The following is a 57,671-nucleotide window of genomic DNA, read 5'->3' as shown; positions in this document are numbered from 1 at the left end:
TCTCCCTCCTCCAAACGATCCTCCGACACCATTTTTTCTTCAGTATAATCCTCTCCTAGGGTCAACTTATTATTCTTAGAGATGGCCATCACATACTTTAAGCGTATATTATTCAAACGCTGATCATTATTAATAGACTTATCACCATCGGAATAATCTTTGTAATCTTGGTTATACCTATAATAGTAACGGAATTGGTCATAATTGTAATCCAATGAAATATAATCCTTTCTATTCAACAAATACTTAGCTCCCATTTCAAAGGTCTTATCATCAAAGTAATATCCATACTTACCCACTGACTGTGGTCTGAACATATCTTTTTCGTAAACTGAATGACCAGCATACACCTCCCATTTATCGCTGGCACGAAAGGTTAACACCTGACTAAAGGTATGATCTGTATATTTATTTTGAGCCTTTGCCTCGGTTTCCACCAAGTCATTTCCATCCAATTCGTATGGACTCAATTGCCAACCATTACTGCTTTTATGATTAAAATTTCCATTCCACGATATTTTTCCAAAATTTAAATCAACCGTATTACTTTGTTGGATCGTAGCATAATCACGAATACGGGTGGTATTGGACACATTCAGTTTTTGCTTCGATTTTTTGGTAATGATATTAATCACCCCTGCAATGGCATCAGAGCCATACAGCAAAGAAGCTGCCCCTTTTAATATTTCAATGCGTTCAACATCATCAGGGTTAATGCGACTCAAATCATTCTGTCCTCCAATATCTCCGTACATACGTTTACCATCAATCAAAACCAATATAAAATCATTGCCTAAACCATTGATTGACATAAAAGAGCCCATTGTTCCGGGGTTAAACTCGAAGGATGGGCTTATATTGAGCATCAAATCGTTAAAATCAGATGCCCCTGCATTGGCAATAGCCTTTTTACTAATAAGTTCGGTGGGTACAGGAGCCGTTTTTAAATGATGAGCCGTTCCTGTACCAGTCACCACAATCTCGCCCAAGCTATGGTCCGACTCAACCATTTCAATATTCACAACATTCTCCCCCTTCTGGAGAGACACACTTTTTTTCACCTTCTTAAATCCAGAAAATGAAACACTTAAGTCATAGACCCCTGGCTTTAACTTCTTTAATTGATACACCCCTTTGTTGTTTGTGGCCGTACCTGTTGTTGTCCCAGAAAAATAAACGTTGGCACCCGGTAAGGGCTGCTGGTTGTTTTTGAGGATGACCACTCCTTTTAGCTCAGCCTCCTGCGCATGCGCAATAAATGCTGTAAGCAATAGCATAACAGCTACATTAATAATCCTTTGCATAGTAAAAGTTTAAAATAACAACTTCACTTTGCAATTCCGTAAATCAAGAGAATAATGTAAGAACAATGAAAAACTGCTCAAAACAATAACTTCTTTCCCGGAAGCAAAATGTTTAAAATATTAAGTAATGGCAGGTCTTCTGACTTGTCCAGGTTTTTATGCCTTCCCATTCATCTGATGACAAACAGTGGCAGAAGTTTAAAAACCCCTTGTTTCCGGAATACCGGAGGTGGACTTACAGCAGCGGGAACTGTTGCAGATTTTCACTGCATTCCCTTTTAATCCAATTGTATGTTCATACAACTAAAAGAACCATTTACGGCCGCAAAATTAAGTAATTAATTTACTATTGCAATAAACAGAGACTTAATAATAAATGATTACTGAACACCCAAGGTTGAAGAGCTAACTAAATAAAAAACAAAAGAACTTTTGTTTTCAGACTACACCTGTCCATTGGTAAAAAAAAGTTAAAATACGCTTAACACTGAACTAACATTTGCTTATATTACACTATTGTAATAAATTTGTAGGCCATTTTTCACAACAAAACACAACTATAATAGGCACTTCGCTTTGACGAATTAACTTTAATAAAAGCACATCAAAATAGAATAACGATTATATATTTATAAGTGACAGATTAATGGACGGAAGAGAAAGAAAAAACATTAAGAAGGGAACAAAAGTAGCGATTCTTCAGAAACAAGATGAGCGCTCAGGACATTTAACACACGGTGTTGTTCAGGATGTTATTGATGAAGCACCCTTTCACCTGAAAGGAATTGAATGCAAATTAAAAAGCGGTCAGGTCGGAAGAGTTAAGCTCATAAAGCTTTAATACTTTCTTATTTTGAAAGATACAAACTCCCGTTCAACCAAAGTTAAACGGGAGTTTTTATATGGTAAAACACGAAGTTAACTTAGCTTACCACTACCCATTTTTCTGCTTGAGCTTTCAACTCTCCAAAGCTTTTGGCTTCCACATCATATTTTTTAAGCAGTTCCTCTACATCTCTGCATGACGCTGGCTCAACGGCAATCAATAATCCACCACTTGTTTGTGGATCACAAAGCAAACTTTTCAAACGCAAATCGGCCAAATTAATCTTATCTCCAAAGCTGTCCCAATTTCGATGGGTACCTCCGGGGATACAGTCCTGCGCAATATATTCGTCTAACATATCAAATCGAGGTATATTTTCATGCTTGATATACGCGGTCAACTTACTCCCTTCACACATCTCACGCAGATGACCCAACAAACCAAAACCAGTAACATCCGTCATGGCTTTTACCCCTGAAATTCTGGACAAATCCTGACCTATCTTATTTAACTTACTCATCGCATCCGGAGCCACATTTTTATGCTCTTCTTTTAGCAGTCCTTTTTTCTGGGCTGTAGTAAGAATCCCAACGCCCAACGGTTTTGTTAGATATAATCGACACCCCTCTGTTGCGGTATTATTTTGTTTAAGATGATTCAAGTCCACTTTTCCTGTTACAGCCAAACCAAATATAGGTTCTGGGCTATCAATGCTATGTCCTCCTGCCAGTATAATCCCAGCTTCTTTACACGCTTCACGTCCTCCGTTCAAAACCTCACTCGCCACTTCTGCCGGGATTTTATTAATGGGCCAGCCCAAAATAGCAATGGCCATTAAAGGCTGTCCACCCATGGCATACACATCACTTATGGCATTGGCCGCAGCAATCTTCCCAAACGAAAAAGGATCATCAACAATAGGCATAAAAAAATCTGTTGTACTAATGATGCCCATTCCATTTCCCATATCATAAACGGCCGCATCATCACGACTATCATTACCCACCAATAACCTATCATCCAAAACAGGAGTAACACTACTCACCAATATTGAATCGAGAACCTGAGGCGAAATTTTACAGCCACAGCCGGCGCCGTGACTATAGCTCGTTAATTTTATATCCTTCATATGTTTAAATTTAATCTTCAATGGCCACATATAACTCGCCAGAACAAAACATCAACCCATGTGGTATCAGTGTTTTCATAGCTCATTTCATGATGCTTTGCAACATGCTATCCATTAACATGTTGTTTGATATAGGCTGCGTTAACAAGAGGATCACAATTCGTCAATTCACAATAGACTATTTTATGCCTATCTCTTTTTTGCACTCCTCTCCAGTACGCTTTATCGTAGTAATTAAGAGTAAGCATAGCTACCTTAAAATAATCTTTATTCTCTAAGGCTTGCAACGCTTCTTTTACAACCAGTCCTCCCAAACGTTTGGTAATTTTAAGGATCCCTTGCTTCAACAAATCATCATCTATACCCGCATATTCCTTCACCAAAGCCAAGGCCCTTTTCTCCTTGGGAATATTCAAGAAATACACCTTGGCATCCTTCATTTTCTCATACAAACCCATAGGAATCTTCACAGCACCAATATTGTGACTTTCATCCTCAACATATACAGGCCGATTAAAATCCAGCATCCGCCATTGATCAAACAAGTTATTCTCAAACTGTTCAACAGTAGGCTGATCATCTTCACCAATAGATCCAAAAGCCGATCCTTTATGACAAGCCAGTCCCTCTAAATCAATAACCTGACATCCCTCTTCCTTTAAGCGAGATAGAATACGTGTCTTGCCACTTCCCGTATAACCACCTATCACCTTTAGCTGCATCTCAACAGTAAAACTATCCAATACAAAATTCCGAAAAGCCTTATAGCCTTTTTCAATCACCTTCACATCTTCGAACCCATTCTCTTCCAGGTGCTCCGCAAAAGCATGACTCCTCATTCCTCCACGCCAACAGTGTACTACAACTTTTTTTTGCGGTGCAACCAATGCTGCCTGTTCCACAAACCAACGCAACTTAGGAGTCACATACTCTAAACCCAAGCTCATAGCCTTATCTGGCCCTTTCTGTTTATAAACCGTTCCAACATGCGCACGTTCGGCATCGGTAAAAAGTGGAATATTATATGCTCCCACAATATGCCCTTTCTTAAATTCCCCGGGTGACCTTACGTCAATAACCGGATAGGAAGCATATGCGCTAAAATATTCATTGATTAATATATCGGTCATTGCACAAAAATACTACTTTATAGACAAACCTTAACTTACTTATACTCATTTTTCCTTTTTAAATAAGCATCATTGCTTCTTAATACCAGCCATACCACATCTCTATTAATCAATTTAGCAATAAAAATTTAACGTTCATCGACCACTGACACACCTTCATCAAGCAACAAGAACATTTACAACACCTTACGTAATATAAATAAAACACGCATACAGAATTGTTATAAAAGTGAGTTCCATATATGCATTGAAAATAAAATTTAGAGTCTATGAAAAAGTCAGTTATAATTTTAATGATCCTTACCGCAACCGTAACATTATCCAATGCCCAATTCACATATCTGAATGATATAAAATTAGAATCCGATGAAGATTATGCCGCTTATTCGGAACAAGTTTTGGATTGTAGCTATTACTTATTGATGACGCCCTACAACAAAAAAGATACAGAAAGAAAAGCTGCCACCACTTTCATTGTCAGATGGATGAAAGGGAGTCCCTCTTTAAATTTCAAGATTAGCAATAAGATAAAAGCGCTGACAGACGAAAAAGAGGAATTAATCGCCCTATACATCAGCTGTTATGCCAAACAATTATTGGAAGACGAAAAAAAATCACTCAGTCAAACTGAGTTGGAACTTAGAGCTATCCAATCACTGGCCAGTTACTGTAACAACCCTAACAATAAGGTAAAAGCAACCAAAGAACTTAAAAATATCAGTTAGGTCCATCTCATGAGGCCTTGTACACCAGCAATATATAAAACACAAACACATAACAGTCCCGGACACTTCGTGTTCCGGGACTATACATTACTTATCTGCAAATAAATTATCCACTACTTCTACCGGATCGTCATGCTTCAGTTTTTTAGAAATGGCACTATAGGGAGCACTCACAAGCTCATCACCATCCTCTATACCCTCTATTATTTCAATGAATTGAGTATCTTGAATACCCGTTATCACTTTCCTCTGCTGAATTTTCCCTTCCTCCACAACAAACACCACCTCTACCTTTTCCATCTCCACCTTCAAATCCTTTTCGCTTTCATCCATTCCTGCAGTATCTTTTCTTGTTGTTACCGATTGGATAGGAATCGTTAAGACATCTAATTTAGTATTGGTTTGTATATCAACGGTAGCTGACATGCCAGGGCGAAAAGGATAAAAACCACGTCCTTTTTCCTCCATGAGTTCTTGATAAGAAGCTGGCAGAATAAGCACTTTTACCTCAAAATTAGTAATCTGATCAGCGCTGATCCCTTCAGATCGGGCCGAGTTGGCAATTTCAGTTACCACCCCTTTAAACTTAGTTTTCAAATAAGCATCTACCTCTATCAGCGCAGTATCCATTAATGCTACGCGAATAATATCATTTTCATTCACATCCACCACTACTTCCATATTATTCAAATTAGCGATGGTCATCATGTCCGTTCCTTCAAACTGCGCAGTACCCACAACCCTTTCTCCTTTTTCAACGTTCAGCTGAGACACTGTTCCATCCATTGGGGCGTAAATGGTAGTTTTGCTAAGATTATCCTTAGCTTCATTCAACGAAGCCCGGGCATTTATCAATGCGGCTTGAGCGGCCTCTACACTAGCTTTGGCCACATTATAATCAGCCAATACCTGCTCATATTCCGACTCTGATATGGTCTGCTGTTTCCACAAAGATTGGAAACGCTCAAAGGCCAACTTTTTTTGCTGAAACTGAGCCTCCGACTGAGCCAAATTAGCTTCCGAGCTACGCACAGAAGCTTGCATTTTCTCCAGATTACGCTGATAAATATCTGGCTGTATCCTTGCCAGCACCTGTCCTTTCACAACCTCATCACCCTCTTTAACGCTCAAATCTAGAATCTCGCCCGACACATCTGACGACACCTTCACCTCCACTTGAGGCTTTATTTTTCCGTTGGCAGTAATCAGCTCTGTAAGCGTTCTTCGCTCTGCTTTTTCTACCATTACCTTATGGCGAAATTCACCTCCAACCCAACCTTGCTTTTTTGCAACAATAAGACCTATCACAACAACTAACAATGCGATAAGTGGATAAAGTACATTCCTTTTCATGTATTTAATTTTATTTTTCAATGGGCTTACAAAACTCGCCTAAAATACATTCCTCCTGTGAAAGATATTTTTTCATAGCTCGTTCAAGCATCAATAATTTAACATCTCGCTGACACACGATAACAATGTCACTAAAATATGTTACAATATACATTTTTTAATCAACCAATTAAAAACCAAAAGCACCTATCTAAAAAAACAGACAGGTGCTACCTTACCAAACTAAATACAATCAAAAAATCTGATTTCTTCTATAAAACAATAGGAATCCCTTTATAAAAATCAAGAATCTTATTTCGCAAGATATATTCATATTTCGATTGCAACAAATCCGACTGAGCCCTTGTAAAGTCAGTCTTTGCCACATTGAAATCAACAGAGTTTACCAATCCTACGCTGAATTTTTGCTCCGTATAGCGAAACGACTCCTTATACGACATAACAGCCTCATAACTTGACAAATACTTATTATAAGCAGCCAAGGCATCGGCATAAGCCTGCTGTATTTCTTTACGCAAAGCCAGCTTCTCCTGTTGCAATGAAAACTTAGCATCCAACACACTGATACGGGCATTTTTAACATTGGTACGAGTTTGCAACTTATTAAAAATAGGGATATTCAGTGACGCCCCTATATAGGTATTCTTAGTTGAATTAATCTGATCCCCCAACGAACGATTAAACCCATTAGGATCTTCCATTAACCAGTTGGCACTTGCTCCCCATTGAGCAGATAGGCTTAAACTAGGATAATAATTACTTTTAGCAATGTTCACATCAATCTCAGAGCTCTCCAATGTATAATTAGCCTTTTTAATCTGCGGCATAATATCCACTGCTATAGCATAAACCTCATCCGCCTTATTCAGCTTCATCCCCTCTATCTCGGGCATAACAGGTGACACCACATCAAAACCATCCACATTCTCCAAATCCAGTAGCTGTGCCAGATCCAATATAGATAACGCCAAATTATTTTCTTGCTGGGTAACTGTTAATGCCTCCTTGGCGGCTTGTGATTTTATTTCAAGATAACTACCCCTGGCCTCACTTCCTGCAGCTACCAATTTTAATGCCCGCTCCACCTGCTGATTGGTCACTTCATATTGCTCTTTGGCAACAGCCAGCAACTCTTTATCAAATAGTATTTGCAAATACTGACTAGTAATACGTAATGCGATGTCATTCTTTACCACCTCATTCGAAGCCAGCGACGCCATCAAGTCTATTTTGTTACGCCTCACTGTATTACGTGCACTAAAACCATTAAACACATCTACCGAAGTACCAATACCCATTCCAAAGGAACGGTTATTTACATCAATATTTTCGGCTTCTTGCTGAACCCAAGTATAACCATAGCTATGACCATAAGATGTTTGTGCATTTAAATCAGGCAAGCGATTCATCTTACTTTGCTGCAGCTCATTTTGCTGATACGCTGCATTTAACGCTTGCCTTTTTACGGTAATATTATTTTCAAAGGCATAAGAGATACACTCTTCCAATGTCCATACTTTCTGGGCATTTACATGAGTCAGACTACTAAAAAGCAGCACAACAAACAGTGGTAATATTATTTTTATCATTTTTTACTAGCTTAAAATTTTCACTTTTAGAAAAGAGCTTCCTTGCAACTTACGACTTTGGAACTTTTATTTTATCATCTTTATCGATACCAGACTTCACCTCTATTTGAATACCATCAGAAAGCCCAGTCTCTATCAACTTTTTCTCAAACTGCTGTTCCCCCACTTCTACATCCACGAATGCCGAATCGTTACTAAAAGTAATTAACTTCTCTTGAATCACAAAAACACTATCTCTTCTATCCAGCACAATATCAGCTGTAGCACTATAGCCAGATCGAATAAACTGACCATCAGTTAAAGCCACAGCGGCCTTTATTTCAAACTGAATAGCTCCATTTTCCTCCACTCCCTTAGGTGCAATAAACTCAAGCTTTGCATCATATTTCTCTTCCTCAATGGCACCTATAGACAACTCCAAGTCCATTCCCTCTCTTATCTTTCCCACTTCTGTTTCATCCACCTTACCTTGAAAAATCATATTACTCATATCCGCTAAAACAGCCACTGTGGTACCATCATTAAAGGCATTACTTTTAATCACGGAGTTACCCACCTCAACAGGAACGTCCAGCACCATACCATCAATAGTAGCCTTGATGATCGTATTGGTTTGTGCACCCATTTTTTTTGTTACACCTTCTTTTATTAACTGAAGATTGTTATCCGCGGCATTCACATCCTCCTTTGCATTTTCGTAGACCATCAGTGCATCCAGATACTCCGATTCAGCAATCACACCCCCATCAAACAATTCTTTTTTTCGTTTATACTCAATCTCCGCATTTTTAAATCCTATTTTTGCTTTATTCAACTGACTCTCGGCACTATTAACCTGAACCATCTCAGGAATAATTTGCACTTTAGCAATAATATCTCCTTTTTTCACCTGATCACCCTCTTCCACATATATTTCAGTGATAATACCAGACTCTTGCGGCTTTATTTCAATTTCCTGACGCGGAACAACTGACCCTGTAGCCACTGTTTTTTTTACAATACTCGATACCTCAACGGTTTCGGTTTCATATACCTCTGGATCCTTTTTCGATTGACTATAAAGGTAGAACACCACCCATCCGAACAAGGCAAGCAAGGCAATTCCTAACAATATCCTAAGTAACTTTTTCATTTTTTGTATATTTATTTTATTCGTGACGTAATGCTTCAATTGGTTTAATGCGAATGGCTTTCATGGCCGGTATTAATCCGGCAATAAAACCCACAAATATTAACATAGCCAGGGATGCCAATGCAATGGGCAGACCTATTTCAGGATTCAGAAAAAAAGATTCTTCATCAGGTGGAGCGGCGGCCCTAGAGGCATCCACCGCAATATCTACTATATACAACACAAAGGTTCCAAAGGCCAAACCAATAAAACCCGCTACGGTGGTTAAGAACACCGATTCAGTTAAAATCTGACCTATAATAATACTTGGACGTGCTCCGATAGCGCGCTGTATACCTATCTCTTTTGTTCGCTCCCTTACTATGATCAGCATAATATTGCTAATCCCTATCGCACCCGCAAACAAAGTTCCCAGACCAACCACCCATATCAAAATATCGATACCCAAGAAAATATAAAACATGGTTTTTATTTCATTTTCAATATCCACTTTACCTATGGCATCTTCATCATCCGGCGATAGTTTATGATTTTTTTGCAGGATAACTTTTATCTTATCCATGACATCCTTCACCTTTACTCCATCCTTGGCTGTGATACCAAAAAAGTGGACCCTATCGCCATAATTGTAAGTCTGTTGCATAGAAGTAAAAGGCATATAAACTGTTTCCTTTTTATTACTCCCTATATTAATATTGGGATTATTAGAACGAAACACGCCCACCACCATAAAATACACTCCATTTACCCGAAGATACTTTCCCACTGGGTCTTCATTTTCATCAAACATCACATCGTAGACATTTTCACCAATAATGCACACTTTTCTTTTCTGTTTGATATCCTCATCATTGATGTAACGTCCCCACAACATGGTACATGGGTCAATTTTGCGATAAGCGGGATAGTCACCCATGACATTAAAAGCGGCAGAACGCTTTCCTCTCACAATATTCTCACCACTCCTAAGATTCCATCCGTTTAATCGCGGTGAAATAACGCCTAGCTCAGGAACACCATCTTTTATCTCCATAATATCCTGATTACTAATATCCCAATGACGACCTCGCTTAAAACCTTCATAAGCTTTGGTGGTAGATTCAGCCCACATAAATCCACTATTGGTAGCAAAATCCTTGACTCCGGCCGTTATTCCATTCTTAAGCCCATTGCCTGAGCCCATCATAACCACCAACATAAATATGGCCCAGAATACACCAAAAGCAGTCAGTGTACTACGTAATTTATTTTTCCTTACGGCATTTAATATTTCCTGCCATCTATCTCTGTCAAACACGGTTTGTAGTTTTAGATTAAAAATTTATTCGTCGTGCAACGCCTCAATGGGGCGAATAGAAGAAGCTTTGCGAGCCGGGATATAACCAGCCACAAGGCCCGCAACCACAAGAATTAACAAAGCCCAAACGGCCACTGAAATATCTGCTGATGGATTCCAGAAAGCACGTTGAATATCGCCCCCTGCATTTTGCAATCCCATACTTACCAAGGACAAAATTCCGATTCCCGCAACCAAGCCAAAGAACCCTGCAAATGCAGTTATAAAAACAGATTCCGAAAGAACCAGCCGAATAATAGATAAAGGCGTTGCACCAATCGCTTTTCGGATACCTATCTCTTTGGTTCTTTCTTTTACCAAAATAATCATGATATTACTCACGCCAACAATTCCTGCTATAATGGTCATAATACCAATAATCCACACAAAAAATCTTATTCCGGTAAAAACACCCTGCGCTTGCTTAAAATGCTCCAAGGTATTCCAAATACCCAAAGCCTGCTTGTCTTCAGGAGATACCCGATGACGCTTGGCCAACAAACTTCTTACTTCTTCTTCAATACGCTTATTTTCGGCCACAGTAGTAGCATTGGTTGCAATGGCCATTTCTCCCAACTTATTAATACCATTAAACACCCGCTGAGCAGTAGTTAGGGGCAAGTAGACTCTTTTACGCTCTTTGTCTTCAGGATCCGTAAACACCCCCACCACCTTAAAAGGCACACTGTTCACTCGAATATATTTTCCTATGGCATCCTGCCCATCTTTAAACAATGTTTTTTTCACAGGCTCCGAAATCACGATGGTTTTGCGGTATTCATCAATGTCCAGCTGATTGATGAAACGTCCTTCGTCTTGATGAACGATCTGAATTTTATTAAATGCAGGCATTACCCCCTCCGTCCGGTAAGTACCAAATTCATTCTGATATGTAACCCTAGCTTCTCCGCTAATATAAAAACGTCCTGATATATGATCAAAATCATCACCTAACCTCCTCTTCAGTTCCACAACATCCTGATCCGTAAATTGGATTCTCCGTCCGGCTTTCAAGCCATCATAAGCTACTTGTGTTCTTCTACTCCAGATCCACAAAGCATTTTTGGAAGTACCACTAAAGTTGTTTTCCATCCCATTTTGCAAGCCCTTTCCCGATCCCAGTAAAAGTATCAGCATAAAAATACCCCAAGCCACACTGAAACCTGTCATGATAGCCCTTAGTTTATTTTGCCGTAAGGTGGATAGTATTTCTTGTATATAATCTAGCATGATATAATCTTATTGTATGGTTTATACCGAAGGAGCTTGTACTTTTTCAATCAGATTAGAATTGGTATGATTAGATTCAATAAGACCATCCTTTAGGCGAATGACACGGTGCGTTTTCTCTGCAATATCATTCTCATGGGTTACTATAATCACCGTGATACCTGATTCATTGACCTCTTTCAGGATATCCATCACTTCATACGAAGTCTTGGTATCCAATGCCCCGGTAGGCTCATCGGCCAAAATAACCTTGGGCTTAGAAATAAGAGACCTGGCAATGGCAATCCTTTGTTTTTGTCCTCCCGAAAGTTCACTGGGTAAATGTTCACTCCACTCTTTTAAGCCCAATCTATCCAGATACTCCAAAGCCATCGCATTTCGTTTTTTACGACTCACGCCCTGATAGTATAATGGCAAAGCCACATTCTCCATTGCATTTTTAAACGAAATAAGATTAAAAGACTGGAAGACAAACCCAATATATTTATTCCTAAATTGAGCTGCCCTTTTTTCATTCATTTTTTGAATAAGAATATCGTTGAGATAAAATTCTCCCGAATCATAATTATCTAGTATTCCAACAATATTTAACAATGTTGACTTTCCCGAACCAGAAGATCCCATGATAGATACCATCTCTCCCTCTCTAATATCCATATCAATACCTTTAAGTACATGCAAGGAATTGGCTCCGGTAATATAAGATTTGTGAAGCGACTTGACTTTTATAATGCTTTTACTCACCTGATAAAGTTTTAGTTAATATGCGATTGCAAAAAGAAAACATAGCGTTCTCAAGCACATCCAACGAAACAAGCTTTGTTCCAAAAAACCTATCTCTCTGAATGTCTGACTTTTGTCATATAACCATTGGTGAGTACTATATACAATAAGTGTACAGTAACGAAACAACACTGTCCGAATTCGAACAAAACACACACTTGCTGGGCAGCGCAATGAACCCAACTCAAAGCCCTGGACAAACAAAAACAAATAATAAAAACATTTTATCAATACAGGAAACACCTGTATTGATTTTTTTCAATCACTAACCCTAGACACATGCCAAAATCCGGTTCCATAGGTCAACAAGCTAGTAAAAACAAGACTGATAACAAATGATAAAAAAGTAATGTTTGAATCTGATTTTGGCAAGGAATAATATTCCAGCAATAAGGCGTAAACATTAGAAATGATAAATTCTACAATAAGTGTTGCCAACAATAGTAGCAACGTAAAAAGTAAAAATCGGATGCTTATTTTCATATAATTCATAACAAAGATTTTGTAATTAGTTAACCTTCGAAAGCTAAATTACACTACTAGCTCCAATAATACCTATTTTTAGGCGTGACAAATGCGTGACAAGAGTGTGACAAATGCGTGACATAGGGCAACACATTGCATACCAACACCTTAAAAACACATCATCCACAAACATCTTTACTTACAAAAGCGAATATCTTACTTTAAAAAAACAGTTTTAAGCGAACAAAAGACGAAATCTGCAATACATCACTCCCTTCCCACTCATGGGAATATAGCTGAAAGATACCAGAAAGAGACAACTGCTCATTCAAGGAATATTCTATAGCAGGAGAAACATAAAAGCTTTTTAGCACCGGAAAAGAAAAGCCTACATAAGCCAAGGAAACATCTAACGATGGAGTCACAGGACAACCAACACTTAGCATATAAGAGTGCTCCGTAACACTTAATTTTTTAATGGATGACGTATAAAAGATCAGACTCCCAAAATCCTCAAATGAACTATTCAAATTACTGGAATAAAGATATTCTCCCCTTACAGTCAGAGACTGATGAAAAGTATAATTTGACCCCACGGACAAAACAAGAATATCATCGTTCTTTTGGTTGATTGGTGACAAAAAAGAAAGTTCTCCATAAAAACCAGCATCTGCAACACTCCCGCTCCATCCAGCTCCCAATAGGTAATCTTCTTGATTCATTTGACCTGCCAGCAACTGAAAATCATAACCTGCCTTACTAAAACCATACAACAGAGCGGAAGTCACTTTAGCACTCCCATCAACTTTTAACACTGCCTCAAAACGCTGCTCATCATCTACATCATACGTCAAATGCAAGCCGTCCATACGGGGGCGTTCCTCGTAATCAAAATCAAAATATGAATATGAATTAAAAACATCATTGGGATTCCAGACAAGACTTTTGCTCCAACTAACCCGTTGTCTACCAGCCTCCAACTGCCACTTACCCCATGAACGCTCGTAACTAAGACGATCAATTACGGTATTGACCACAAAGCTTTTTGATGATCCCCAATTAAAACTCATATCCACCCAGCCGGGATCGTTGTTCAGATAAAACTTATACAAGGGGGTATGGCGCACTGTTTCTCCTAAAAAAAAACGATTACGAACCTCTATACGAATACTACTATACTCATTGTTGGAATAATTTAAATGAATTCGGTTATGAATCAAGTTATCCCAAAGCTTATCTGACTTTCTTTGCCACGTGTACGAAGGCATCTCAGTTACATATCCCGACACCTGGAAGGGAGCCTGCCCATAAACATCTCCTAAAAAAAGAGATGCCATCATAAAAATTAAAACCAGAATAAACTTAATATTCTTTTTTATCATCATTCATTACTTTACTACATCCTTTATCGTTAATCCTCTGCCCATCACACTCTTCATCCCTTCATTACCTCTATCAATATAAAGATTTACCACCTATACATCATAACTCCTTACTTGACATAAGGCAAAGTTCACCCCATCATGCCAAGATATACAACTTTTAAAACAAAAAAAACTCTTATTTCTCGACATAACAACTACCTGTAGCAATCCGTAAAAAACAAACATTAATCAGTAATAGTTTAGCTTAAATTTCCCTATTAATAAACGAATTGGTATTTTTGTTGCTCACAACTCATTCACAAATATTCTTAATTATTTTGAAAAAAGGCATCGTTTTTAAATCAACAGGCAGCAGATATCTGATAAAGTCAGACGAAGGGGTATTTGTAAAATGCAGCATCAAAGGTAAGTTCCGGATGGATGGCATCAAGAGCACCAATCCCGTTGCCGTAGGCGACATTGTGCACTTCACCATTGATAAGGATAGTGACATGGGTGTTATTTCAGAAATAGCAGAGAGAAAAAATTACATTATACGAAAAGCCTCGAACCTCTCTAAACAGTCACACATTATCGCTTCAAATATTGACCAAGCCCTGCTACTTATCACGGTCAATTACCCTATTACCACCACTGTTTTCATCGACCGCTTTTTAGCATCTGCCGAAGCCTATCGCATACCTGTTAAAATGGTTTTTAATAAAATGGATCGCTACGATGATGCGCATTTAGATAACGTAAAAAAACTAACAGACATATACGAATCCATTGGTTACCAAACTTTTAGAATATCAGCCAAAACACAGGATGACCTAAGCGTGATGACAGACTTATTAAAGGATAAAGTAAGTGTTATTTCCGGCCATTCCGGTGCAGGTAAGTCAACCTTGATTAACAGAATACAGCCGGGACTCAACCTAAAAGTAGCAGAAATATCGAGCATTCACCAAAGTGGAAAACACACCACTACCTATGCTGAAATGCACGAACTTGATTTCGGAGGAGCTATCATTGACACTCCTGGAATACGAGGATATGGGCTTATTGACATTGAAAAAGAGGAACTTCACCATTATTTCAAGGATATATTTGAACACTCCCACCACTGTCAGTTCGGAAACTGTACGCACATACACGAACCCGGGTGTGCCGTTAAAAATGCTGTAGAAAATGAAAGCCTGGCATACAGCCGATATCAAAGCTACATCAACATTTATCAATCGAACCAAGAAAAATATCGGTAATAAGTTTTAATTTTACTTATCGATCCATACACTATATATAACAGATACCAATTCATGAAACGTACCTTAATTTTTGTGATAGGCAGCATCGTTTTTCTTGTGGTGTCTAATATCTATTATTACAACGACACCTATAACTGGCAGATTGACACACATAAAAAAGTGCTGGAAAAGGATTTATCCACCTGTTCCGAAATTTTATCCGATTACTTTTCTGAAGTAGAAACAAGTATCATGCTAATGCTGAACGAAGAGGAACTGGGTGGTTTATTCAATATTAAGTTACAAAACCAGGAAGTCCAAAAACGCATAGAACTACTATACAACAGATATAGTAGTGTACTCAATAAGCTGGAGGTATATGACAACAAAGGACACTTTTACGCCCTTTCGAATGATCCCAACCAAAACCTGATTACTACTTATGGCAAAAATAGCCGCATTGAAGAGTTTAAACCACGGTTGGTTCTAAATAAGAAAAACATTATTTACACCCAACCCCTAGCCTCTGATTCTCACATATTCGGCTACGCAATTTTCACTATAAACCTTCATGACTTTTACGATAATTTATTTCGCAATTTCCACATAGAAAATCATGAATTTCAATGGCTTATCAACTCCAACAAAGAGATTATCTACTCCTCTTTCCCAGATCTACAGCTCGTAAAGCCCAAGTTATTTCCTTTACAAAGCAAAGCTACACCCTACATACATATGCTCAAAAGCAATGGTCGCACTTTTAAAGTAATGTCCTTGGCTCAAAACGTTCCACTCAGCAAAAACAATCTCACTTTGGTTTTTTCAATGCCCATTAAGGCCATTACTTCCTCCATTGCTCGTAATTCTTTTTTTGTTGCAAGCATCTCTTTTGCCGTTATTCTACTCATCGCACTGGCATTTTACATACACCTCTCCAAAAATAAAGAAGCCATTCTCCGTTCATCACAATCCAAAGGAGCTCTCAATAAAATATTACACTACCTCCCTCTCGGCGTAATTCTAACAGATAGTGAAAATAAGATCAAGTTTGTCAACAAGGCTGCCCTCCAAATATTTGGTCATGAGAACGAAGATGTGCTAATAGAACAAACAGCATCGGATCAGGTACTATTTGAAAGAAAAAAGATGATTCGAAAAGATGCGGTATCTCAAACCTCCAACAGATACATCTTTAACGCGGGGAACGAAAATGAACAAGTGATTGTTAGTGAAAAGAACATCTTCTTTAACCAAGAAAGCAAAAATTACATCCAGTTTTTTATTGAGATATCCGGCATACTACCTGCCGCACATCCAGAAAGTTCCGAAAAAGCAAAAACCAACTTCATTGCCAACATCAGCCATGAGCTCAGAACCCCGCTTAACGCCATTATCGGAATGACCGACCTCTTACTCTCAACAAGTAAGATAGAAGTTGCTGAAAACGAAATGCTAAGGGTGGTCAAACGATCGGCCGATACCCTTTTGGCATTGATCAACGACATTCTGGATTTCTCAAAAATAGAAGCAGGAAAACTGGAAGTTGAGTCCATTCCCACAGATCTAGCTGCGGAAATTCAGGAAACTGTCAATGCATTCACCCCCATTGCCCAGGAAAGAAACATAACTCTTACCACACATCTGGAGGAAGCGCTGCCCCATGATTTCATGTGTGACCCTTTACGATTCAGACAAATACTCAACAACCTGATAGGCAATGCTATTAAATTCACACCCGAGGGAGAGGTTCGCCTATCGGTCTCACGATCAACAACCCTCAACGGTAACCCTGCACTTACATTTTGCATTAGCGACACCGGCATTGGTATACAAAAAGATAAGCTAGTAACCATCTTCACCCCCTTTGCACAAGAAGACGACAGCACAACACGTAAGTTCGGTGGTACCGGATTAGGCACTTCTATCTCAAAAAATTTAGTGAGCCTAATGGGAGGAGAGATTTGGGCCAACAGTCCGTCTAGCATATCCAAAAACCCTCATTACCCGGGCACCGAGTTTTGCTTCAACCTACCCTTTATTACCAAACACATTAACAAAGGCCTTGATTTTTCATATATATTTTCCTGGGCGCAGATCACCACGCTTATTGTATCAGACGAAACCCTACAGGTGCAAAATATCATCCAAAATCTGCTGGCTTTGGGCATCAACCATAAAATAATGGCACCTTCACAAGAAACCATCTTATTTTTAAAAAACAAGCCATCCATCCAGCTACTGGTAATAGACCAACGGCCTGATTTCAATGGACTTGACTTCCTGCAACAAATATACAACAACAATCTGCACAACAACTTTCTCATCCTTCTGCAGAGTTCCGATTTTCAAACCATGAACACACAGCTAGGCAAAAGACTTGGTGCCGATGCATATCTACGTAAACCCGTTAGGCTAAGTAACCTTAGACAACTTATATTAAGACATTTCCCCAATATAAAATCACAGAACAGCCTCACCGGCAAAGTGGTTCCAGATCATATAAAAATACTGGTAGCCGAGGACAACCCCTTCAACCAACGCGTGGCACAAAACCTATTTCGCAAAATAGGATACGAGATAGACATGGTAAGCAACGGAAAAGAAGCCGTTGAAAAGGCAAAAAACAACAGCTATAACATCGTTTTTATGGATTTGATGATGCCTGAACTGGACGGCTTTGACGCATCAAAAGAACTCAAATGTCGCGACGAGAGTTGTCCAATTATTGCCATGACCGCCAACAATGACCCCCAGCAAAGAGAGCTGGCATTTAAAGCAGGCATGGATGACTTCATAGTCAAACCAGCACAAAAAGAGGAGATAACACGCATGCTTATCAAGTGGTGTTCCTACTAAGAAAGGCATAAAAACAATAAACCCCGTACCTAGGGCGTTTGAAATAAAGCACAACAGCAAACACACAAATTAGACACCTTACAAACCATCGTTAACAGGTCTCTGATGAGGCACGGACTACATTAGCGCATATGCAGCATTTTACTAAAAAAAAGAGATTTAAGCTTTGGGTCATTACAGGGGCTGTCATCATAGGTTCTCTATCTACCATTTACACCAATCACCTGGTTGACGAACTCAAACTCGAAGAGGCTAAAAAAATTAAACTCTGGGCACAGGCAACACGCCAATTAGTAGAACCAGGTGAAGAAGGCGGATCGCTGAATCTCACCTTGGAAGTACTCAAGAATAACACCACGGTACCTTTGGTAATCATAGATAGTAAAGACTCCATTTTATATCACAGAAACATCAAAGCACCCTCCTCCTCCTCTCCGAAATATTGGAGCAAACAGTTAAGCAAGATGAAAAGGCAGGGTAAAAACATTGAAATAAACCTGGGAGGTGGCGAAAAACAATTTCTATATTATCGCACTTCCACCCTATTAACAAAACTACAATGGTTTCCCATCATACAACTACTTATTATAGCGGTATTCGCCATCATTGCATATTTGGCATTTAGCAGCTCACGCAAAGCAGAACAAAACCAGGTTTGGGTGGGCATGGCCAAAGAAACAGCCCACCAATTAGGCACCCCTATTAGCTCACTCTATGGCTGGATAGAATTAATGGACTTACAGAATCCTGACACAAACGGTATTGCAGAAGTTAAAAAAGACATTTATAGGCTTCAAAACATAGCCGACAGGTTTTCTAAAATCGGTTCTAAACCTATTTTAAAAGATATGAATGTCAACAAAGTAATTGAACAAAGCATTCACTACTTAAAATCCAGGTCCTCAGAAAAAGTAGAATACACTCTACTATTCAACGAGGACATCACCATAAAAGCCAACACCATATTAATGGAATGGGTATTCGAAAACCTTATCAAAAATGCCATTGATGCCATCAAAGGAGATGGAAAAATAACAGTATCCACTCAAAGACATCAAAACAAAGTAAGCATTGATATTATGGATAACGGAAAAGGAATCTCCAAATCGAACTTCAAAACAGTCTTTGAACCCGGCTTCACCACCAAAGATAGAGGTTGGGGTCTAGGACTTACACTGACCAAACGCATCATCGAAGAATATCACAATGGAAAAATAATGGTCAAGGAATCTTTACCTGGTAAAAAAACCGTATTTAGAATCATCATATAATAAAAACCAGTCAATACACAAAAACACTACATCACTGTATATCAATGATTTTAGGAGAAAAAGGCTAATGCAAGGAAAAAATAGGAATAAAATTTCATTTATATTGCCATACTAGCATTAATTTTTTATACTTTTGCAAAGTTTTTATATAAGGTGAGATGGACAAGCTAAGGGATTATAACATAGCCTTCAAGGGCTTAAAAGACGGGAGGCATCAATTTCACTATACAATTGATCAATCTTTTTTTGAAGCAATAGAAGGGTCCAGTATTAAAAACGGAGATTTTGAAGTAGACGTAACGATGGACAAGATGTCTCATATGCTTCAATTGGATTTTGATATCGCTGGAAAAGTTCAGTCGATATGCGACAATTGTTTGCAAGAAGTGAGTGTTCCAATTGAATATACAGGTACAATGTATGTGAAATTTGGAGCCATGTACGACGAACCAAACGAAGAGATTATCATTCTTCCCCACGAAGAAAACGAGCTTAATATTGCTCAATTGATATATGAATTTATTGTGGTAAGCATGCCTTTGCGATCTGTCCATGAAGATTACGAACAATGCGACCCGGAAATGACAGCCAAACTGGAAGAATTTTCGATCGAACACCACGAAACAAACGACAATACAGAAAAAGCAATTGACCCAAGGTGGGCAGCTTTAAAAAAATTAAAAGATAATAATAATTAGTAAAGAGTTTATAAAATGGCACATCCTAAGAGAAAGATTTCTAAAACAAGAAGAGACAAGAGAAGGACGCATTATAAAGCTACCACTCCTGCATTGGGAGTATGCTCAAACTGCGGTTCTACTGTAAAAATGCACACAGTATGTGGTGATTGCGGATACTACAGAGGAAAACTAGCTGTTGAGAAAGAAATTACGGCATAACTTTTTATTTTTAAAAGTACTTTATAAATTTGCTTCGCTTTGCGAGGCAAATTTTGCTTTAAGACACTTTATCATCGAAAAGGGTAAAGTCTTATTCTTCAGAATAAATAGTAGTTTAGCTTCTCCTAAGCACACAAAACAAATTGCAGGAGTTCAAGCTCAGGCTATTTCTAACTTTTGGTTGTAGTTTTTGTTACAACCGGATATATTACTTTTAACATGAAAAAGATTAATGCAGTAATCACCGGCATTGGTGTCAACCTACCCGATTATGTTTTGACCAACGAGGAGTTAAGCACCATGGTGGACACTTCCGACGAATGGATAATGACACGCGTTGGAATCAAGGAAAGACGGATATTAAAAGGTGAAGGCAAAGGCGCTTCTGAAATGGGTGCCGAAGCAGTTAAGCAACTGTTAGAAAAAACAGGCACAAAACCTGAAGAGGTAGACTTGGTAATATGTACTACGGTAACACCTGACCATTTATTCCCAGGAACATCTGCCATTATTTGCGACAAAGCAGGCATTCACAACATTCAAAGTTTTGATATGAATGCAGCATGCTCCGGGTTTCTTTATGGTTTAGATACTGCAACCAAATATGTACAATCAGGCAGTCACAAAAAAGTAATTTTGGTGAGCGCCGAAAAAATGTCATCCATCACCGACTATACAGATCGTACCACTTGTGTACTATTTGGAGATGCAGCAACTGCTGTAATGCTAGAACCTACGGAAGAAGAAGTAGGCGTGATGGACACGATACTTAAGAGTAATGGTATCGGGCGTCACCATCTGCTAATGAAAGCCGGAGGATCAGTAAACCCTCCTTCGCACAAAACTGTAGATGCCAATGAACACACCGTATATCAAGAAGGACAAACCGTATTCAAACACGCCGTTTCAAACATGGCTGATGTTTCTGTTGAGATCATGAAGAAAAACAACCTAACATCCGACGATGTTGCATGGTTGGTTCCTCATCAGGCAAACCTGAGAATTATCGATGCTACAGCCAGAAGAATGGGCGTTAAAAAAGAGCAGGTAATGATCAACATTGAAAAATACGGTAACACTACGTCTGCTACAATCCCATTGTGTCTATGGGAATGGGAAAAACAACTTAAAAAAGGAGACAACCTGGTTCTTTCAGCCTTTGGTGCCGGATTTACCTGGGGAGCAATTTATCTTAAATGGGGATACGATTCAAAATAAATCCTATCCCAATACATAATTAAGGTCAAAAAACAAAGGGTGATTTCTGTTGAAATCACCCTTTGTTTTTTAATATTCTCTCTGAGTTAAGAACCTTCAGCAACTAGGCTTTATCGGAAAGAAAAGCCACCGCATTCCTTACTCTTGCCAAGGTTTCTTCTTTGCCTATTAGCTCAGCGATCGTCATTAGATCTGGACCAAAACCACCGCCTACTAAAGCTAGACGAAAGGCATTCATCACCAAACCAAACCCCAGTCCTTTTTCTTCTATCTTAGCAGATATTGCTGTCTTTATATCTTCCGCCTTCCATTGAGCTACAGCCTCCAAGTCAGCAGATAACTCTGCCATAAAAGCAGGCACATCACCTTTCCAACGCTTCTTAACCACCTTAGGATCATATTCTGTAGGCGCCACAAAAAAGAAACTAAGCTGCTCCCATAGCTCTGCAACAAAACTAACCCTTTCTTTCACCAATCCAACCACTTGTTGAACCAAAGCCATATCAGCCTCCACCCCTTTTTCTTTTAAGATGGGTAGAAATCGTTCCGCCAAATCTGCATCACTCCTATGGATCAAATACTGATGATTAAACCATTTGGCTTTTTCAGGATCGAAACGTGCTCCTGACTTATTCACACGCTCAATGGAGAATGCTTCAATGAGCTGTTCCATACTAAAAATCTCTTGCTCCGTACCCGGATTCCACCCCAGCAAGGCCAATAAGTTCACCACCGCTTCAGGAAAATAACCACACTCACGGTAGCCCGAGGCAAGCTCATCATCGCTTAACTTCCACTCCAACGGAAATACTGGAAATCCAGCCTTATCTCCATCGCGTTTACTTAACTTCCCTTTCCCTGTTGGTTTCAGTATCAAAGGCAAATGGGCAAATTCGGGTCGTTCATCTTCCCACCCCAATGCTCTATAAAGCATAATGTGCAATGGCATTGAAGGCAACCACTCTTCTCCTCGTATAACATGCGATATTTTCATGAGATAATCATCCACCACATTGGCCAAATGATAGGTAGGTAAACCGTCCGACTTAAAAATAACCTTATCGTCTAGTATAGCGGTATTGAAGGTAACCTCCCCACGTATCATATCGACTGCCTTCACTTCTTCGTTCTCTGGCATCTTAAAACGCACCACGTAAGCAACCCCATCCGCTTTGAGCTTTTCCACTTCTTCAGCAGACAACGACAACGAGTTTCTAAGCCCCATACGGGTATTCATATCGTAGGAAAACTTTGTTTTTTCTGCTTCCGCAGCCTCCCGCTTGGCACTCAATTCTTCCGGGGTATCAAATGCGTAATAGGCCCACCCTTCATTGATCAAGCGCTCTGCATATTGCAAATAAATATCCTTGCGCTCTGATTGCTTATACGGACCATAGCTTCCGCCTTGCGCTACACCTTCGTCAACGGCTATTCCAAGCCAGTCCAACGAGGCATTAATATACGCTTCCGCTCCTTCCACAAAGCGCGTTTGATCCGTATCTTCAATACGTAAAATAAAGTCGCCGCCATGCTTCTTTGCGAATAAATAATTAAAGAGAGCAGTTCTCACACCACCTATATGCAATGGTCCGGTTGGACTTGGCGCAAATCGCACCCTAACTTTTCTGTCTGCCATGATAAATATTATTTTTCACAAAGATAATAGATTAGATTTTTAGACCATAGGTAAGAGCGAGATTAGATACCTATCTTACGCTAAAAAAAAGCGGAATGATCATAGACCACTCCGCTTCCTGAAGTAAAAAAGTTATAATAGGCAAACTTTTACAATACATATCACTTTACCAATCACCCACATTTTGATGAGCCACAATCCTGGCATATCAAACATCCTTCCTGATAAGTCAAGCTATCCGACCCACAGTTTTCACATTTCCCTTTATTGGCTTTTGTTCCATCCGGAATATATTTCTTAAGTGCTCTTTCAACACCATTCTTCCAGGTATTAATAGACTCATTATCCAATTGCAAGCCGGAAACCAAATTTATGGCATCAGCTATTTCCATGCCATGACGCAAAACACCTGATATTAACTTGGCATAATTCCAGTATTCCTTATCAAACTTATGACTTAAGCCTTCAATGGTTGTTTTATATCCTCGTTTATTCTCAAACTGAAAATCGTAACGGGTAACACCTTCCTTATCGCGATTCTTAATGATCAATCCCTTTTGAACAGATTTAGGCAACAAAATACCATCTTCATCATCTGCCAATCCTGTAAATATCTCATAAGGACGACCATCCATCAGTCCCACAAAAGCAATCCATTTCTCTTTATTATTCTGAAAACGAACCACATCAGCCTCTAACACACTAGGGCGTTTCTTCGAAAAAAGAGATTTAACTTCCTCTTCTTCTTTTTTGGTATCCGCAATCAACACTCCAGCTCGCGAACCATCACGATATACTGTCACTCCTTTACATCCGCTTTTCCAAGCCTCAATATAAAGCTCACCTACCAACTCCTCTGACACATCGGCTGGAAGATTAATGGTTACACTAATGGAGTGATCTACCCATTTTTGCACACCCCCTTGCATACGCACCTTATTCAACCAATCCACATCATTCGATGTAGCTTTATAGTAGGGAGAAGCAGCCACCAACTTATCCAACTCCTCTTGTGAATACACTTTTGTGGTGGAATGATTATTGGCCTCCATCCAAGTAACAAATTTATGATGAAATACGGTATACTCTTCCCAACTATCACCTACCTCATCTACAAAATCAACGCGCGTCTCAGGATCGTTAGGGTTAACCTTTCTTCTTCTTTTATACACTGGCATAAATACAGGCTCAATACCCGATGAAGTCTGCGTCATCAAACTAGTTGTTCCGGTTGGAGCAATGGTTAACAACGCAATATTTCTACGTCCATAAGTCTTCATATCCTCACCAAGCTTCGGATCGGCTTTTAACAACCTATTGATAAAAGGATTCTTTTCTTCTTTAGCATAGTCAAAAATAGGGAAAGCACCTCTATCCTTTGCCATATCAACTGAAGAACGATAAGCTGCTAAAGCCAGCGACTTATGCACTTCAATGGAAAAGTCAGTCGCATTGGCTGTTCCGTATCTTAGATTTAATGCAGCCAACATATCTCCCTCAGCTGTAATACCAACACCTGTTCGTCTTCCTTCTTCAGCCTTATTTTTGATATTAGTCCAAAGATTTCTCTCCACCAACTTGACTTCTTCACCTTCGGGATCCTGGTCAATTTTTTTGATGATACCTTCAATCTTCTCCAGCTCTAAGTCAATAATATCATCCATTATACGCTGAGCATACCCCACATGTTTTTTAAACAAGTCAAAGTTAAATTTTGCTTTATCCGTAAATGGGTTCTCCACATACGAATACAAATTCACAGCAATTAAACGACAGCTATCATAAGGACACAAAGGAATTTCACCACAAGGATTGGTTGATACCGTTTTATACCCCTGGTCTGCATACGAATCGGGCACCGACTCACGAATGATAGTATCCCAAAATAAAATACCCGGCTCGGCCGATTTCCATGCGTTATGCACAACTTTTTTCCACAATTTAGTGGCATCAATTTCATTGACATGCGATGGATTATTTGAATCAATAGGATATTGTTGCTGATAAGGAACCCCATCCACTACCGATCGCATAAAATCATCATCAATCTTAACCGACACATTGGCTCCTGTAATTTTTCCCTGCTCTAATTTGGCATCAATAAAAGACTCCGAATCAGGGTGCTTTACAGAAACACTCAACATCAGCGCCCCCCTACGACCATCCTGAGCTACCTCCCGGGTAGAATTAGAATAACGCTCCATGAAGGGTACAATACCAGTAGATGTTAAGGCCGAATTTTTAACAGGAGATCCCTTTGGACGTATGTGTGACAAGTCATGCCCTACGCCTCCGCGTCGTTTCATCAATTGCACCTGCTCCTGATCTATCTTCATGATTCCACCATACGAATCAGAATTACCTTCATTACCTATTACAAAACAGTTAGACAAGGATGCTATCTGAAATACATTTCCTATACCTGCCATTGGGCCACCCTGAGGTACAATATATTTAAAATCCTTAAACAATTCATACAGCTCTTCTTCACTCAAAGGATTGGGATACTTCTTTTCAATACGGGCCACCTCCCTGGCCAAACGATGATGCATTTCATCGGGATTTTCCTCGTAAATAACGCCATCCGAATCCTTCAATGCATACTTATTTACCCACACACGTGCCGCCAACTCATCACCATTAAAATATTTTAATGCCGATTCATAAGCTTCATCATTTGTATACGTTTTCTTCAATTTCTCAGTTTTTTGGTCGATTTCTGTTACTGCCATGGTGACTTATATTTTTAACTACCTTTATATGTTTGAATTAGATTTTCACTAATGCCCCTTGTTACTGAATGTAAAACTAAGAAAGAGTTACTTTTATGGCAAGAAATACTTTTGAACAATGCAAAAAGTTGTCCAAAACAAAATGCCTAAGCCCTCATTTAGTGATGTTTATATTTTTAAAAAAAATGAAAAGTTGTCCAAAAAGAAAATTTTATCAACAAACGCATAAATAATACGTCCAACAATTGGAAAGCTCAAAAGGAAGATATATAGCGCAAATTTACAAAAATGAAAAATAAAAAATACATATTTTCCAAATTTCAGATAGTCATGTCTATTTTTAGGAATTGACCAATCTGTATTACAACACCTTAATCCTTCTAATATTTTTCTGACATGCTTAATTGCGCCGTATCAGGACAAGCAACGCTTCTGGGCTCAGGCGCAGAGTCTTCACGTAAACAATTGCTCCACAATCACTTCGGTTGATCCGCGCATTTTATTCACATAATTAACAGCTGCTTCAGAAGACTTTGCCAAACACAACTTGTCCTTGAGTAGTCGGTCCATTACCTCTGCAAAACCAGCGCTATCCGACACACTAAAGCCAGCCTGCAGCTGAATTAAATCACACGCCTCCTGGTATTTTTTATAGTTAGGCCCCATGACCACAGGAAGACCAAATGTGGATGCTTCAATGGTATTATGAATACCACTTCCAAATCCCCCACCTATGTAGGCCACATGCCCATATCGATACATGGATGACAACATACCCATGGTATTCACTATGACAATACGCAGCTTCTTTAAATCGCACTTATCCAACTCACTAAACCGGGCACACGAAAAGTCAGAAAACAAAGCTTCTATCTGTTGAAGATGCGCCTCATGAATTTCGTGCGGGGCTAACAATAATTTAAAATCAGGGTTATGCCTTAAATAATCTGCAATTAGTTTTTCACCCATCGGCCAACTACTGCCTCCAATCATCACTAATGAATCTTGCGCAAACACTTCCAATGCAGGATATTCTTTTGCATTTTGCGCAATTTCAAACACCCGGTCAAATCTAGTATCTCCTGCCACTTGATAATTATCTATTCCAATAGCTGACAATAACTGACCCGATTGCTCATCCTGAACATAAAGCTTGGTAAAATAATGCAACATTTTTCGATACCAACCACCATACCATTTAAAGAAAGCATGTTGAGGACGAAAAATAGCAGATATAATATAGGTTTTTATTTTTTGCTCATGCAAATATTTAAGAAAGTAATACCAAAACTCATACTTCACAAATATCACCTCCTGCGGGCGAATCGCCATCACAAACTTTTTTACATTCGAGGGTCTATCGGCAGGTAGATATAATACCAGATCAGCCAATGGATAGTTTTTTTGCACTTCATATCCCGACGGAGAAAAGAAGGTCAAAACTACTCTTTGCCCGGGATTTTTTTTCTTAATACGTTCAATAACCGGTCTCCCTTGTTCAAATTCACCAAGCGATGCGCAATGAATCCACGTTGTCCTACCATCCAGATCCAGTTCTTTAAGCCTTCGCATCGTTTCCCTTCTACCCTCCACAAGCATCTTGGCCTTCGCATTAAACAGGGCCACAGCACTCAACAAGGCATTAAAAACAAGGATTCCCAAATGATAAAACAATGACATATTTTGAATATTATTAAAATTTCTGCAAAGATAATTCTTTTCGTTGTTAGCCCATAACAATTCACTACATAGTCTTTACCAGCTTTCTTATAAAGACAGAAAAACAGCTATTTTCTTGCTAGCTCTACATATGACACAAAAAAACCTGCAAGATGATCTCTTGCAGGCTATCCTATATTAAGTATAGACTTAACTACTCAGTTACAGCTTGTACACCAGGTAACACTTTTCCTTCCAGGTACTCCAATGAAGCACCACCACCTGTAGAGATATGGCTCATTTTGTCAGCCAATCCACTTTTATTAACAGCAGAAACAGAATCACCACCACCAATAATAGAGATACAATCAGAAGCAGCAACCGCCTCACAAACACCAAAAGTACCCTTTGAAAAGTTAGGCATTTCAAAACATCCCATTGGACCATTCCACACTACTGTTTTCGCTTTGGCAATCTCAGCGGCATAAGCTTCCACTGTTTTAGGACCCACATCAAGAGCCATTCTTCCCTCTGGAATTTCAACACCTACCTCTTGAATATCCGCATCATCAGCAAATTTATCAGCAGCCAAGTTATCCACTGGCAACATGAAATTAACACCTTTGGCTTTAGCATCCGCCAAAATTTGTTTTGCAGTATCTATCAAATCTTCTTCCACCAAAGAACCTCCAATACCGTGTCCTTGCGCTTTTAAGAAGGTATAAGCCATTCCACCACCTATCAAAATGGTGTCCACTTTTTCTAGTAAAGACTTCAACACTTCTAACTTACCGGAAACCTTAGCTCCACCCACAATGGCAACAAATGGTTTTACAGGGTTGGCCACTGTTTCACCTAAGAATTTAATTTCTTTATCTAACAGATAACCTGCCATTTTTTCGTTAAAAAACTTAGCAATAATAGTTGTTGAAGCATGGGCACGGTGAGCTGTACCAAAGGCATCATTTACGTAAACATCAGCCAATTCGGCCAATTGCTTAGAAAATCCTTCATCACCTTTTGTTTCTTCGTTATGAAAACGCAAGTTCTCCAATAACATAACCTCACCCATCTTCATGTCATCAGCCATTGCTTTCACTTCAGCCCCAACACAGTCAGGAGCCATTTTTACGTCTAGCCCTAATTTTGCTGATAAGTGAGCCACAACGTGTTTTAAGGAAAACTTATCCTGAACTTCACCCTTAGGACGACCCAAGTGAGACATCAAAATAACAGCTCCTCCATCAGCCAACACTTTTTTAATTGTAGGAAGCGCAGCCACAATACGAGTATCGTCTGTAATTTCGAACTGGTCGTTCAGAGGCACATTAAAATCCACGCGGATAATCGCCTTTTTTCCTGAGAAATTGTAAGTATCAATTGCAGGCATGTCAATAATATTATATGGTTTTTAAAAAAAATACACATGAATCGTACATTGATTGATTGCTGATATAAAAAAGCTATCGAACCCAGCAATAATCCTGACGAATTAAGACGACAAATATAAAAAATTTATTGATGATACTACTGTGCGAAACGTTTGTTATGAAACAGATTGACAACAATTAACTTAGTTATCCTCTTCAAAATCAGATATCATCCCCTCTATTTCGGCAAGTGAAAACCTCTTCCCAGAAACTACAAACCAGTCATTCAACAGCACTTTACGATTATAGCCCAACCTAGCTTTCGTCTTCCAATTTGTAAAATACGCCCCGGCAGCCTCAGCTACCGCCTGACCTGCCGCTGTATCCCACTCCATAGTAGGCCCCAGTCTAGGATAAATATCCGCTGTTCCTTCAGCTACCTTACATATCTTGATAGAACTACCTACTGAAACAAAATCACTATCCCCATATTTAGTCTTTAGCTGTGCTGCAAACAACTCTGTTTCTTTTGACAAATGACTAACACTCGCCACAATTTGTAATTGATCGTGCGGCATCACAATGGGCAGCTTCTCTTTATCGCTAATACTAACTTGCGTTTGGCTCAGCCAATCCTGCGCCAACACAACTTTATAGGCACCATCATCAGCACTGGCAAAGTATAATATACCCAAAGCAGGCAACAAAACTACCCCCATGATGGGATAATGATCCTCTACCAAAGCAATATTCACCGTAAACTCCCCCGTCCTCTTTACAAACTCCTTGGTTCCATCCAACGGATCCACGATCCACAATCGCTTCCAATCTTTTCGGAGCAAATAATCTTCATGACGCCCCTCTTCACTTAAAATAGGAATGTGGCTTGTCAATAAGTACTTCTCTATTACCTGGTGAGCTGCTTTATCAGCCAGTGTTAAAGGGGAATTATCGGCTTTAAATTCAACACCCAAATCACCCGATTTATATATCTTCATAATGGCCTGACCTGCTTCAACGGCAGCATCTATAGCCAACTTTAATAATTTTTGCATAGCTTAAGTTTTTCTTCCAACAAACATACAAAGCCTATCTGTTCTATTTCAGGAATCTTTGAACGCCTTCTCTTATAGGGCCATTGATTCAACGATTAGTCTAAGCCTACTATCCCTGTTAATTGAAAGCGTTTCGTAACAAAGGTTGGATATGGCCAAAATCCCGGGGCATTTTCCCACTTCAAGCGTTCCATACCGATAATCTATACCCAAACAAGTCGCATTACCTCTGGTCAATTGCAGCAATTCTTTTAACGAATCTCCAGCCTGTTGTATTTTGCCAAACCCCATCTCTTCTCCATCATCATAAAAGACCTGATCTACTGGATGTAAATACAAATCTCTGGATCTATTGGCAGCCCTCACAATTTTCATTTGGTCTTTCGGAACGGCCAAAGCCTTTACTCCTCCAATTATGAATCTATTCAAATACTTTCTAATATCCAGTTCTTGTCGAGCATTTGGCGACAAAGAATAAAAATCCACCAAGCCCGGCACCAATAGGCCATTGATCAATTCAAGAGCTGCCTCTTCCTGAAAGGTATCTCGCTCTCTTATTTCTACTATTGTATGATCATCATTCAATGTAATAATCGGAAACTTACCTATGGAAGCATCTGGACGCAACCAATAATGAGCAGCAATTTTCCTCATCACAACACTCGCTTCTCTATCGCATCCACACCCAAAGAGTCCACATTCAGAGAGTCCTGCGCCAAAGAATCCGGCTTTGGCAGAAACTCAAATTCAACATCCTTAATGCGGGCACGCAACTCCTCCAGAGTATCATGTTTCAACAAAAAGCCCTGCATCTGGAGTACTTTCAAATCCTTATTTGCTCCAATGGTCAGCTCAGCCTTGGTACTATTATGGGTGTTCTTGAGCTCATAAGTGAGTGTATCCAGGGTGCTATCTTCATATAAAGTCATCACCTCTAGCAAGGGCTTATGAACTCTACTTCCTTTCAGAAACTGATAAAATGCACTAATACGATAGCCCTGTGCATCGATTGTATCCACCCTAATATTAAAAGGTATCCTACGGTCAAATGTATCTCTTAAACTGATAAAGAAATTTCTTTTTCCCTTCCACACGCTGCGCGCTTCTTTTTCCTTCCGCTCTCTTTCAATCTGTTCTTCAATTCCTTTGACTTCTCTTTGCCACTCAGCTTGCTTTTCGGACAATATGGCAATTGACTCATCATACACTTCCTGATACAACTCAGGGTATCCCAGATACCAATTAACAATGGTGTCAAACTTTTCTTGGGTGAGATCGTATTTTGCCAATACATAATGATAATAATTATTGGCAGTGGTCTTTCCCCTACTATTATTAATCCTTAATTGATTAATGGTAGCCTCCGCCAAATGGACTTCTGAGAGTATTTCGGCAAATTTATCTTTATCCGGAAAACCCTCTGGTAACTTGTGACGTATACATCCTGTCAAAAAAACAGTAAGGACTAAACCAGTCCACATCGCTGGCATAAACCAGCCTTTATTATCTAATATCTTTATCATAGAGCTTATCAATGTCCATCTGCCAATATCATTGTTCGAATGGTTTTTAAAAAAATAACGAAATCCAATTTCAAGGACCAATTATCAATATAGTCAAGATCCATTTTCATCCATTCATCAAATGGAATATCATTTCTACCTGAGACCTGCCAAGTACATGTGATACCAGGTTTCATAGACAACCTACGAAGTTGCCAACGCTCATATTCCTTAACCTCTTGCGGAACAGGAGGCCTTGGCCCCACGATGGACATATCTCCCAGAAGCACATTAAAAAACTGAGGCAATTCATCCAGACTAGTCTTACGCAGAAAACGACCTATCTTTGTAATACGAGGATCATTTTTCATCTTAAAAACAGGCCCATCCATTTCATTATCCTCCAATAACTTAGACTTTAACTCCTCGGCATTTACCACCATGGTTCTGAATTTATACGCATAAAACTTTCGCCCCCTTAAACCTACCCTTTTCTGCTTAAAAAAAACTGGCCCCCGGTCCGTTAGCGCTATTAAAGCAGAGATCAGAACAAAAACAGGAGAAGCCACCACAATCACCAATAAAGAAAACACAAAATCAAAAATAGCCTTTAAACGCATGGCTAAATAATCAGTAGGTGTATTGGCAATCGTTAGCAAGGGCATCGTATTATAATGGTGAATATGCGCTTTGCTTTTCAGCTTATTGAAGAAAGGAGAGTACATTCTAAAAATCACACCGACCTCAGAACATGCATGGGTCACATGTTCCACCTCATCTATACTCATTTTACCTTTGATAAAAATCACCTCATCAATGGTTTTGTCTTCTAACAACTTTGCCACATCAGTTTCCGGGGATAAAACAGGAATCAATTCCCCATACAAACGGCTTAGATCCTGATTACCAATAATGGAAACAATTTTGTATCCCCACTCCTTATATTTCAACACCTGCTCTATAAAAGAGGCAGCAGTGTAATCCCCGATAATAATGATGGATCTGGAATTTCGACCATGTACTCTTGCCCGTTTCAGAAATGCATAGATGGCAATTTTAAAGCCAAACATAAGAGCTAGATTAATAAACCCAAAATAGATTAAAGGGTCAAAACCAATGTAATACAAATCAAAAACCAAAACAGCCAACCCCAACAATGAGGTACCTGCTAGCACCAAGGCCACACAATTAAACAACAATGCAGAATAAGGCCGGGAACGATGTAACTGCGCCAGCCTAAAATACTTACCCAATGTAAACCAAACCAATGCGATGATTAAATGGAGTATAATAGAATCTTTGTACCTCAGGAAAGAAAAATGCCCAAAGTACAAAAACAAAGACATATTAAATGCAAGCCAGGCAATCGCCACCTCCACGAATGCTAGAAAATTATTCACAACATTCTCTTTTTCTCGTATCATGTAGTGCTGTTTTGTAGATTGATTTTTTTTGCAAAGATATAAAAACAGATGGTTAAACAACCATGCTAAATATCAATCAAAATACGTGCCTATAAATTAAATGTCGGGGTATATTTTATCCCCAAAGAACAGCCTACGGCATTATATAGTTCTCCGGTATCAAATGACAACGTACCTTGGATGCTAAAATCTTTCCATTTTTTATTTCTATAACTTAAGCCCAAATAAGAATATAGCTGTGTTTTTCCTTCTTCGTAAAGATAATCAGGATCTTCAACCCAACTGTATCTATACAAAAATCGTTCTCCATAAGTACCCTTATTAAGCGTATAGGTGGCTTTAATAAGGTATGACAAACTCTCTGTCACATCTCCTTCCAGTCCGAGGTGAATTCCTTTGATACGATTATTTACAAACACCACATCATTATTTGGTGTCCAATCCGGCGCATAGGCCTGCGCCTGCCAATAGGTATGATACAAGGGAGTTCCCATGGGCATATGATGATAGGTCCATCCATTATAATAGGTTCCATTGTTATTATAATCATCCCTACCTCCATATTTATGACCATAATTTTGATTACTCTCCAAATAACGCTTTAAGTCCCCTTGGTCGTAGCCCTCCGTCTCTATGCCAAATTCATTCAACATAAAAGAATCCGGATCATCTATTTCATCAATAAAAAAAATACCACCGGTACTGGGACGTACCGGATCTGGAATACCAGCTCCCGACTGATGATCGGTTTTTATCAGCTCCAGTGAAATATTTTTGATGCCTTTTATATTTTTTATCTTCGCATACATTCCTATCTTATAATCATGATCCTTTCCTTTGGCAATCTTGAGTCCCGAGCCATCTGCAAAAGGTTTTTGCACATAGACCTGAAAATCGGCAATTGACGAAGCATAATAAATACCCATATCCCAAAAACCATCGTGGGCACCAGCGGCATTGGTAGCCTCTCCTCCTCCAATTTTGTTCGAACCCTTGGCAAAAAAAGTAGACCAGAAGTCCACAGGGACTTTATCTCCATTAGGTCTGGTACCGCCAAACAGAGCCCCATGAAACAAACCCACATATGGTTTAACATTCAATCGGCCTCCTCTTATGTAAAACCATTTTTCATGAACCAATAAATCATCAGCACTCCTACCCTTCCCTGATCCTGTCCGATCATCATTCATCACTCCCTGAACAATACCACCTTTAATCTCCACCCAATCTCGCAAAAAACTGACGGGCCAATAATCGTTTATACTTAGCATTAAACCAGGAAGCGGACGCGCATTACTGTTCAACATAAAACCGCCCGAAGTCAAATCATCATCTATAGAGACAGGCGTATAAGCCTGTTTCCCTACATTAAAATCTATTACATTAAAAAGACTGCCATTCAGGTAAGCCTCATGCAAAAAGCTATCATCGAATTTATTCTTAACAACCCCCGAAACGCCCATTCCCAATTGAAAGTTACGCGTCTCTAATAACTTATATTCAGCACCTGCCAAAAGTAAACCTTGCTTCTGTTCAAAAGGCGAGACAATACCCCATTGATTGGAGTATTGAAACAAGGGCAACAAATGACTATTAGAAGATACTACTCCCCTGGATTCAACATGAACCCTTATCTTATTTTGGGCAAAACTTTGTCCGAAACCCAATAGAAGCACTATAAAAACTAAAATACGTACGTGTTGCATTGTATGATGTTTATTCTCCAAAAATATTATTTAATACTTACAAATAAAGAAGGTCTGCTCCAATATAGAACAAACCTTGAAAAATCAACAAACGTAAAGTTTGCTTTATATTTATAGTTGGTGCAGTCCTCAATTTCTAAACCTACGAACCGATCCTACTACATCTTCTGCAAATACCAATCGATTGTTTTCACAATACCTGTTTCAAAATTCTCCATAGCTTTCCATCCCAACTCAGACTCTATCTTAGAAGCATCAATAGCATAACGTTTATCATGGCCTGCTCTATCTTCCACAAAAGAAATCAGTTTTTTATAAGAGGACACATCCTTTCTAGGTCTCTTTTCATCCAGCACCTCACAAATATAATTTACAATAAACAAATTATCTCTTTCATTCCTTCCGCCAATATTATAAGTTTCCCCGGATCTACCTCTGTGAAAAACTAAGTCAATTCCAGTACAATGATCTAACACATACAGCCAATCCCGAATATTTTTTCCATCACCATAAATTGGAATATCCTCTCCGGCCAAAGCCTTTCTTATAATGGTTGGGATTAATTTCTCCTGATGCTGTTTGGGTCCATAATTATTACTGCAATTGCTAGTTGTTACATCCATCCCATAGGTGTGAAAGTATGCTCTGACCAATAAATCGGAACTTGCTTTGGAGGATGAATACGGACTATTAGGTGCATAAGGCGTATCTTCTCTAAACAAACCTGTTTCTTCTAAAGTACCATACACTTCATCGGTAGAAATATGATGAAAACGACAACCCTCATAGGCTTTCTTATATTTAAATGGTGCATCCATCCAATAATTTCTGGCCACATCTAACAAAGTAAAAGTACCATTAACATTTGTTTGTATAAAAACTTCAGGTCCACTAATTGAATTATCCACATGACTCTCTGCTGCAAAATGTATAACTCCTCTTATGTCATACTTTAAAAAAAGGTATTCAAGCAATTCCCTATTACAAATATCACCTTTTACAAACTCGTAATTTTCACCTCTAACATCTGTCAAATTAGCTAAATCGCCAGCATAGGTAAGTTTATCCAGGTTGATGATTCTATAATCAGCGTATTTCTCAACAAAAAATGGAACAAAATTGGCACCTATAAATCCAGCCCCTCCTGTTACTAATATCGATTTTTTCATCTTTTACTCATTAATTCAATACATTTCTTTAACGAATCCTTCCAATATGGTATCTCAATCCTAAAATCGCACTTTATCTTGGTTTTATCCAACACAGAATAGTGGGGCCGCTGAGCTGGCGTTGGATAATCCTCGGTTTTAATGGGCCTTACCTCACATACAATCCCTGCACAATCCATTATTTCCTTTGCAAAATCATACCATGAGGCTACCCCTTCATTAGAAAAATGATAAATTTTCCCTGCAGCATCCAGTCTACCTTCCCTATTCATTATTTGAAGAATTACACGTGCTAAATCACAGGCATAAGTAGGTGTACCAACCTGATCAAAAATAACCCCAAGGTCATCTCGCTCAGCACCCAAACGCATCATAGTTTTTACAAAATTATTACCATAAGACGAATACAACCAGGAAGTTCGGATCACAATACTTTCTATTCCGGCTTTAATTACGACCTCTTCTCCTTCCTGCTTGGTTACACCATAAACGCCAATTGGACTTACCTTCATATCTTCACTGAGCGGTTTATAATATTCTCCATTATAAACATAATCGGTAGATACATGTATTAGCTTGGCCTTTTCACTTTCACAAGCCTTTACCAGGTTTTTTACCGCCTCAACATTTATCAGTCTTGCTTTTTCAATATCAGTCTCAGCTTTATCCACTGCTGTATAAGCTGCACAATTAATAATCAAGTCAATATCATTACTCCGCACATAAGTCAGAACATCCTGAATATTACAAATATCCAATTCTTTAACATCTGTAAAAAAGAACTTACAATGTGGGTAGTCACCTGCCTGTAATTTTAGTTCTGAACCTAACTGACCATTGGCTCCGGTTACAAGTATATTCATCATGAAAAAGTAAATGGGATTTCCGTTTCTGCTAAGTTTTTCAGTCCTTTATCTTTCTCCGATAATAAAATAGATTCATAACTCATCTTCCAATCTATCCCTAATTCCTTGTCATTCCATGCAATACCAGCATCGTAATCTGGTGCATACCAATTGTCAACTTTATATTGAAAAATAGCCGATTTACTCAATACTACAAAGCCATGCGCAAAACCTCGAGGCACAAAAAATTGTCTCTTATTTTCATCAGACAGCTCTACCGAAATATGCTTTCCAAATGTAGGCGAGCCTTTGCGTATATCTACTGCAACATCTAATACCTTCCCTTCGATACAACGAACAAGCTTTGCTTGATCAAAAGGCGGTTTTTGAAAGTGCAACCCTCTTAGCACTCCATAGCTCGACCTGGATTCATTGTCTTGAACAAATTCTATTTCTCTAACATTCTCTTGAAACCGTTTTTGATTAAAAGATTCGAAAAAATACCCTCTCGGATCACCAAAGACCTTTGGTTCTATAATAACCAAACCATCTATCTCTGTTTTAATAAATTGCATATTTATCTTTTACCTATGGACAACAAATATTGCCCATACTGATTCTTCTTTAATTTTTCTCCTTGTGCGATTAACTGTTCCCTATTAATCCATGCTTGATTGAAGGCAATCTCCTCAGGACAGGCTACCTTTAAACCGATTCTTTTCTCTAGCGTTTCTATAAAATGACTGGCTTCCAATAAGGACTCATGCGTCCCTGTATCCAACCAAGCAAATCCCCTCCCCATCAATTCAACCTTTAATCTTTGCTCTTCTAAATATATTTGATTAACCGTAGTAATCTCGAGCTCTCCTCTTTCACTCGGTTTAATTTCTTTGGCTACTTTTATTACATCATTGGGGTAAAAGTATAATCCCACAACCGCATAATTCGACTTCGGCTCTACAGGTTTCTCCTCTATGGAAGTCACGTCTCCCCCTTCATCAAATGTACACACACCATATCTCTCGGGATCATTTACCCAATAACCAAACACGGCGGCCTTACTTTCCTGAGATACAGTTTTAACAGCATTCACTAATAGCTCCACGAACCCATGTCCATAAAATATATTATCGCCCAGCACCAAACAAACATCATCATCTCCGATAAAAGACTCTCCTAAAATAAAAGCCTGTGCTAGACCATCAGGAGATGGCTGAATAACGTACTCTAACTGAATCCCCCATTGACTTCCATCTCCTAATAAACGAACAAATCCTGCTTGATCTTCAGGTGTAGTAATAATTAATATCTCCCTAATACCTGCCAACATTAAAACCGACAAAGGATAATAAATCATAGGCTTATCAAAAACCGGCAAAAGCTGTTTTGAAGTAGCTAAAGTAATGGGGTGTAAACGGGTACCGGAACCTCCGGCCAAAATGATGCCTTTCATGATAAAACTATTTAATATTTAATATTTCTTTATCTTTTTGTAGAAATGAACAGAGTACTGCCAGATAAACGGCATTTGTTCCTGATGTAAAAAAATGACCTGCCATTCCTCCAATCACTACATACATTATAACAAAAAACCAAGCTAAATAATTCGATTTATTAAAACTAAAAATAGTTTTAAACATTAAAATAAAATATAAAATAAAACCTATAGCTCCATAAAAAACAAACAAATCAATTAAATCCATTTCTGCTATCGGAAGTTTCAAAAAATAACCTCCAATCAAATAATTGTACCACCTCCAATTATATATCGTAGGTATGACTCTTGCACTCACTAATTCTGTCCGCATAGACGAAAGGGAATAAAGAAATCCGTCCGTTTTATAAATTCCGTTAAAAAAATCAAAAATACCAGAATACATAAAAAAAAGGCAGCAAAGTACAAGTATAAAACCAATTATAAACATTTTTTTCAGAACCGACATCCTATTAACAAAGATGATTAACCAAAATGAAAGCACCAAAAGAAATAACAACATACCTTTGGTTCCCAATAGGAATGCCCCAAGTGTAACAATAATACAACAAATTAAATTCAACAAACTATAAGTTTCAAAAACCTTTTTAAGGTAATATATAATACCCACCATCCAAAACAATGTAATTTCGTTATGAGCTAATATCATTGGTTTATAACCAAACCGACTTAACCCATAAGTATAGAATAATGGAATATCTAACAAAAAGGCAAAAATTACAACTACAGCTGATAAGATATAGATTAATTCAAAGATCAATAATTTGTATCGACTCTCAGAAACGCTAAAACCCCAGTAGACAATTACAGGAAAAATATACTTGTTACTTTCCTTTATAATTTGAAAGGTATTAAAAGTATTATAGGAGTATTCTCCATTAAAAAAACTTGCTAATAACAACCAAATTAACGGGAATGAGACTAGCGCAAACATACATAATATATACCTATTATATAATCGTTTAAAACAGATGATTAAAATAAGAATAACTTCAACAATTGCTCTAAAAACAAACGAGAAACGATCTTCTTCAGCTAGGCCAATACACCGATCCACATAAAAACTGCAAGCATCGACCACAAATAATGATAATACAATTATTTCTAAATAGCAGTACTTGACAAAATGAATTATTTTCTCTAACAGCCCTGACATTTAAGTGTTAGTATAATCCTTGGCTTCCACAATCTTTAAACCAATCACGAATTCCTCCCTCTAAACCGAATTCATATTTACCATCAAGTTCATCAAAAAGTTTTTGACCACTAACATTAGTAGAAATCATTAATTTTTTAACTCTATCAGGGTGAATTCCAACTCTTTTACCGCCTAAAGCTCCGATAATAAATGCTGACAATTTTAAAAAATTTCCATTCACCATAAGAAATGGTTCTTTCACCCCTGTTACTTTGCAAATACTGTAAACAATTTGCTTAATATTAAAAGGAGGTGCATAAGTAAAATTATAAAGTCTAACACCTTTAGGAAAGGTGCTTAATAAAGTGAATGTAAAAGATACCAAATCCTTTACATAAATACATCCTTTAATGGTATCTTTTCTTCCTGGATAAAAGAACATCCCCTTCGATAATGCATTATAAAGCCTTGTAAAATTGCCATTTTCACCTTTCCCAAAAACAACTCCTGGACGAAGTATTAAAAGTTTCCGACTATTACTTTTGGCCTGCCATATCTTTAGAATATTCTCAGCAACTAATTTAGAAATACCATATGGCGTATTAGGAGTTGGTAATGTTAATTCGGTTTTCACATCTTCGGATGCCCCATAAGGAGCAATAGAGCTTGTGAAAACGATATTTCTAATTCCTTTCTTTTCTGCAAACCTACACACGTTTTCAGCACCTCTAATATTGGTTTCAAAATATTCATAATCGGGGTGACCTGGTGTTGTATGTACAGCAGCCAAATTAATTATTATATCCTCCTCTGAAAATTCCCCTTCTATTTGTATTTCCTTTCTAACGTCAAAATCTAAACTCTTCCGAATATCATACTCTATCACCTCTCCAAGACCGTTATCCTCAATATAACTTTTGAAATGACTGCCTATAAATCCCTCTGAACCAAATATTATATACTTCATATTAAATAATTTAAAACATAATCTTAATTCCTATTTTACACATCTTTAGTTTTTCTTAAAAAAAATAACTTATTATGGAAGTAATAAAATAAAAATACAACAAAATGCATTCCTCCTTTTAATTTGTTTCCTGCATAAAAATAATTAGATATAACGCCTAAGTTTACTTTTACAAGACCAAGTTTATTTGAACTTAAAGAGTTTGAACTCTTTCGGTAATTAACGTAACACCCTGGTGAAGAATAAAGATATTCAACCTTCTTTAAAATTTCAAGAAAGAATATCCAATCTTGCCTCTTTCTCATTAGGGGGAAACGAATATCATTAACAACAGTTTTCTTAACTATTAATGTCGATGTTAAAATATAATTATTGTATTTTAATAAATTAAAGTTTATTCTTTTGGGCACTACAAAGCTTGTATTCCCAATACTATTCTCATCAACGTTGTTATACCCAGAATATAATCCGGCCCATTGCTTTTTACTAATTAAATCAACCTGAATCTCCAATTTTTGCGGTTCCCAATAATCATCTGCATCCAAGAAAGATATATATTTTCCTTTTGAGTTCTCAATCCCAACATTTCTTGCAACCCCAGCTCCCTGATTATGTGACAGTTCAACCAACTTAATTCTATCATCCTTATTAATATACCGTTTAACTATTTCAAGTGATCCATCAGTAGAACAATCATCTACAACTAATAACTCCCAATTCTCATATGTTTGATTGATAACTGAATTTATCGTAGTCTTAATAAATCTAGCTGAATTATACATCGGAGTAACGATACTCACCATTTCCGACTCTTTAATCGACCTTTTGCGGAGACTCATTTTATTATAAAATATTTTAGTACCAAAAAATTTAGTGATGCCTTAGTTTCTTGAATCATAGAATCAACATTTAATCTCGCATCAAAAAAATATTTGTGCTTTTTGTCCAGCACATTATAAATACATTTTTATCTAAAAAATTATATCGATTATCTATATATTTATTTTGCTAAGAAATAACAATCTCTTCAATCGTCAATTCCAGGCAAACTCTTTATAAATTAATATAGTAGTATGTTGTATTTACAGAAAAAATAGACATATGATATAGGTGTCTTTTGTTAAATTTAATTATTCTAATACGACTTTAGTTATACCTTCAATCATTTTATCAATGGTGAACATATTATTAGTCCATTCAAAGGCATTAGAACCAAATTCTATTAATTTGTTCTTATTATTCATAAAATACAAAATACGTTCCTCAATCTCACTAATGCTTTCCTCTACCAAAAAACCTGTTTTTCCATCTAAAATAACTTCACATGGGCCGCCGTTTTTACCCCCTATAACCGGTTTACTGTAATATCCAGCTTCTGCGAAAACTAATCCAAAACCTTCAAAATCCTTGTCATCTTTTAGGGTATTCACCATGACAAATAAATTAGTTGCAGAATAATAAAAATCTAATAATTCACTTGCTACAAAGCCTTTAAACAGCACAAAATCGTCGAGTTTTAAATCTTTCACCAAAGTTTCCAAATAGCTTTTGTTAGGTCCATTACCAACAATAACATATAAAAAATCCGTTTGCTGCTCAATTATCTTTGGAATTGACCTGATTACCAGCTCATGCCCTTTTCTAGAATCAACACGCGAGATCGTCGTAATAATAAACTTATTCTCTGGAAGCAACAATTTTCTCCTAGCATCAATTAAGGAATATGGTTTTAACTTATCACTATCTATCCCATTATAAACTACAGTAACCTTACGGTCACTAACATCGGAATATTCGTGTACCTTAGACTTTGTAAAAGCACTAACTGCAACAATTTTATCGGATTTACAAAAAACCCAATTCATTAATGACATTAACACTTTTGATTTTTTATGCCTTGTTACCTCTGCCCCGTGGCAAGTAATCATCAACTCATACCTAAACATCCACTTTAATACTGCTGCAGGAATAGCAACTTTCCAGGTCGTAGCATATACAACATCAACCCTCTCTTTCAATAGACAAATAAATAAAGAAAAGAAAAGAAGAACACCTTTGAATACTTCCGAAATTTTAAACCCTAGATTTATACGTTTTACACTAACGTTATCTTCCCAGGTGTTCTCATTATTTTTCCCTCTAAAAGTAACCACCTTAACAGCGTTTGTTTTACCTAAGCCCTCTGCCAAATAGTAAGAGTAATTTTCAACACCTCCGATAGTAGGAGGGTAGTCCTTTGCAAGTAATAATATATTCATTTTTAAATGGTAATTAAGTTTGTTCACCAATAAAATCAAGAATTTTATTCAGCCTTGATTCCCAGGTGTTCTGACTTGCTACTTTAATCCTCTGTTCTCTTTTTTCAGCATCTTCATATGATAATACATTTGACAATAATTCTTTCAGTTCGGAAAAGATTTCAAAAGTATTCAAATAAGCTTTATACTCCTTAATACTTAATAAGTTTTTTGCAATTACAGGTTTTCCCGAAGCTAAATATTCAAAAATCTTTAATGGAAATACTCTTTCTGTATGTGAACTTCTTAAATATGGCAACCACAATATATCTGCATAAGCAAGATATACAGGCACCTGCTGATAATCTCTATAACCAAGCATAACCATATTTTCTGCCTTATCAATCTTTTTTTCTAAATCATCATTTCCTATTCTATTTGGCCCAACAAATACATACAAATGACTGTCTCGTGTATCTGAAGCAACTTTCAGTATCATATCCAGATCCGTTTTATAGTTGTCTACTACACCTGTAAATAGAACCTTGCACCTAGAATCAAATACCCAATCTTCGTTAATAACAATCCTAGGATTCGGCTTAGAAAAATGGTTAAAATCCCCAACATTATGAATATATTTACAAGTAGGATTTATAACTTTTTTATCCTCGTAAATTGAATACGACGTGGTGGTTACAAAATCAACTGAATTTACCAATTTAGGCTCTATTAATTCCAATTCTTTTTGTCGTTTTGGATAATTCTTATAAAATGGCTGAGTAACAAATTCATCAACACAATCGTACAAAATCTTTCCCCTATTTAAATATCTAGTAAGGTAATATGCTTGCGGTTGATAAATCCAATAAATAACTTCTTTCTTACGAAATATATAATTAAATGTTTTAGCAATTAAAAACCAACTTATTTTTTTTAAAAACCCTCCTTTAATTAACGGTAAAAGCAATGACACTGTCACTAAATTATTATTTCTTTTCTGTATTATCTTAAAAATAGACAATAAACATTTTTTTTTAATAAGTTTTTTTATGTAACTCGTAGATAAACCTTGATCGACATATACAACAAAGAAATCTTCTAGTTTAGACAAACGACTCATTAAATGTTGTTTGTTTGTCCAAATATCTGCATCATAGCTATCGTTAGATATACAGACTACGATCTTTTTACTGCTATTTATTTTATTTTTCATTAATTAAAGCAATCTAAAAAACAATTTATTCACTAAACCATAAAACCTGCAGAATACACTATACTTCTGCCTAATCATGTTTTCTGCGCTAATAATATATTTGTCGTTACCAGTTAATTTAAACATTATAAACAACTGTTGAATATGCAACATATGATAATGAATACTAGCTAAATTTTTCTTTTTTCCAACTAAATGAGCAATATCATAATTACTCCAACGCTTCTCATCCCATAAAGAAATATTATCTGCCAATTCAACTGACAACTCATCAAATAAGATTTTACTATCCATATAATGATTGCCCAAATCATACAATCCCCATAATGCAGTAATATGTCCATTTAGTACTCCCGAAAGTTCATCTGAAGGATACTCTTCCATCACCCTAAAACATCTTCCATCATTTCTTATTGAAACATCCCTTAAAACGCCCCCATCTTCTACACTTAGTTTTAAGTTATCAAATAATTTAATAGCTGATTCTAAATAATACTTTTTGTCTAACAAAGATGAAAGACGAGTCAATAAGGACAACGCCACTCCCAGAGATAAGGCACTTGGCCATTTATTTTTCAATTTATATAAAGAAACAGGATAGTGATTTAAAACAGTGAATGATGCCTTTTTATATTGTGTAGCAAGCGATAAATACTTATCCGTATGCAAAACACACTCGTCTAGCCAATATTTATCTTTGGTTTTAATATATGCCTGAAAAGAGGCCATAGCATACTGAATTAACTCTATAGAAGAATAATATGAGCCTCCATCTTCTCCTATATATTTAGTTATCCCTTCTCTATCTCTCTCTAGTTCACATCGAAATGCCTTTTCTGACATATCCCAGTAGTAATATTTTGTATCTGAGTTTACCTGGTATTTTATATGCCAATAATCAGTTGAGTCCAGTGTATAGTATTGCTTAAATGTATTTAGTGACTTGTATGATTTTGTTGCTGCTTTCATAAAACAGTTTTAATTTTTGTGGCAAACAGGATCTATATCCAGTTAATGGCTAATTATATTTACAGAATAAATGATAAATATTTTCTTTGAATAGGTATGATAACGAAGTATGCCAATAATAAAGAAAAAACATAAGTAAAAACAAATAAATTAACTCCTATCAGGTTATTACTTTTTCCAACTACAATAAATAATGGATGAATAAAAAATACACAAGAAGAAAGCTTTCCAATATCTATTTTTACTGTGCTATATGTACCTGTAATTGTATTAATCACATAAAGAAACAAAATAGATGAAAGAGGATATAATGCCAGATGCATCTCAATGCCTTTTAATGGATTCATAAACTTAATACATAAATATACTTCGGTTATAAATAATATGATACTTACAAAAAACCAATGTAACGGAATACCTCTAATATTTTTTGACTTTAGGTAATAACCCAAACAAAAAAATGGAAAGGCAAAAAACAAACCATTGCGATATAATAAATGAACTGAATGTGATTCACTTATACCTAAATTTAAAACATTAAATCTAAGCATATATTGAAGTACTGCCCCAACTACATATAACACCATCGAAAACAACAATAACCGATTATCACTTTGATGAAAAACAAATTTGAAAACATAAAGTAGTATTCCTGCAATAAACATGGCCTGAACATACCATAAATGATGGTAGCCTACAAATATAAAAAGTAGTATTTTTCTTAATTCAATAGTAGGAGAAGAGGTTAAGTATACCAGAATAAATAGTGTATTCCAGAATAAAAACAAATATAACAACCTTATACCCCAATGTTTCAATCCCCCAAACGAGTTAACTCTACAAAAAAAATACCCGCTAATAAGAAAAAAAATTGGAACAGCTAGACGGAAAATCCCACTTGAAAAAAAATAGTTTAAACTGTGCCCATATTCTACCATAACGCCTGTATGTAATCCTACTATCATCATGGCAAGAATCGTCTTTAAGATATCAACACCTAAACTCCGTGATTTCATTTTTCAAACTTAATAACTTTAGCATTAAAATACATTCGGATTGAAAATTAACAATATTAAAACATAAAATATTAATTCCTACTAGCAGCCTGCCGGACTTTAGTCTTTTTCCGCGCCACGCTTACACGATTCTAAGAGCTTAACTTGGTAAGTCCGACACACTGCTAGATATAAACTTAATTTTCTGAGAATACAATGACGCTAACATAATACCAAAAAAGAAATTCAAGATACCATTCTCAAGCGCTGAACCAATAACTCCAATTCCTAAAAAAGATAAAATAAGATAGGCCACAAATATGGTGTCTCTACTATCCTTTATTGATAGCACCATAATTTTTACACCTAAATAAGCGAAAATTACACAAGAAAAAACACCAAAGAGACCATAAAGATATATAAACAGATTATCTGCCGGATGGTAGATACTGGGTTCGAAGATAAGTTGAGGTGCTCCAATACCGCCTATTCCTCTACCAAATATTAAACTACCATGTTCTTTAATTAATATCAGCGCTTGAGGCCACACATCTTCAACTCTTGCTTTAAAAGAAGAAAAAATAATTCGTGACACTAAGGATGAATAATCTACATTTAATACTTCATTCCAACTAAGTAATGGCAATGCTATTACTATTAGCAGAGTGGCCAACATTACTATTTTCAATATATAAGATGGCACCTTCCGAATTATCACAGCAAAAAATGAAATTATTAGAAAAGTAATAATGGCCCCTTTGTTTGTCGAAATCAATATTCCAATAAAAAAGACAAGAACTAAAATAATATGACGAAATTTAATATGTTTAATATAGCTATAATTTAAAACAGTTGCAATTAAAGCAAAATATGCAGGATTAGACCAATTGCGCCCAAAACCAGCCACTCTTTTAAATCCTCCAGCTGCATATGCGGTTCTTGAAGTATCAACTATAATATTACCAATAGACATATCGACCCCTTCCCATGGAAAACTACAAAACATATTAATAATTAAGCCAAGGCAGCTAAATAATGCCAGGCAATTCATAGCTTTTAACAAACGAGGCCCCAACTCTGGAAGTAGCCGATAACTTTGAATCCCAACAAAAAGAATTAAATATATTTTATAAGCAAGAAAAACTTGTTTAATCGGAAGTCCATTTAACAATGCAACAAGCCCGAATAGAGACATCACATATATGTAAATAACTACTATTCTACTTGTTAAAACTCTATCATCTACTCTAAATACTAGTAAAGTACCTAGAGCTAGCAAAACAATATCTTTTGTATATATGAACTCTCTAAAACTCACCTTATCAGAATAGAACCTAATTGGCCCCTCAAAAGCATATAGAATAAAGCAATAGACAATACCCCAGTAAACAATATCAATTGTACTAATTTTAAAATTCGTCTTGAGCAAAGCTAACATTGCGGTTCTAATTCAGTTAAATTATTGGAGTTCCTTGGAGGAACAACAAAAATATGAAAAATGTTATCATTAAGATTTACGGCCTACAATATATTTGCAAATTACAAACACCCACCCGCCAAATAACTCGCTAATAACGAGAACGCAAGGACCTAAACCAACTATGCATATATATTCTAAGCAAGACAAACGAAGACCATATTGAATGTTTAAATTTAAATCTTCTTCGGAGCTGACCGTTTGACATCACTGCGTTTGAAGCAACATCTTCTTTGTGTAATATCTTTAGCGTAGAATTATATATCGAAACTAGCTTATCATTTTTAATTCTAGAGTATAGAATATCTTCTTCGCAATACATAAAAGTTCTAGGATCAAAAGCACTTTTATATTTGCTATAGTACTTATTTGAAAAAATAACAGCTGCTCCATGCAGTTTAATACCTTTTTCACTTTCGGTTCTACCTCCAAGAACTGTATTGTTTTTTGTCCTTTTACTCCTCTTACCATCAACAAATCTTATTAGAGCTGTGTCTTTATTGACAAAATTTAAAACGAATAATGCTATATTATATAAAAGGGCTTTAAAGCTTTTTTTTAATGAATCAGTAGGATAAGGTACAGGATTTTGATCAACTTCATCTACAATAGACCAAATACATGGTCCTAATACATCAAAATGTGTTTCCTTATATATATCTATAATTTTATCTACAAATAATCTATCTTCGATAATGGTATCATTATTAATCACTATATAAAAATCCGAATTATAAGTTTTATAGGCATATTCACACCCTATATTGTTGCCATTTGCAAAACCTATATTTTTATCAAGTTCTATAATTTTCACTTTTGGGTGACCATTGTATTTTTTTTGCAGAATCTTACCACTATCGTTGGGGGACTTATTGTCAACAATTATTATATTGTAATCATCCCTTTTTATATTATTAAAAATTGAATCCACACATTCTATTGTATCTTCAAATGCCTGATAATGTAGTATTATAAATGAATATATCATCAGCTAAAAAGTATTTTTTTTCTGTAACAAAACAAAACCATAAGGAAAGCTCCTATAACTTCTACAAAAATTGAATTCAAAGTAAGTGCCACCAAGCCAAGTTTGTTTATTATAAATAACAAAAAAGTACTAACGATAAAGTAAAGTACAGATATTGAAATCACTAATGAGTATTGTTTGTGAAATCCAAAAATTATCATCCTACTATTCCCCATAAACTGACTAATTACAATAAAAATTGTAGAAAATGTCAAAAGCCTAACAATTATTTCAGCATCAAGTAAATTAGGACCTGCTAGTAATAAAATTATATCCTTAGAAAATATATTAACAAGCGACAAGCAAAACATAATCAAAGCCATTGCAACTAAAAGGTATCTATTTATTTCATTAATTGATTTATTCCTTGCTAGCGAAGGAAAGGAAGCCTGTCCAATCATTCTTATAGGAACTTTTAAAAGTTTAAGTACTTTTTCGCCAAGATCATAAATAGCAACATCTCTCATACCTAAAAAAGAACCAATAATTAATTTGTTAGCATTTACATATAACTGAATTGACGCAGCTGATAGAAACAACGGCCAACTATCGTATAAATACACTTTTAACACATGTAAAGGCAGCCTTCTAAAAGTAATGCACTCCTTCCTAACAAGAATATAAAGGGACCATACGCCAATAACTAAAAACCCAATAACATTAAATAGTGGTACTAGAACATAATCGCTACTGTTCTTCACAAAGATAAAAATTAATAAGGTAAACAATACTTTTGAACAAACCCCCAAAATAGTGATGTATCTCATTCTTTCAACCCCCTGAAAATACCACTGCGGAAAAAGAAATTCAAACAATGTTGCAAAAAAGCTAATAAAAAAAAGGAACATGTGATTATAGAATACCTCTACAGTAAAAAGCAATATAATATAGATCACAAAACTGGCAACAAACAAGAAGGCTTTTAATATATAAACCGCAGATACAATTTCATTTATCTTTCTTTTATCATATTTTGCATTAGCAATTGCTTTTGTTGCAGAAATACCAAAACCAAAATTTATTAATACACTAAAATAAATCACAACTGTCTGGGCGAATATCACCAACCCAAAAACCTCAGATCCCAGCCTAGATATTAAAATTGGATAAGTTACTAAAGGAAGAATAATATTGATTATTTGCAATAAAGTTAGATACGAAAAATTCGCAATAACGGTCTTGTATTTATGAATTATTTCTTTCATTCGGTCAATAAATTTAATCTAAGAACGTCCTAGATTAAAGGTTAAGAAGCCAATCGATTTTAACAATTCGTTTTCTAATACATTTCTCCCATCAAACACAAACGCAGGCTTCTTCATTCCTCTATAAACTTTCTTCCAATCATAATTCTTAAACTCATCCCATTCAGTTAATATCGTTACCGCATGTGCATCATCCATCGCTTCATATGGATTTGTTACTACAGTAAGCAAGCGTCTATTTTCTTCCTCAGAACGAGTATTTAAATAATCTAAATCTGCATATATTTGCTCGGGTTTAACTTTGGGATCATAAACCATCAATTCTGCTTGTTCATTCAGCAAGTAATCTGCTACATAAATAGCAGCTGACTCCCTAGTGTCATTCGTATCTTTTTTAAAGGCCCATCCTAACACGGCAATTTTTTTACCTGAAATTGTATTAAAAAGAGTATTAACAACCGTCTCTGCAAAACGCCGTTTTTGATAATCATTAAGAATGATTACCTGATTCCAGTAATCTGCTACTTCTTCTAATCCGTATGAACGCGCAATGTAAACAAGATTTAAAATATCTTTCTGAAAACAAGAACCTCCAAAACCTACGGATGCTTTTAAAAATTTTGAACCTATCCGGCTATCTGCACCAATAGCATTCGCTATTTCATCTACATTAGCCCCTGTATGTTCGCAAAGTGCTGAAATAGCATTAATGGATGATACTCGTTGAGCTAGAAATGCATTGGCGGTTAACTTGGATAATTCAGAAGACCATACATTGGTTGTAAGAATACGTTCCTTAGTTAACCAGTGTGCATAAATTTCCACTAAACATTGAATCGCTTTTAGCCCGTCTACATCCTGATCTCCCCCAATTAAAACACGATCTGCATGGTGCAAATCTTCAATGGCTGTACCTTCAGCTAAAAACTCGGGATTAGAAAGCACCTTAAATTGAATATCTTTTCCCTCTGCATCTAAAATAGTTTTTATGGACTGAGCTGTCCGCACAGGCAATGTGGATTTCTCTACCACAATTTTATCAGAAGTAGATACCTTTGCTATCTGCCTGGCACAAAGTTCAACATACTTTAAATCAGCCGCCATACCTTTACCAACTCCGTATGTTTTAGTTGGCGTATTCACCGAAATAAAAACCATTTCAGCCTCAACGATAGCTTTATCTACATCTGTTGAAAAAAACAAGTTACGTCCCCTAGCTTCTTTTACAACCTCACTTAATCCGGGTTCATAAATAGGTAGATTATCCAGAATCTTATCATTCCAGGCAGCTATTCGTTGTTCATTAATATCTACAACTGTTACCTTTATCTCAGGACATTTTTGCGCTATAACAGCCATAGTTGGACCACCAACATAGCCTGCTCCAATGCAACATATATTTTTAATTTTTTTAGGAATATTCATTTATAATATACTTTTATTAATCGAAATTCGTAATCAGATTTCCCCAAACGATCTTTCCCAAAATAATACCCAGACCAATAAATCCTCCCAAAAACACACTTACAATTAGAATTAACTTTTTATTGGGTGCACTTTTTTCCATAGGCACTTTAGCAGGTTCCAATATGGTAAACACAGGTGTTTCCTCTTTAACTGCTATTTTAGCTTGCTCTAATTGCTGGGCTAGGCTTTTATATACCGTAGAGGCCATATCGTAGGCATCGCTTAATCGTTGAAATTCCATATCTACGCGTTCCGAAACAGCATTTCGGTGACTATCCTTATAATTAAAGTAATTTCGTTGTGCTTCCTCATACGCCGCTTTTTTTTCATCAAATCGAGCCTGTACAAAATCCAGATTTTCACGTACCTGTTGCGTTTTATAATTGATAATATACTTCTGTAACAATTCAATACATTTCTGTACATATTGGGTTACCAAAATAGGTTCTCGCTCTTCCATTGAAATGCGAACCAAACCAGTTTTTGCATCTACATCTATTTCAAAAAGTTGAAACACTACAGACAAGGCATTTTGTTTCTCTTCCGTTAAATTTAATACTCCATAATCAACACTATTAAATCTTTCGTCCTCTTCCTTTCCTGAAGAAAACGCATCTTTCATGGTCCAAGGTAATCGAATCGTATATTGAGCAATCTTCGCCCCAATTGAAGGAATCGTATCCGCCATTACATAGTCATAAATAGAAATAGGCTCCGCATACTTCTCAAAATGAAATTTTTCATGAATAAACTCATTTAAAAAAGGATAACTATTCACAATTTCCGGATAAATTTCGGGAGGAATACCTTCGGACTGTCCCATCATGGAATTCAAATTCACACCAGCCATGCCAGCCAGAGCACTTAAACCACCTAAATTACTACCCTGCTTATTGGAAGACGGCAATAAGGTAGCTGATGCTGTATATTTAGCAGGACTTAAAAAAGCTATTAATAAACCTATAAATACACAAACTGCTACTGAATAATAAATGGTTTTACGACCATCCCAAATGGTTTTTATCAGCGCTATTAAATCTATTTCATCATCTTTAATTATCTGATGCTTTTTTTCTTCTTTACTATCTTGATTTGTCATGTACTACAAAAAATAAATAAGATCCTTAAAACTGAATATTGGAAACCACTACACCTAGAGAGGCCAATGCACTGGCCATTGCTATCCATGCTGAAGCAGGTAAAGGCTCTCTGTATGGTTTAGCAGGAACTACGATCTCACAGCCGGGTGTTATTTTTGGATAATTTTTAAAAAAGAAAAATCTTTTTGTTCCTGAGGCAGAGCCATTGGGATAAACAACATATACCTTTCCCTTTTTGGCCTGTAAGCCAAAACCGCCACCATCCCAAACATATGATTTTAAAGTTTTTCCTTTTATAAAGTTAGAAGATATGGGATTCAAGACCTCTCCTGATATTTTAACCATTGGCATTTGTCGAGGAATATAAATCTCGTCTCCACCCTTTAAAAATACATCATCCCGACAGCCTGGCATACTCAGTGCTTTTTCAAGACTCACTGCAACAATTTCAAAATTCAAATCAGAAAATTGCAATGTACTGTCCCTCTCCAACAATTCGGCACGCAGCCTCTTTTGCTTTTCTGTAATCTCCACCTTTCTGGTTAACATGGCACCCTCCGGATAGGCATCCGGCTTAAGACCTCCCGCACGCGTAATCAATTGCGTTAATCTTTCTGACTTTGAAGAAAGTGCATATTCCCCGGCATACGCCACTTCACCAGTAACTTTAACAACAGCTGTTTCTGAAAAGCCAGGTAACTGGCGTATGAAGACTTGATCGTAAGGTTGTAACTCAAAGGAGGCGTCTGTATTTTTCAATTCCAAATTACGTGGCACCGCTTTCTTAAAAACATGCGTTAACTTTTCACTAATCTCGGCCCCTTCTACCACACTTAAACGCCTGGCTACCTCAATATAAGAATCAGAAGCCGATTCCAAAAATCCTCCGGCTTCATAAATCAGATCTTCAACAGTCATCCCTTCTTTATAATCATAGGTTCCACTGTTCTGAACTTCGCCATATACTTGAACTGTTCTATATTCTCGCAGATCATGAATCGAAGAAATACTAATTTCATCTTCTTTCTTTAATTCAACATCCGTTTCTCCTGTCATCACATCGTTTACACTAAAAGCGATGCTTTGCAGGCTAAAATCATCTTTTACTCTTGTGATAATACCACGTTCCATACTAGCATCTTCCCTCAGTCCATCGGCTTTACGAATTAGTTCCGATAACCTCAGCCCTTCAGTTAGCTCATAATCACCCGGACGGTATACCGCACCCTTTATGCTAACCAAATTCTGGAAACGATCTATTATCTTACCCACTCTAATACTATCTCCATTAGATAATGGTGTATCAAACAGATCCTCATTTAATACATCTTTAAATAACCGATCGCGACCTGTTTTTCTGTATAGTTGAAGACGATGCGTATAGGCATTATCGGTAAACCCCCCAGCAAACTCAACCATATCTCCGACCGTTTCATCATCTTTAGCTTCAAAAATACCAGGACGTTTAATTTCCCCTTCCAAAACCACTCTATTCAAATAAGGAGAAATCAAAATCACATCACCATCTCTCAAACTCATATTCACATCTGAGTTTCCATTAACCAGATAGTCGTATACATCCAATACGGCTTTCACTTTACCGTCCCGCAGTACTTTTATTTCTCTGAAAGAGCCGGACAAGTTGGGTCCTCCTGCCAGATACAAGGCGTTAAAAACGCTAGAAGCTCCCGAAACAGTATAGGTTCCTGGAAGAAAAGCTTCACCGATAACATTCACTGTAATATTTCGTATCTGTCCTAAGTTTACACTCGCAAAGGTTCTGGGTGTTTGCGCAGAAAGATCGCGATAAATCAACACCAACTTACTTTTAATTTTTTTTGATGCTTCCTGAAGAGTAAGACCTCCAACAGCGATTAAGCCAACATTAGGAATATTAATATTCCCATTCCGATCAACTTCTAACTGATAGCTCTGTTGGGAGGCACCCCACACATCAATAGAAACCTCGTCGCCACTGCCTAATACATAAGAAGGAGAAACAGCACTATTCACATTGGGTTCAAAGGTCAATTTATCATTATTAAAAAAGGAGAAGCCAAATATTCTCTTATCCACTAAACTAGAATCCAGTTCTGCTTTTTCACTCAGAGACTCCACCGAATAAGACAAATCTACGTTAGTACCCATAGATTCGTGCCCTGAATCGGCACCACTCATCTTTACCTCTGCGATTCGCTGTTTCAACAAGCTGATCTGAGATTCGGACATCCCCCTGGCACGCGCCAGTGCAATGGCTTCCGATTCGGACATCCCGCGCTTATTCATTTCTGTCATTAACTTCTGTATCTCTGCTGCACTGAGGCTAGCCACATCCACTTTAGTCGGATCTACACTTTGTGATTGAACATTACTTACGAATGTGAGTACAATACACAATGATAACAGCAATAATTTACTTCTCATGAAAACTCCTAATTCTAATATGTTGTATTAAAAACAATAAAACTCTTTGCTCATTTCCTCACCCCACAAAAATCGAGCACAACTTTATCCTGCGCTATTGACAAATCTTTAAATTCGTCATGAGCCACCAAAAAGGCAATAATATCTGCTTTCTCTACCGCTTCCTTGTAGTCCGTTAATTTAAAAACCCCATGTTCTTCAATATTGGGTTCTACAAAATACACCACTTCGTCATTGGTACTCTGCAACACCCTTTGTGCAATATATTTGGCCGGAGATTCACGCAGGTCATCGATATTTGGTTTAAAAGCCAGCCCCATGATCGCAATAGAAGGTGTATTTCCATTTTTAAGCTCGAACGCCAATTTGGAATTCTGAATTTTTTCAGCTACCCAAAAGGATTTATAATTATTGGTCTCGCGTGCTTTTCCTATCATTTGTGCTTCACGAGGATAATCAGACACAATAAAATAGGGATCTACGGCAATGCAATGTCCTCCCACTCCACACCCTGGTTGCAATATATTTACTCGCGGATGCTTATTGGCCAATTCAATCAGCTCCCACACATTGATATTCGCTTTATCACAAATCAAAGAAAGCTCATTGGCAAAAGCAATTTGTACATCACGACTGGAGTTCTCGGTAAGCTTACACATCTCGGCTGTGCGTGCATTTGTAGCATGTAATTCTCCCTTCACAAACAAAGCATAAAAATCATTTGCTTTTTGGGTGCTTTCAGCATTTACCCCACCAATCACACGGTCATTCTGCACTAATTCATACATCACATTACCCGGTAAAACCCTTTCCGGACAATAGGCCAGATAAATTTTATTTTTCAATTCCGGACGTTCTGTAAAAATGAGTTTCTCCATTTTTTCAGTTGTTCCAACTGGTGAGGTAGATTCAATAATATATAAATCACCCTCCTTCAACAAAGGAACTATATTTTTAGTAGCGGCCTCCACAAACGAGATATCAGGCTCGTGATTACCTCCCTTAAACGGAGTTGGCACAACCACCAAATAAACATCTGCAGGACGAACCTCAGTAGAAGCACTCAAAAAACCTTTTTTTACAGCCTTCGACACATAACTTTCTAACTCCGGTTCAATAATATGTATTTCACCTTTGTTGATCGTCTCTACAACCTTTGTATTAATGTCGGTTCCATTTACCTGAATCCCATTCGAAGCGATCAGTGCACTCGTTGGTAATCCAATATATCCAAGTCCAACAGTTGAAACTGTAATATTTTTACACATAATAGATAGTTTATTAAGTTAGTTTTTAGATAAAAAATCCACAATCCTTTGGGAAGCTTTTCCGTCACCATAAGGGTTATGTAGAAGGCTCATCCTTTTATATCGATCTTTGTTATCCATCAGATCGATAGCTTCTTTCACTATCTTATCTTTATTTGTTCCTACCAGTATAACAGTACCGGCCTCCACAGCTTCAGGTCTTTCTGTGGTATCTCTCATCACCAATACCGGTTTCCCTAAACTAGGTGCCTCCTCCTGCACGCCACCGCTATCTGTTACAATTAAATAAGCTTTATCCATCAACCAAATAAAGGCTTCATATGGAAGTGGGGCTATCAAATGAATATGCGGATTATCTCCTAAAATGGAATAAACTGGTTTTTGCACATGTGGGTTCAAGTGAACAGGATAGATTACTTGCACATCCTCACGTCGTGCAATCTCGCTAAGGGCACTACAAATATTCAGGAATCCTTGTCCATGGTTCTCTCTACGGTGGCCGGTAACCACCACCAATTTCTTAGACGGATCGATGATTTCTTTCAACTGGTTGATCTGAGCGTTATCTGTAATTTCATTGACAATATTGACACTTTCCAAGAGGGCATCAATGACAGTATTACCCGTCGCAACAATAGAATTCGGCGCTGTTTTCTCGCTTAAAAGATTTTCTTTAGATTGGGTAGTTGGAGCAAAATGAAAATCAGCAATACGACCAGTCAACTGCCTGTTAATCTCCTCCGGAAAAGGAGCCAACTTATTATAGGTACGCAAGCCAGCCTCCACATGACCTACTTTAGCACCTGCATAAAATGCAGCCAAGGCAACGGATATGGACGTAGTTGTATCTCCATGAACCAGCACATAATCAGGTTTAAAGTCTTCCAAAATAGGTTTCATCCCATTGATAATATCACCCGTTAAAGAAAATAAGTTTTGGTTGGGCTTCATTAAATCCAGGTCGAAATCAGGCATAATTTCAAAAAAGTTTAACACCTGATCCAACATTTCACGATGTTGGGCAGTCACACACACCTTGGTTTCAAAAACTTGCCCATTCTTTTTAAATTCTTTGACAACAGGAGCCATTTTAATAGCTTCCGGCCGTGTTCCAAATACAATCAGTACTTTTTTCATGGAAATTTTAATTAGGAATTTAAGGCAAGATTATTTAAAAAAATCACATACTAGATAAATATTGACTAACAGACGATTGTTTACAACGAAACTAACAAAATATTAGGTGCGCTTCGCCTCCTGAGTCACATAATCCACATGTCAGCTAAAAAACAGAAAGCCCAAAGACTTTAAATTATGTAAAAAAATCGAAATAATACAGTATACCCGTAAATATTTCGATTCAAATCACTTACTACTTAAAATATTTACGCTGAAACAACAGAATAATGGCAATCCCAATGGTAATGGCAGAGTCGGCGACATTAAACACCGGTCTGAAAAATAAAAAATGTTCCCCTCCCCAGAAAGGCAACCACTGCGGAAAATTACCTTCCCATAGAGGAAAATAAAACATATCCACTACTTTACCATGTAGAAAGGTAGAATATCCACCTTCAGCAGGAAATAAAGATGCCACCTGTGGGTAGCTGTCATTAAAAATCAATCCATAGAAAGCACTATCGATAATATTACCCACTGCACCGGCCAACACAAGCGATATACTTATGATTAAACCTGTTGGGGCTTTTTTCAAGGTGAGTTGGTAGAGGTAAT

Annotated in this window: 47 protein-coding genes and 1 riboswitch (2 of these 48 only partly in view); of the genes, 8 read left to right on the top strand and 39 right to left on the bottom strand. The window is 37.2% G+C overall.

Annotated elements, in window-relative coordinates:
* A protein-coding gene (locus CYTFE_RS27530) for a TonB-dependent receptor (protein ID WP_052343339.1) crosses the window boundary here: on the bottom strand, positions 1-1,304 show its 5' portion. It extends 880 nt beyond the left edge of the window; only the first 1,304 of its 2,184 coding nucleotides appear in the window; its start codon is at positions 1,302-1,304; its stop codon lies off the left edge, out of view.
* Between the two features lie 112 nt (positions 1,305-1,416).
* A riboswitch (cobalamin riboswitch) is annotated at positions 1,417-1,636 on the bottom strand.
* 314 nt (positions 1,637-1,950) lie between these two features.
* Here CYTFE_RS27530 and CYTFE_RS0121130 point away from each other — a divergent pair.
* On the top strand, positions 1,951-2,145 hold the full coding sequence (locus CYTFE_RS0121130) for a YwbE family protein (RefSeq protein WP_027473456.1): 195 nt from the start codon (positions 1,951-1,953) through the stop codon (positions 2,143-2,145).
* 82 nt (positions 2,146-2,227) lie between these two features.
* Here CYTFE_RS0121130 and selD read toward each other — a convergent pair whose 3' ends face one another.
* Together selD and mnmH are read right to left on the bottom strand one after the other, a co-directional pair.
* Complete coding sequence (selD, locus tag CYTFE_RS0121125; protein ID WP_027473455.1) at positions 2,228-3,259, bottom strand: selenide, water dikinase SelD; 1,032 nt, start codon at positions 3,257-3,259, stop codon at positions 2,228-2,230.
* Positions 3,260-3,366: 107 nt separating this feature from the next.
* The gene (gene mnmH / locus CYTFE_RS0121120) at positions 3,367-4,389 is read right to left on the bottom strand and encodes a tRNA 2-selenouridine(34) synthase MnmH (protein WP_027473454.1); all 1,023 of its coding nucleotides are present in this window, start codon (positions 4,387-4,389) and stop codon (positions 3,367-3,369) included.
* Between the two features lie 269 nt (positions 4,390-4,658).
* On the opposite strand from mnmH, the gene CYTFE_RS0121115 reads away from it, so the two are divergent.
* A complete protein-coding gene (locus CYTFE_RS0121115) occupies positions 4,659-5,114 on the top strand; it encodes a hypothetical protein (RefSeq protein WP_027473453.1) in 456 nt (151 codons plus the stop codon).
* Positions 5,115-5,201: 87 nt separating this feature from the next.
* On the opposite strand, the gene CYTFE_RS0121110 is transcribed toward CYTFE_RS0121115, so the two are convergent.
* The 7 genes from CYTFE_RS0121110 to CYTFE_RS27525 all read right to left on the bottom strand — a co-directional run bounded on the left by CYTFE_RS0121110 (position 5,202) and on the right by CYTFE_RS27525 (position 14,387).
* Positions 5,202-6,467, bottom strand: coding sequence for an efflux RND transporter periplasmic adaptor subunit (locus tag CYTFE_RS0121110; protein ID WP_044212207.1), 1,266 nt, complete (start codon positions 6,465-6,467; stop codon positions 5,202-5,204).
* A 251-nt stretch (positions 6,468-6,718) separates the two neighbouring features.
* Positions 6,719-8,056 carry a TolC family protein gene (locus CYTFE_RS0121100; RefSeq protein ID WP_027473451.1) on the bottom strand — a complete coding sequence of 446 codons (1,338 nt, stop codon included), beginning with the start codon at positions 8,054-8,056 and terminating at the stop codon, positions 6,719-6,721.
* A gap of 49 nt (positions 8,057-8,105) precedes the next feature.
* Positions 8,106-9,188: an efflux RND transporter periplasmic adaptor subunit gene (locus CYTFE_RS0121095; protein ID WP_027473450.1), complete on the bottom strand. Its 1,083-nt coding sequence runs from the start codon at positions 9,186-9,188 to the stop codon at positions 8,106-8,108.
* Positions 9,189-9,204: 16 nt separating this feature from the next.
* A complete protein-coding gene (locus CYTFE_RS0121090; RefSeq protein ID WP_027473449.1) occupies positions 9,205-10,485 on the bottom strand; it encodes an ABC transporter permease in 1,281 nt (426 codons plus the stop codon).
* Positions 10,486-10,509: 24 nt separating this feature from the next.
* The gene (locus tag CYTFE_RS0121085; protein ID WP_027473448.1) at positions 10,510-11,754 is read right to left on the bottom strand and encodes an ABC transporter permease; all 1,245 of its coding nucleotides are present in this window, start codon (positions 11,752-11,754) and stop codon (positions 10,510-10,512) included.
* Between the two features lie 21 nt (positions 11,755-11,775).
* Entirely contained in the window at positions 11,776-12,498 is a 723-nt protein-coding gene (locus CYTFE_RS0121080) for an ABC transporter ATP-binding protein (RefSeq protein WP_027473447.1), read from the bottom strand.
* Positions 12,499-13,223: 725 nt separating this feature from the next.
* Complete coding sequence (locus tag CYTFE_RS27525; RefSeq protein WP_052343338.1) at positions 13,224-14,387, bottom strand: hypothetical protein; 1,164 nt, start codon at positions 14,385-14,387, stop codon at positions 13,224-13,226.
* Positions 14,388-14,704: 317 nt separating this feature from the next.
* Between CYTFE_RS27525 and rsgA the strand changes: the two genes are divergently transcribed.
* From rsgA to CYTFE_RS0121045, 6 genes are all read left to right on the top strand, one after another.
* The gene (rsgA, locus tag CYTFE_RS0121065; protein WP_027473445.1) at positions 14,705-15,631 is read left to right on the top strand and encodes a ribosome small subunit-dependent GTPase A; all 927 of its coding nucleotides are present in this window, start codon (positions 14,705-14,707) and stop codon (positions 15,629-15,631) included.
* A gap of 54 nt (positions 15,632-15,685) precedes the next feature.
* Positions 15,686-18,469: a response regulator gene (locus CYTFE_RS0121060; RefSeq protein ID WP_027473444.1), complete on the top strand. Its 2,784-nt coding sequence runs from the start codon at positions 15,686-15,688 to the stop codon at positions 18,467-18,469.
* 131 nt (positions 18,470-18,600) lie between these two features.
* Positions 18,601-19,740 carry a sensor histidine kinase gene (locus CYTFE_RS0121055; RefSeq protein ID WP_027473443.1) on the top strand — a complete coding sequence of 380 codons (1,140 nt, stop codon included), beginning with the start codon at positions 18,601-18,603 and terminating at the stop codon, positions 19,738-19,740.
* A gap of 158 nt (positions 19,741-19,898) precedes the next feature.
* Positions 19,899-20,438, top strand: coding sequence for a YceD family protein (locus CYTFE_RS0121050; RefSeq protein WP_027473442.1), 540 nt, complete (start codon positions 19,899-19,901; stop codon positions 20,436-20,438).
* Between the two features lie 15 nt (positions 20,439-20,453).
* The gene (rpmF, locus tag CYTFE_RS29650; RefSeq protein ID WP_081736061.1) at positions 20,454-20,639 is read left to right on the top strand and encodes a 50S ribosomal protein L32; all 186 of its coding nucleotides are present in this window, start codon (positions 20,454-20,456) and stop codon (positions 20,637-20,639) included.
* 219 nt (positions 20,640-20,858) lie between these two features.
* On the top strand, positions 20,859-21,857 hold the full coding sequence (locus CYTFE_RS0121045) for a beta-ketoacyl-ACP synthase III (RefSeq protein ID WP_027473441.1): 999 nt from the start codon (positions 20,859-20,861) through the stop codon (positions 21,855-21,857).
* 103 nt (positions 21,858-21,960) lie between these two features.
* On the opposite strand, the gene gltX is transcribed toward CYTFE_RS0121045, so the two are convergent.
* From gltX to CYTFE_RS0120890, 29 genes are all read right to left on the bottom strand, one after another.
* A complete protein-coding gene (gltX, locus tag CYTFE_RS0121040) occupies positions 21,961-23,493 on the bottom strand; it encodes a glutamate--tRNA ligase (protein ID WP_027473440.1) in 1,533 nt (510 codons plus the stop codon).
* 173 nt (positions 23,494-23,666) lie between these two features.
* Positions 23,667-26,225 (bottom strand): adenosylcobalamin-dependent ribonucleoside-diphosphate reductase, encoded by a 2,559-nt coding sequence (locus CYTFE_RS0121035; protein ID WP_027473439.1) that lies wholly within the window; start codon positions 26,223-26,225, stop codon positions 23,667-23,669.
* 453 nt (positions 26,226-26,678) lie between these two features.
* A complete protein-coding gene (locus CYTFE_RS0121025) occupies positions 26,679-27,905 on the bottom strand; it encodes a 3-deoxy-D-manno-octulosonic acid transferase (RefSeq protein WP_027473438.1) in 1,227 nt (408 codons plus the stop codon).
* A 193-nt stretch (positions 27,906-28,098) separates the two neighbouring features.
* Positions 28,099-29,274: a phosphoglycerate kinase gene (locus tag CYTFE_RS0121020; RefSeq protein WP_027473437.1), complete on the bottom strand. Its 1,176-nt coding sequence runs from the start codon at positions 29,272-29,274 to the stop codon at positions 28,099-28,101.
* 183 nt (positions 29,275-29,457) lie between these two features.
* The gene (gene cysQ / locus CYTFE_RS27520; protein WP_044212187.1) at positions 29,458-30,309 is read right to left on the bottom strand and encodes a 3'(2'),5'-bisphosphate nucleotidase CysQ; all 852 of its coding nucleotides are present in this window, start codon (positions 30,307-30,309) and stop codon (positions 29,458-29,460) included.
* A 72-nt stretch (positions 30,310-30,381) separates the two neighbouring features.
* A complete protein-coding gene (locus tag CYTFE_RS0121010; protein WP_152541671.1) occupies positions 30,382-30,966 on the bottom strand; it encodes a hypothetical protein in 585 nt (194 codons plus the stop codon).
* Positions 30,963-31,832 carry a DUF4296 domain-containing protein gene (locus CYTFE_RS0121005; protein WP_027473435.1) on the bottom strand — a complete coding sequence of 290 codons (870 nt, stop codon included), beginning with the start codon at positions 31,830-31,832 and terminating at the stop codon, positions 30,963-30,965. The genes CYTFE_RS0121010 and CYTFE_RS0121005 overlap by 4 nt, the downstream gene beginning before the upstream one ends.
* Positions 31,833-31,840: 8 nt before the next feature.
* Positions 31,841-33,235: a sugar transferase gene (locus CYTFE_RS0121000; RefSeq protein ID WP_027473434.1), complete on the bottom strand. Its 1,395-nt coding sequence runs from the start codon at positions 33,233-33,235 to the stop codon at positions 31,841-31,843.
* A gap of 89 nt (positions 33,236-33,324) precedes the next feature.
* Positions 33,325-34,941 (bottom strand): capsule assembly Wzi family protein, encoded by a 1,617-nt coding sequence (locus CYTFE_RS0120995; protein ID WP_027473433.1) that lies wholly within the window; start codon positions 34,939-34,941, stop codon positions 33,325-33,327.
* Positions 34,942-35,099: 158 nt separating this feature from the next.
* Positions 35,100-36,110, bottom strand: a complete 1,011-nt coding sequence (rfbB, locus tag CYTFE_RS0120990; RefSeq protein WP_027473432.1) for a dTDP-glucose 4,6-dehydratase — start codon at positions 36,108-36,110, stop codon at positions 35,100-35,102.
* On the bottom strand, positions 36,107-36,976 hold the full coding sequence (gene rfbD / locus CYTFE_RS0120985; RefSeq protein ID WP_200871212.1) for a dTDP-4-dehydrorhamnose reductase: 870 nt from the start codon (positions 36,974-36,976) through the stop codon (positions 36,107-36,109). Before rfbD ends, rfbB begins: the two co-directional genes overlap by 4 nt.
* A complete protein-coding gene (gene rfbC / locus CYTFE_RS0120980; protein WP_027473430.1) occupies positions 36,973-37,530 on the bottom strand; it encodes a dTDP-4-dehydrorhamnose 3,5-epimerase in 558 nt (185 codons plus the stop codon). The genes rfbD and rfbC overlap by 4 nt, the downstream gene beginning before the upstream one ends.
* Positions 37,531-37,532: 2 nt before the next feature.
* Positions 37,533-38,408 carry a glucose-1-phosphate thymidylyltransferase RfbA gene (rfbA, locus tag CYTFE_RS0120975; RefSeq protein ID WP_027473429.1) on the bottom strand — a complete coding sequence of 292 codons (876 nt, stop codon included), beginning with the start codon at positions 38,406-38,408 and terminating at the stop codon, positions 37,533-37,535.
* A gap of 7 nt (positions 38,409-38,415) precedes the next feature.
* Complete coding sequence (locus CYTFE_RS0120970; protein ID WP_027473428.1) at positions 38,416-39,606, bottom strand: O-antigen ligase family protein; 1,191 nt, start codon at positions 39,604-39,606, stop codon at positions 38,416-38,418.
* Between the two features lie 7 nt (positions 39,607-39,613).
* On the bottom strand, positions 39,614-40,555 hold the full coding sequence (locus CYTFE_RS0120965) for an NAD-dependent epimerase/dehydratase family protein (RefSeq protein WP_027473427.1): 942 nt from the start codon (positions 40,553-40,555) through the stop codon (positions 39,614-39,616).
* Positions 40,556-40,590: 35 nt separating this feature from the next.
* The gene (locus CYTFE_RS27515) at positions 40,591-41,358 is read right to left on the bottom strand and encodes a glycosyltransferase family 2 protein (protein ID WP_161636218.1); all 768 of its coding nucleotides are present in this window, start codon (positions 41,356-41,358) and stop codon (positions 40,591-40,593) included.
* Between the two features lie 327 nt (positions 41,359-41,685).
* Positions 41,686-42,813 carry a glycosyltransferase family 4 protein gene (locus CYTFE_RS0120950; RefSeq protein WP_027473426.1) on the bottom strand — a complete coding sequence of 376 codons (1,128 nt, stop codon included), beginning with the start codon at positions 42,811-42,813 and terminating at the stop codon, positions 41,686-41,688.
* A 13-nt stretch (positions 42,814-42,826) separates the two neighbouring features.
* On the bottom strand, positions 42,827-44,005 hold the full coding sequence (locus CYTFE_RS0120945; protein WP_027473425.1) for a glycosyltransferase: 1,179 nt from the start codon (positions 44,003-44,005) through the stop codon (positions 42,827-42,829).
* Between the two features lie 3 nt (positions 44,006-44,008).
* Positions 44,009-44,974: a D-glucuronyl C5-epimerase family protein gene (locus CYTFE_RS0120940; protein WP_027473424.1), complete on the bottom strand. Its 966-nt coding sequence runs from the start codon at positions 44,972-44,974 to the stop codon at positions 44,009-44,011.
* Positions 44,975-45,033: 59 nt separating this feature from the next.
* On the bottom strand, positions 45,034-45,990 hold the full coding sequence (locus tag CYTFE_RS0120935; protein ID WP_027473423.1) for an acyltransferase family protein: 957 nt from the start codon (positions 45,988-45,990) through the stop codon (positions 45,034-45,036).
* A 139-nt stretch (positions 45,991-46,129) separates the two neighbouring features.
* The gene (locus CYTFE_RS0120930) at positions 46,130-47,407 is read right to left on the bottom strand and encodes a hypothetical protein (RefSeq protein WP_027473422.1); all 1,278 of its coding nucleotides are present in this window, start codon (positions 47,405-47,407) and stop codon (positions 46,130-46,132) included.
* Positions 47,408-47,537: 130 nt separating this feature from the next.
* Positions 47,538-48,434 (bottom strand): glycosyltransferase, encoded by an 897-nt coding sequence (locus tag CYTFE_RS0120925; RefSeq protein ID WP_027473421.1) that lies wholly within the window; start codon positions 48,432-48,434, stop codon positions 47,538-47,540.
* On the bottom strand, positions 48,434-49,678 hold the full coding sequence (locus CYTFE_RS27510) for an oligosaccharide flippase family protein (protein WP_044262976.1): 1,245 nt from the start codon (positions 49,676-49,678) through the stop codon (positions 48,434-48,436). Before CYTFE_RS27510 ends, CYTFE_RS0120925 begins: the two co-directional genes overlap by 1 nt.
* 18 nt (positions 49,679-49,696) lie before the next feature.
* Entirely contained in the window at positions 49,697-51,103 is a 1,407-nt protein-coding gene (locus CYTFE_RS0120915; protein WP_027473420.1) for a UDP-glucose 6-dehydrogenase, read from the bottom strand.
* Positions 51,104-51,119: 16 nt separating this feature from the next.
* Complete coding sequence (locus CYTFE_RS0120910; protein ID WP_027473419.1) at positions 51,120-52,244, bottom strand: Wzz/FepE/Etk N-terminal domain-containing protein; 1,125 nt, start codon at positions 52,242-52,244, stop codon at positions 51,120-51,122.
* A gap of 25 nt (positions 52,245-52,269) precedes the next feature.
* Positions 52,270-54,669: an SLBB domain-containing protein gene (locus CYTFE_RS0120905; protein ID WP_044262974.1), complete on the bottom strand. Its 2,400-nt coding sequence runs from the start codon at positions 54,667-54,669 to the stop codon at positions 52,270-52,272.
* Positions 54,670-54,719: 50 nt separating this feature from the next.
* On the bottom strand, positions 54,720-55,937 hold the full coding sequence (gene wecC / locus CYTFE_RS0120900) for a UDP-N-acetyl-D-mannosamine dehydrogenase (protein ID WP_027473417.1): 1,218 nt from the start codon (positions 55,935-55,937) through the stop codon (positions 54,720-54,722).
* 18 nt (positions 55,938-55,955) lie between these two features.
* A complete protein-coding gene (gene wecB, locus CYTFE_RS0120895) occupies positions 55,956-57,074 on the bottom strand; it encodes a non-hydrolyzing UDP-N-acetylglucosamine 2-epimerase (RefSeq protein WP_027473416.1) in 1,119 nt (372 codons plus the stop codon).
* A gap of 235 nt (positions 57,075-57,309) precedes the next feature.
* A protein-coding gene (locus CYTFE_RS0120890; protein WP_044212175.1) for a lipoprotein signal peptidase crosses the window boundary here: on the bottom strand, positions 57,310-57,671 show its 3' portion. 241 nt of this gene lie beyond the right edge of the window; the window shows 362 of its 603 coding nt (coding positions 242-603); the start codon falls outside the window, past its right edge; it ends in the stop codon at positions 57,310-57,312.

This window comes from Saccharicrinis fermentans DSM 9555 = JCM 21142 (genome assembly GCF_000517085.1).
Classification (GTDB): Bacteria; Bacteroidota; Bacteroidia; order Bacteroidales; family Marinilabiliaceae; genus Saccharicrinis; species Saccharicrinis fermentans.
The sequence above is the reverse complement of the archived record's forward strand: the minus strand, read 5'-3'. Positions and strand labels throughout refer to the sequence as shown.

Bases quoted from the DNA above. Each gene is read 5' to 3' on its own strand.
- CYTFE_RS0121045 (WP_027473441.1), top strand. From the start codon at position 20,859: ATGAAAAAGATTAATGCAGTAATCACCGGCATTGGTGTCAACCTACCC.
- CYTFE_RS0120930 (WP_027473422.1), bottom strand. From the start codon at position 47,407: ATGTTAGCTTTGCTCAAGACGAATTTTAAAATTAGTACAATTGATATT.
- wecC (WP_027473417.1), bottom strand. From the start codon at position 55,937: ATGTGTAAAAATATTACAGTTTCAACTGTTGGACTTGGATATATTGGA.
- CYTFE_RS0120995 (WP_027473433.1), bottom strand. From the start codon at position 34,941: ATGCAACACGTACGTATTTTAGTTTTTATAGTGCTTCTATTGGGTTTC.
- CYTFE_RS27510 (WP_044262976.1), bottom strand. From the start codon at position 49,678: ATGAAAGAAATAATTCATAAATACAAGACCGTTATTGCGAATTTTTCG.
- CYTFE_RS27525 (WP_052343338.1), bottom strand. From the start codon at position 14,387: ATGATGATAAAAAAGAATATTAAGTTTATTCTGGTTTTAATTTTTATG.
- rfbD (WP_200871212.1), bottom strand. From the start codon at position 36,976: ATGATGAATATACTTGTAACCGGAGCCAATGGTCAGTTAGGTTCAGAA.
- CYTFE_RS0121035 (WP_027473439.1), bottom strand. From the start codon at position 26,225: ATGGCAGTAACAGAAATCGACCAAAAAACTGAGAAATTGAAGAAAACG.
- gltX (WP_027473440.1), bottom strand. From the start codon at position 23,493: ATGGCAGACAGAAAAGTTAGGGTGCGATTTGCGCCAAGTCCAACCGGA.
- cysQ (WP_044212187.1), bottom strand. From the start codon at position 30,309: ATGCAAAAATTATTAAAGTTGGCTATAGATGCTGCCGTTGAAGCAGGT.
- CYTFE_RS0120910 (WP_027473419.1), bottom strand. From the start codon at position 52,244: ATGACAAATCAAGATAGTAAAGAAGAAAAAAAGCATCAGATAATTAAA.
- rfbC (WP_027473430.1), bottom strand. From the start codon at position 37,530: ATGCAATTTATTAAAACAGAGATAGATGGTTTGGTTATTATAGAACCA.
- CYTFE_RS0120945 (WP_027473425.1), bottom strand. From the start codon at position 44,005: ATGAAAAATAAAATAAATAGCAGTAAAAAGATCGTAGTCTGTATATCT.
- CYTFE_RS0121110 (WP_044212207.1), bottom strand. From the start codon at position 6,467: ATGAAAAGGAATGTACTTTATCCACTTATCGCATTGTTAGTTGTTGTG.
- CYTFE_RS0121050 (WP_027473442.1), top strand. From the start codon at position 19,899: ATGGACAAGCTAAGGGATTATAACATAGCCTTCAAGGGCTTAAAAGAC.
- CYTFE_RS0120965 (WP_027473427.1), bottom strand. From the start codon at position 40,555: ATGAAGTATATAATATTTGGTTCAGAGGGATTTATAGGCAGTCATTTC.
- mnmH (WP_027473454.1), bottom strand. From the start codon at position 4,389: ATGACCGATATATTAATCAATGAATATTTTAGCGCATATGCTTCCTAT.
- CYTFE_RS0121000 (WP_027473434.1), bottom strand. From the start codon at position 33,235: ATGATACGAGAAAAAGAGAATGTTGTGAATAATTTTCTAGCATTCGTG.
- CYTFE_RS0121095 (WP_027473450.1), bottom strand. From the start codon at position 9,188: ATGAAAAAGTTACTTAGGATATTGTTAGGAATTGCCTTGCTTGCCTTG.
- CYTFE_RS0121115 (WP_027473453.1), top strand. From the start codon at position 4,659: ATGAAAAAGTCAGTTATAATTTTAATGATCCTTACCGCAACCGTAACA.
- CYTFE_RS0121100 (WP_027473451.1), bottom strand. From the start codon at position 8,056: ATGATAAAAATAATATTACCACTGTTTGTTGTGCTGCTTTTTAGTAGT.
- CYTFE_RS0121025 (WP_027473438.1), bottom strand. From the start codon at position 27,905: ATGTCATTGTTTTATCATTTGGGAATCCTTGTTTTTAATGCCTTGTTG.
- CYTFE_RS27515 (WP_161636218.1), bottom strand. From the start codon at position 41,358: ATGGTGAGTATCGTTACTCCGATGTATAATTCAGCTAGATTTATTAAG.
- rfbB (WP_027473432.1), bottom strand. From the start codon at position 36,110: ATGAAAAAATCGATATTAGTAACAGGAGGGGCTGGATTTATAGGTGCC.
- selD (WP_027473455.1), bottom strand. From the start codon at position 3,259: ATGAAGGATATAAAATTAACGAGCTATAGTCACGGCGCCGGCTGTGGC.
- CYTFE_RS0121005 (WP_027473435.1), bottom strand. From the start codon at position 31,832: ATGATAAAGATATTAGATAATAAAGGCTGGTTTATGCCAGCGATGTGG.
- CYTFE_RS0120905 (WP_044262974.1), bottom strand. From the start codon at position 54,669: ATGAGAAGTAAATTATTGCTGTTATCATTGTGTATTGTACTCACATTC.
- CYTFE_RS0121130 (WP_027473456.1), top strand. From the start codon at position 1,951: ATGGACGGAAGAGAAAGAAAAAACATTAAGAAGGGAACAAAAGTAGCG.
- CYTFE_RS0120925 (WP_027473421.1), bottom strand. From the start codon at position 48,434: ATGATATATTCATTTATAATACTACATTATCAGGCATTTGAAGATACA.
- CYTFE_RS0121020 (WP_027473437.1), bottom strand. From the start codon at position 29,274: ATGCCTGCAATTGATACTTACAATTTCTCAGGAAAAAAGGCGATTATC.
- CYTFE_RS0120970 (WP_027473428.1), bottom strand. From the start codon at position 39,606: ATGTCAGGGCTGTTAGAGAAAATAATTCATTTTGTCAAGTACTGCTAT.
- CYTFE_RS0121055 (WP_027473443.1), top strand. From the start codon at position 18,601: ATGCAGCATTTTACTAAAAAAAAGAGATTTAAGCTTTGGGTCATTACA.
- CYTFE_RS0120950 (WP_027473426.1), bottom strand. From the start codon at position 42,813: ATGAATATATTATTACTTGCAAAGGACTACCCTCCTACTATCGGAGGT.
- CYTFE_RS0120940 (WP_027473424.1), bottom strand. From the start codon at position 44,974: ATGAAAGCAGCAACAAAATCATACAAGTCACTAAATACATTTAAGCAA.
- CYTFE_RS0121060 (WP_027473444.1), top strand. From the start codon at position 15,686: ATGAAACGTACCTTAATTTTTGTGATAGGCAGCATCGTTTTTCTTGTG.
- wecB (WP_027473416.1), bottom strand. From the start codon at position 57,074: ATGAAAAAAGTACTGATTGTATTTGGAACACGGCCGGAAGCTATTAAA.
- CYTFE_RS0120915 (WP_027473420.1), bottom strand. From the start codon at position 51,103: ATGAATATTCCTAAAAAAATTAAAAATATATGTTGCATTGGAGCAGGC.
- rfbA (WP_027473429.1), bottom strand. From the start codon at position 38,408: ATGAAAGGCATCATTTTGGCCGGAGGTTCCGGTACCCGTTTACACCCC.
- CYTFE_RS0120935 (WP_027473423.1), bottom strand. From the start codon at position 45,990: ATGAAATCACGGAGTTTAGGTGTTGATATCTTAAAGACGATTCTTGCC.
- rpmF (WP_081736061.1), top strand. From the start codon at position 20,454: ATGGCACATCCTAAGAGAAAGATTTCTAAAACAAGAAGAGACAAGAGA.
- CYTFE_RS0121085 (WP_027473448.1), bottom strand. From the start codon at position 11,754: ATGCTAGATTATATACAAGAAATACTATCCACCTTACGGCAAAATAAA.